Raw genomic sequence first — 53,509 nt, forward strand, 5'->3', positions numbered from 1 at the left:
GGCTTCGCCGCGCTGGGCAACGGCACCTTCGCCAACGCCGAGAACCTGCTGCTGTCGGGCAGCGTGCTGGGCATCATCGTGGTGCTCAACCGCATCCCGGTGGTGTGGATGCGCAGCTGCGCCATCGTCATCGCCCTGGCCGTGGGCTACGCCCTGGCCGGCTACCTGGGCCGCCTGGACTTCACCGGCATGCACCAGGCCGAGCTGTTCCAGGTGCCGATGCCGCTGCACTTCGGTATCGGCTTCTCCTGGAGCCTGTTCATCCCGATGCTGGTGATCTACCTGGTCACCTCGCTGGAAGCCATCGGCGACATCACCGCCACCAGCAAGATCTCGCGCCAGCCGGTAGAAGGCCCACAGTGGATGCAGCGGATCAAGGGCGGCGTGCTGGTCAACGGCACCAACTCGCTGCTGGCCGGGGTGTTCAACACCTTCCCCAGCTCGGTGTTCGCGCAGAACAACGGCGTCATCCAGCTCACCGGCGTGGCCAGCCGCCATGTCGGCCTGTGGATCGCCGCCATGCTGGTGCTGCTCGGCCTGTTCCCCAGCGTCGCCGGGGTGATCCAGGCTGTGCCGGAGCCGGTGCTCGGCGGTGCGGCCATGGTGATGTTCGGCGCGGTAGCCGCCTCGGGCATCAACATCCTCGCCGGCATCGACCTCGACCGCCGCGCCCTGCTGATCATCGCCGTGAGCCTGGCGCTGGGCCTGGGCGTGTCGCAGGTGCCGGAGTTCCTCGCGCACATGCCGGCGGCGCTGCGCAACGTGCTGGAGTCCGGCGTCGCCACTGGCGGCATCTGCGCCCTGCTGCTGAACTGGTTCCTGCCAGAGACGCCGAAGCAGCCGTAATGGCAGCCACAGGAGGCCGAACTTGCCCGAACAGACGCTGCGCATCGGCCTGATCAGCGACACCCACGGCCTGCTGCGCCCCGAGGCGCTGGCGGCCCTGGCGGGTTGCGATCAGATCCTGCACGCCGGCGATATCGGCAAGCCGGAGATCCTCGACGCGCTGCGCCGGATCGCTCCACTGAGCGTGGTGCGCGGCAACAACGACGAGGGTCTGGACTGGGCCGCCGAACTGCCGCTAGCGCTCGAGCTGCACCTGGGCGGCGTGGGCCTGTACCTGGTGCACGAGCTGGCCCATGTGCCGGCCGAGCTGGCGGCAAGCGTGCAGGTGGTGATCACCGGCCATTCGCACAAACCGCTGATCGAGCAGCGCGACGGGCGCCTGTGGGTCAATCCGGGTAGCGCCGGGCCACGGCGCTTCAAGCTGCCGATCAGCGTCGGCCTGCTGCATATCGACCACGGCGCCGTGCGCGCCGAGCTACTTGAGCTTCAGCTCACCCCGACGTAACGGTCGGCGCGGTGATTGAGCGCCAGCACCAGGTTGAGCATCACCGCGCCGAGCACCGACAGGGCCACCTTGTCCGGCGTCACCACGAAGATCGCCCCCAGCACGATGACCGCATCGATGCCCATCTGCACCGTACCCGCGCGCACGCCGAAGCGTTCCTGAATGAACAGCGCGAGGATGTTCACTCCGCCCAGGCTGGCCCGGTGGCGGAACAGCATGAGCAGCCCCAGGCCCATGGCCGCGCCGCCGAACAGCGCGGCGTACAGCACGTTGAGGTGGGCGAAGGCGACCCAGCCCGGGGTCAGCTCGGCCAGTAGCGACACAAGCAGCACCGCGCAGCCGGTGCGCAGGGTGAAGCCCCAGCCCAGGCGCCAGATGCCGAGCAGGTAGAACGGCAGGTTGACCAGGCAGAACACCAGGCCGAATGGCCAGCCGGCCAGGTACTTGGCGAGGAAGGCGACGCCCACGGTGCCGCCGGTGAGCAGCCCGGCCTGGCCGTAGAAGGCGATGCCCAGTGCCACCAGGGCGGTGCCGAACAGCAGCGCCAGGGCATCCTCCCACAGCGGGTGGCGGACGAAGATGGCGGCAACCGTTTCCGTCTGCGCGGGCTCGGCGGTGTTGTCAGTCATGCGGAAAACCTGTCGAAAGAAGACGCAAGCATAGGGCGCCGCCTTCCGTGGAAAGCGACGTCGATCAATGCCAGTGAAGAAAAGACCTAGCGGCGCTGCCAGGTCTCGAAGCGGTAGGCCGGCGAGCCTTCAGTGGCGAGGTGTTCCTCGCTATCGCTGCGCTGCCAGGCGGCCTCGTCGAAGGCCGGGAACCAGGCATCGCCTTCCGGCTGCAGGGCCACGCGGGTCAGGTACAGGCGCGCGGCCTGGGCCAGGCCCTGTTCGTAAAGCTGGGCGCCGCCGATCAGCATCAGCTCGTCCACACCCTGGGCGCGGGCCCACTCGTCGGCACGCACGATAGCCTGCTCCAGCGAGGCGAACACCTCGGCCCCTTCCAGCTGCAGCCCCGCCTGGCGGCTGACCACCAGATTGAGGCGACCCGGCAGCGGCCGGCCCAGCGAATCCCAGGTCTTGCGGCCCATGATGATCGGCTTGCCGAGCGTCTTGGCCTTGAAGTGCTTGAGGTCCGCCGGCAGGTGCCAGGGCAGTTGATTGTCGCGGCCGATCACGCGGTTTTCCGCGAGGGCGGCGATCAGGCAGAGGGGCAGGGTCTGGTTCATGGCCGCGAGGATACCAGAGGCCCCGGTGTGAAGCAGCGCGCAGCATGGCCGGCGGTCATCGTCCTGCCATGACATGTTCGGTAAACGGTCATCGCGGGCGGTCAGGGTGGAAGCGCTGTTACCCTCTCCCCACCCCGCAAGGAGCGTTGCCATGCAGATCCAATCCCTGCGGCATTGGCTGGTCGCCGCCAGCCTGACGTTGCCCCTGTTCGCCCACGCCGGCGATGCCGCGCCCACCGCCCGCGCCGAGCCCACGCCACTGGTGATCGGCCATCGCGGCGCCAGCGGCTATGTGCCGGAACACACCCTGGCCTCCTACGCCCTGGCCGTGCTGCAGGGCGCCGACTACATCGAGCCGGACCTGGTGATGACCCGCGACGGCCAGTTGGTGGCGCGCCACGACAACGAGCTGGGGCTGACCACCAACGTCGCCGCCCGCGCCGAATTCGCCGAGCGCAAGCGCACCCAGACGGTCGACGGCATCAGCCTCACCGGTTGGTTCAGCGAGGACTTCACCCTGGCCGAGCTGAAGAGCCTGCACGCCATCGAGCGCATTCCCGCCATCCGCCCCGGCAACGCGCGCCTGGACGGCGCCTTCGCCGTGCCGACCCTGCAGGAGATCATCGACCTGGTGAAGACCCTGGAGCGCAGCGAGAAACGGCGCATCGGCCTGTACATCGAAACCAAACATCCCACCCACTTCCAGCAGCTCGGCCTGGCCATGGAAGGCCCGCTGCTGCGCACCCTGGCGCGCAACGGCTACCAGGACAAACGCGACCCGGTGTACATCCAGTCGTTCGAGGTCGACAACCTGCGGCAGATGGCGCAGCGCAGCCGCCTGCGCCTGGTCCAGCTGTACGGCAGCGGCCAGCCCTACGACCAGCAGGCACAGGGCTCCAGCCTGACCTACGCGCAGATGGCCACGGCCGAGGGCCTGCGCCGCGTCGCCCGCTACGCCGCCGGCGTCGGCCCGGAGAAGAGCTACGTGATCCCGCGCGACGCCGCCGGCAACCTGGGCCAGCCGACCCGCTTCGTCGCCGACGCCCACGCCGCCGGGCTCAAGGTGCATCCCTACACCTTCCGCGCCGAGAACGCCTTCCTGCCAACCAGCCTGCGCAGCAGCGAACGCCCTGAGCAACGCGGCGACAGCGCGGCGGAGATGCGCGCCTACCTGGAGGCCGGCATCGACGGGCTGTTCACCGACCAGCCGGACATCGCCGTGCGCCTGCGCGGGCAACGCTGAGGCGGCAATGGGCGCCGCCGTGTCGCGGCGCCGGTTGTTGTGCGGTTATGCTGCGGCCTCATTCCGGTGAAAGAGACGCCGCGTGAGCGAAGCCCGATCGAACCACCTGCAATGCCTCTGGCTGTGCGAAGCCATCCGCCTGCGCGAGGAGCACGCCGGCCCGCTGGAGGACGCCGAAGCCAACCGCCTGGCACGCCAGGCCGGTAGCGACCTGGCTACGCGCATCCAGGCCCGCGCCCTGTTCCTCGCCGGCCGCGACGGCCAGAGCCGTGCCCTGCGCCACTGGCTGCAGGGCGCACGCCTGGCCCTCCTGGCGCTGAGCCTGCTGGCCCTGCTCAGCGGCGCCGGCCTGGCCTTCGCCGCGCTGGGCGACGGTTCGCGCCCGGTCAACGTGTTCTGGGCCCTGGGCAGCCTGCTCGGCCTGCATCTGCTGACCCTGTTCGGCTGGCTGCTCGGCCTGCTCCTGGCCGGCGAGCACCAGGCCGCGCTCGGCCGCCTGTGGCTCTGGCTCAGCGAGAAGCTGGCACGCGACGCCGCGGCCGCCCAGCTCGGCCCGGCGCTGGTCCTGCTGCTGCAACGCCGCCGACTCAACCGCTGGCTGCTCGGCGCCCTGGTCCACGGCCTGTGGCTGCTGGCGCTGGGCTGCGCGGCAGTGATGCTACTGCTCCTGCTCAGCACCCGGCGCTATGGCTTCGTCTGGGAGACCACGCTGCTCTCCAGCGATGCCTTCGTCGCCCTCACCCACCTGCTCGGCGGCCTGCCCGCCCTGCTCGGCTTCCCCCTGCCGGACGTCGACACCATCCGCGCCAGCGGCAACACCGCGCTGACAGACGAAGCCGCCCGCCACGCCTGGGCCGGCTGGCTGCTCGGCGTGCTGCTGGTGTTCGGCCTGCTGCCGCGCGCCCTGTGCCTGCTGCTGTGCCTGTGGCGCTGGCAGCACGGCCACGGGCGCCTGAGCCTCGACCTCAGCCTGCCGGCCTATCGCCTGCTGGCCGAACACCTGCAGCCGCCGGCCGAGCGCCTGGGCGTGATCGACCCGGCTCCGGCCGCGCTGCCCGAGACCCAGGCCGGTGCCGCCGTGCAGGCCAGCGCCGGCGCCCTGCTGGTGGCGGTGGAACTGGACGACAGCCGCCCCTGGCCGCCACCGCTGGGCAAGGGCGTGGCCGATGCCGGCGTGCTCGACAGCCGTGAACAGCGCCGCCATCTGCTCGACCAGCTGACCCGTTTCCCGCCGGCGCGCCTGGTGGTGGCCGTCGACCCGCGCCGCTCGCCGGACCGCGGCACCCTGGCGCTGCTCGGCGAGCTGTCGCGCACGGCCGCCGCCACACGCGTCTGGCTGCTGACGCCACCGCCGGGCGAGGCCCTCGACAGCCAGCGCCTGGGCGACTGGCACGAGGCCCTGCAACGCCTCGGCCTGGCCTTCGCCGATACCTCGCCCCTGGGCTGGCTGGAGAGCGGCCATGACTAAGCCATTGCGCCTGGCCGTGGTCGGCCACACCAACGTCGGCAAGACCTCGCTGCTGCGCACCCTGCTGCGCGACGCCGGCTTCGGCGAGGTTTCGCACCGGCCCAGCACCACCCGTCACGTCGAGGGCGCGCGCCTGTCGGTGAACGGCGAGGCGCTGCTGGAGCTGTACGACACCCCCGGCCTGGAAGACGCCATCGCCCTGCTCGACTACCTGGAGCGCCTCGACCGACCGGGCGAGCGCCTGGACGGCCCGGCACGCACGCTGCGCTTCCTCGACGGCGCCGAGGCGCGTCAGCGCTTCGAGCAGGAGGCCAAGGTGCTGCGCCAGCTGATGGCCAGCGACGCCGGCCTGTACGTGATCGACGCCCGCGAGCCGGTGCTGGCCAAGTACAAGGACGAGCTGGCGGTGCTGGCCGGTTGCGGCAAGCCGCTGCTGCCGATCCTCAATTTCAGCGCCAGCGAACGCCAGCGCGAGAATGAATGGCGCGAGGCCCTGGCCCGTCTCGGCCTGCATGCGCTGGTGCGCTTCGACACTGTGGCGCCGCCGCTGGACGGCGAACGGCGCCTGTACGAGAGCCTGGCCCTGCTGATCGAGGCCGCCCGGCCGCAGCTGGACCGGCTGATCGCCGACCACGAGGCCCAGGCCGAGACACGGCGGCAGGCGGGCGCCAGGCTGATCGCCGAGCTGCTGGTGGACTGCGCCGCCTGCCGCCGCAGCGTGGCCGCCCAGCCACAGATCGAACAGGGCGAGATCGCCGCGCTGCACCAGGCCGTGCGCCAGCGCGAGCAGCAGTGCGTCGAGGCCCTGCTGCGCCTGTATGCCTTCCGCACCGGCGATGCCCAGGCCGGCGAGCTGCCACTGACCGACGGGCGCTGGGGCGACGACCTGTTCAACCCCGAGACCCTGCGCCAACTCGGCGTCAAGGTCGGTGGCGGCATGGCTGCCGGGGCTGCCGCCGGCGCCGGCGTCGACCTGCTGGTCGGCGGTCTCACCCTCGGCGCCGCCGCGCTGCTCGGCGCACTGGCCGGCGGCGGCCTGCAGACCGCGCGCAACTATGGCGGGCGCCTGCTCGGCAAGCTCAAGGGCCAGCGCGAACTGAGCGTGGACGACAACGTGCTGCGCCTGCTCGCCCTGCGCCAGCGCCAACTGCTGGCCGCCCTGCTCGCCCGCGGCCATGCGGCGACCGGCACCATCCAGCTCGACACCCCGCGTGACGACAGCTGGCGCGAGCGCAAGCTGCCCGAGGCGCTACACCGCGCCCGCGCCCATCCGGAATGGTCGTCGCTCAACCCCGGCGCGCGCCTGGACCAGGCCGAACGCCGCGAGCAGGTGGAACGCCTGGGCGAGGAGCTGGGCGGCAACTGAGGCGTCGCCAGCGGCAGCCGCTTGCCGCCGGCTTCCCCCTGCAGCCCCTGGCGCCGCTCGCCTGGCCAGCCGCAAGCCGCTGATCCACAAGCCATTGCAGAAAAGACAGGCGACCTGGCATCGGCCTTGCTCCTGGCACAGTCCGCGCTCATGCGGATCCAGGAGGAGCCATGAACAGCATCAGCGGCATCGGTGGGCAGTACTCGCTGTCCGCCACCGGCCTGCGCAGCAAAGAGGACTTTCGCGAAGAGGAACAGTTGGCGCTCACCCCGCCCGTCGCACCGACCCCCAGCTTCAAGGCCGACGCCGGCTACGACCACCAGTCGGAGCAGGCCTACGAGGAATCCTTCGCCAAGCTGCGCATCAACCTGCAGAACCGCGCCGAGGCCGATGGCATCGAGAGCAGCGTCAGCCAGGGCAAGCTCAGCGAGAGCCTCGGCGACGAGGACCCGGCCGTCAAAGCCTTCCGCGAGTACATGGCTATGACCCCGGCCGAGAAGATGCGCGACGCCATCCTCAAGGAGATGGGCCTGACCGAGGAGGAGATCGACGCAATGCCGCCGGAGAAGCAGGAGGCGATCGAGAAGCAGATCGCCGAGCGCATGCAGCAGCGCGCCGAACTACAGGCAGCCAAGGAGCAGGAGGAGAAGTCCAATGGCATCTCTGCCACTGAGGCCACCGCAGAAGAGCAGACGACGCTGTTCTCCTGAGGCCGCCAGCGCCTGATCAGCGCCGGCTGAGACTGGTCCACAGGGTGGCGGCGACGATCAGCAGCCCGCCGATCCACGCCTGCAGGCTCAGCTCCTCGCTCAGCCAGAGTACGGCGAACAGCGCGCCGAACAGCGGCTCGCTGCCCATCAGCAGGCTCACTCGGGTCGGGCTGCTGCGGCTCAGCGCCCAGTTCTGCACGTAGAAGGCGAACAGGGTGGCGAACAGCACCAGGTACAGGCTGCCGACCCAGAATGCCGGTGCGGTCGGCAGTGGCGGCAGACCTTCGGGCAGCAGCAGCGCGCCGAGCAGCAGGCAGCCGAAGCCGATCACCCCGGACTGCACGGCGGTCAGCGCCAGCGGCGGCACCTCGCGGTCGGCGGTGAGGCGGCGGGTCAGGCACACCTGGAAGGCGCGCAGCAGCGCGGCGGCCAGCATCAGGCCGTCGCCCAGGCCGAAGTCGAGATCGACGCCACCGCTGAGCAGCCAGGTGCCGAGCAGCGACAGCGCCACCGCCGGCAGCAGGCGCGCGTCCGGGCGCTGGCCAAGCATCAGCCACTCGACGAAGGGCGTCAGCACCACACACAGGCTGATCAGGAAGGCGGCGTTGCTCGCCGTGGTCAGCTGCACGCCGTAGGTCTCGCAGAGGAAGATCGCCAGCAGGACCAGGCCCAGCGGCAGGCCGGGCGCCCAGGCACGCCGGCCTTCGCCGCGCAGTTGCGGCGCCAGCAGCACGAAGGTGATGCAGAAGCGCACGGCGAGGAAACCCAGCACCGGATAGAACACCAGCGCCTGCTTGGCCACGCCGTAGCTGGTGCCCCACACCAGCGCCACCAGCAGCAGGAGCAGGTCGCTGCCATGCAGCAGGCGGGAACGGTAGGTGGCGGTCAGGCTGGTCATGGCGGCGGCTCACGATGGGAAGGTGGCGATTGTCCATTGCCAACCTCATCGCGATAATCAGGTCATTCCGCACGAGACTCGTTCCCCATGAGCATGAATAACCTGCTGCCGCTGATGGCCAGCTTCGTCCGCGTGGTGGAGTGCGGCAGCTTCTCCGCCGCCGCGCGCCAGCTGCACACCAGCGGCTCGGCGCTGAGCCGCCAGCTGGCTCAACTGGAGGCGGCCCTGGGCCTGCGCCTGCTGGAACGCACCACCAGACGCCTGCGCCTGACCGAGGCCGGCAGCGAGGTGTTCGAGCGCTGCCGGGAGATGCTCGGCGCCGCCGAGGCGGCCGTGGCGGTGGGCGAGCGGCTGATGAGCGATGCCCGTGGCCAGGTGCGCCTGTCGGTGCCCAAGGCCTTCGGCAAGTACCTGGTCGCGCCGTTGATGGCGGATTTCCTGGCCAGGCACCCGGACGTCGACGTCAGCCTCAACCTCAGCGACCGCAGCCCCGACCCGATCGCCGAGGGCTTCGACCTGATCATCCGCATCACCGAGCAACCACCGGAGCAGATGGCCGGACGACCGCTGTGCCAGGTCGAGCACCTGCTGTGCGCCACGCCGCAGTACCTGGCCGACCAGGGCACGCCGCAACACCCGCAGGACCTGGTGCGCCATCGCTGCCTGTACCTGGACGAGCGCGCCGACGACCACCGCTGGCACTTCGCCAAGGACGGCGAGCAGTGCACGGTGGCCGTGCGCGGTCGCTTCGCCAGCAACCACAGCGAAGTACGCCTCAACGGCGCGCTCAATCACCTGGGCATCGCCTGCCTGCCGAGCTTCACCGCGGCCGAGGTGCTGGCCGATGGCAGGCTGGTGCAGGTACTCGGCGACTGGCGCTACACCGGCTACTACCACGGCACGGCCTGGGCGCTGTACCCGTCCAACCGCCACCTGCCGCCCAAGCTGCGCGCGCTGATCGACCACCTGGCGGCCTGGCTGGCCGGCTAGGCGCTCTGCAGCAGGCGCAGGGCCAGCTCTTCCAGCCAGGACAGTTCGGCCGGCGGCCGGCCGGGCACCTTGGCCGCTTCGTCCCAACGGCGCAGGCGCAGGCTGTCGGCAAACAGCGGATCACTTTCGAAGGCATCGGCCTGGTCCTCGCTCATCGGCCCGCCCTGCCAGCTCAGCGTCTGCAGGCTGGCCGGGCTGAGCGCCACCAGATAACCCGGCTCACGCCGACACAGATAGCGCTTGGCCTCGACATGCAGGGCCACCAGGCCACTGAGCCGCGCGGAGAATCCCAGGCCGCGCAGCCAGCGCGCGCCGACCCGCTCGTGGCCCTGGCGACCGAGGCCGGCCATGCTGTTGTGCGCCGCCGGCGGCACGCAGAAGTGGCCGACGTCGTGGCAGAAGGCAGCGAGGATCAGCTCCTCGTCGGCGCCCTCGTCACGTGCCAGCTCGGCGGCCTGGACCATGTGCTCGAGCTGGCTGACCGTCTCGCCGATGTAGTCGGCCTGGGCCTGCTGGCGGCACAGGGCGAACAGCTCGGCCACCGCCAGCGCGGCACTCACGCCGGCAGCGCCACGGGCCAGTCGCCCTCGCCGAGCAGCGCGGCGATGGTGCGCTCGCCCAGGCCGAGGCCGACGCTCATGCCCAGGCCGGTGTGCATCAGCACCGCGGTCACGCCCTCGGCGGCGCGCAGCACGCTGAACGGGCCGGGGCCGCGCGAGCCGTACACGCCCTGCCAGCGCTCCAGCACCTGCAGGCGACCGCCCAGGGTGTGCTCGGCCAGCTCGATCAGCAGCTGGTCGACGTCCTCGGCGTTGAACGGCGCGGCGTCGCTGCCGTAGTCGTGGGAGTCGCCGATGATCAGCTCGCCATAGGGCGTCGGGCTGACCAGCAGGTGGATGCCGTACTGCTCCAGCGCCGGGTAGTCGCGGCGGATCTCGGCCTGGATCGCTGCGGCCTCGGGCAGGTCGGCGAAGGCGCCGTAGTGCACGCAGCTGAGGCCGGTGAGCACGGCGTGCTGCAGGTCCAGCGGGCGCTCCAGGCGCGCGCGCAGCATCTGCAGGCGGCACACGGACGGCTTGAGCGCGGCCATGGGTTCGGCCAGCAGGGTCTGGTAGTCGTGGCCGGAGCAGACCAGGATGTGCCGCGCGGTGAAGCGCCCGGCGGTGGTCAGCGCGCTGCCGGACTCGACATCACGCACCAGGGTGGAGAAATGGAACTCGACGCCGAGGTCGCGCAGGTGGTCGACGATCTGCGGCAGTGCCTCGCGCGAGTACAGCTGCTGGTCGTCCAGCCCGTGCAGGGCGGCGCGGTGGTGGGCGAAGCGGCCGGCGTACAGGTCGTCCAGCGCGGCGCCGCGCAGCAGTTCGACGCGGTAGCCGAGCTCACGCGCGCGGCCGGCGCAGAAGGCTTCGAGCATGGCCTCCTCGGCCTCGGTGCGGGCGAACACCAGCGAGCCCTGCTGCTTCAGCGCCAGGCCCGCGGCCTTGCCCAACTCGGCCCACAGGCCGTGGGCCTGGCGCGCCAGGTCGAGCATCGGCCCCGGCGCCTGGCCGGTGACCAGGGCCTGGCCGAAGTTGCGGATGGAGGCGCCGAGCGGCGTGGCGGTGCGCTCGAAGACCTTGACCTTGAGGCCGCGCTTGGCGCCGGCCCAGGCATGGGCGAGGCCGAGCATGCCGGCACCGACGACCAGCAGGTCGCAGTCGTGCTGACTCATGGGAAACTCCTGAAACGAGAAGGTCGGCCGCCAGTGCGGCCGAACGAAAAACTGTCCCGGTCATGGCCGGGGAAAGCTCAGGCGCCCTCCGCCCATGTGGGCGAAGGGGCCTGCACAGACTTACTGAGCCACCGGTTCGGACTTGCCGTCGTAGCGCTTGCGCCACTCGGCGAGGATCTTGTCGCGGTTCTCCGAGGCCCAGGCGAAGTCGTTCTTGATCAGGCGCTGCTCGTAGTCGGCTGGCAGTTCCTGGAACGGTTCGGCGATGCCCGGCTGGGCCAGTACGGCGAAGTTGGCCTTGTACAGGTCCATGGCCTCGCGGCTTGCGGCGAAGTCGGCGAGCTTCTTGGCTGCTTCCAGCTGGTCGGTGCCTTTGACGATGCCGGTGGCCTCGATCTCCCAGCCCAGGCCTTCCTTGGGCAGCACGATGTCCAGCGGCGCGCCCTTGCGCTTGAGCTGCACGGCCGGGTACTCGAAGGAGATGCCGATCGGGAACTCGCCGGCGGCGGCCAGCTTGCACGGCTTGGAGCCGGAATGGGTGTACTGGCCGATGTTGGCGTGCAGTTTGTCCATGTAGGCCCAGCCGCCGGTTTCGCCGAAGGTCTGCAGCCAGGCGCTGACGTCCAGGTAGCCGGTGCCGGAGGACGCCGGGTTGGGCATGACGATCTTGTCCTTGTACACCGGGTTGGTCAGGTCTTCCCACTTGGTCGGCTTGGGCAGGCCCTGCTTCTCGGCCTCGATGGTGTTGAAGCAGATGGTCGCGGCCCACACGTCCATGCCGACCCAGGCCGGCGGGTTGGCGGCGTCGCGGTAGTTGGCGCCGATCTTGTCCAGGTTGGCCGGGGCGTAGGGCACCAGCATGTCCTGCTGCTTGAGGATGGCCAGGCTGGAGCCGGCCAGGCCCCAGACCACGTCGGCCTGCGGGCGATCCTTCTCGGCCAGCAGCTTGGCGGTGACGATGCCGGTGGAGTCGCGCACCCACTTGATGCTGATGTCCGGGTTCTGCTTCTCGAACGCTTCCTGGTAGGGCTTGAGCTGCTCGACTTCCAGCGCGGTGTAGACGGTCAGCTCGGTGTTGGCCTGGGCCTGCAGGGCGCAGGCGGCGAGCAGGCCGGCGGCCAAAGCGGTGCGTTTGAACATGGTGGAGCTCCTAGTGGTGAGGCTGTTGGCGTTGGTTGTCGGGTTCAGCAGGCTTGCGGGCTCTCGCCACGGGCCAGGCGTGCGTTGATGTGGTCGATGACGGCGGGCAGATCGGCGATGGTGTCGATCAGGTAGTGCGGGCGGCTGCCGGCGAACAGGCCGTCGATGCGCGCACGCTCGGCGGCGCGGCGCTCGGCCGGCAGCGCCTGGTACTCGTCCCAGCTCAGGCCGAGGAAGTTGCCGGAGAAGCGCAGGGCCACGGTCCACATGCCCGCGGCGCGGCCCTCGAGGATGCCCGGCTCGGTGTCGTCGACCTTGACGCAGGCGGCGACGTCGTCGAGGCCCAGGGCGATGACGTTGGCCAGCGCCTGCGCCGGACTCGGCCGGCCCTTGGGCACCTCGTCGGTGGCGACCACGTGATCCGGGCTGTAGCCCTTGGCGGCAGCCAGCTCGACCACCTTGCCCATCACTGCCAGCGGGTAGCCGGAGCAGCTGCCGATGCGCAGGCCGCGCTCGCGCAGGGCGGCGATGGCCTCCAGCGCGCCGGGGATCAGCGCCGAGTGCTCGCCGACCTTGGCGATCTGCAGCGGCATGAAGCGCTCGTAGATGGCGGTGACATCGGCGTCGCTCGGCAGGCGGCCGAAGCGGCGCTGGTAGCGCTCAGCCACAGCCGGCTGATCGCACAGGGTGCGGATGTGGTCCCACTTGCCCATGCCCATCGGCCCGCGTGCCTCCTCCAGGCTCAGCTCGATGTCGAACTGGGCGAAGGCCTCGACGAAAATGCGTGTCGGCGCGAAGGAGCCGAAGTCGACCACGGTGCCGGCCCAGTCGAGGATGGCGGCGCTGAGGCGGGTGGGGGCTTGGTAGTGCATGGCAGTCTCCAGAGGGGATCAGTGGCCGGGCGCCGCGCGCCAGGCCTGGGACCGGCGCAGCAAGCCGCGCGAGGCCCCGGCCAGCAGCAGCGAGACGCCGGCGGAAGTGAGCAGGATCAGGGTGGACATGGCGGCGGCGCCGCCGACGTTGCCGGCGTCGTCCATGTTCAGCACGGCGATGGCGGCCAGCAGGCTGTCCGGGCTGTAGAGGAAGATCACCGCCGACACCGTGGTCATCGCCGAGACGAACAGGTAGCGGACGATGTCGAGCAGCGCCGGCAGGCAGATCGGCAGGGTCACGCGGAAGAAGTGGCGCAGCAGCGGCACCTTGAGCGACAGCGCGGCGGCTTCGAACTCGCCATCGAGCTGGTGCAGGGCGGCGCTGGCGGTCATCTGCGCGGTGGTCAGGAAGTGCGCCACGGTGCAGATCACCAGCAGGGCCAGGCTGCCGTACAGGCCGTGCAGCGGGTTGGCCGGCAGGTTGAAGAAGAAGACGTAGCCGAGACCGAGCACCAGGCCGGGCACTGCCATGGGAATGAAGCAGAGCAGGCGCAGCAGCTGGGTCAGCGGGCTCTGCCGGGTCTTCTCCAGCAGGTAGCTGCCGAGGAAGATCAGCACGCCGCCGAACAGTGCGCAGCAGGTCGCCAGCAGCAGGCTGTTGCGGTAGGCCAGCCAGCCGCCGGGCAGCTCGGAGAAGGCGTAGTTGTGCAGCGACAGCGACAGGTCGTAGGGCCAGAACTTGACCAGCGACGAGTACACCGCCATGCCGAACACGCCGAGCAGGCAGGCGCTGACCAGCAGCACCAGCAGCAGGAAGGCGCCATCGCGGCCACGGCTGGGTTGCGGGTGGTAGACCTGGGCGCGGCCGCCCATGGCGTCGCGCTGGCGGCGACGCAGCCAGAGGTCGACGGTGAAGCTGAACAGTGCCGGCAGCAGGAGGAACAGGCCGATCAGCGCGCCACGGCCGAACTGCTGCTGACCGACCACTGCCTTGTAGGCCTCCAGCGCCAGCACCTGGTAGTCGCCACCCACCACCACCGGCACGCCGAAGTCGGTGACGCACAGGGTGAACACCAGGCAGGCCGCGGCGAACACGCCCTGGCGGCTGCCCGGCCAGGTGATGCTGCGGAACGCGCGCCACCTGGATGCGCCCATGCTCGAGGCGGCGTCGAACAGCCGCGCATCGGCCAGGGCCAGGGCGCTGAGCAGCACCATCAGCGCATGCGGGAAGGTGTAGATGACCTGGCCGAGGACGATGCCCCAGAAGCCGTAGACGTTGTCCGTCAGCAGGTGGCGCAGCACGCCCTGGTTGCCGAACAGGTAGATCAGGGCAATGCCCGGCAGCATCGACGGCGCCAGCAGTGGCAGCAGCGAGATGCCGCGCCACAGGCCCTTGCCCGGCACGCAGGTGCGCTGCAGCGCATAGGCGAAGGCGTAGGCCAGCGGCACCACGATCAGTACCACGGCCAGGGCGCTCTTCAGGCTGTTGCCGAGCAACCAGCGGAAGTTGGCGCTGGCCACCAGCTCACGCGCAGCAAGCAGCCCGCCGCCCTGCCCCGGATCGCCGGCCAGGCCGCGCCAGAGCATGGCCGCCAGCGGCAGCAGCACGGCGAGCAGCAGCAGAACCAGCAGCAGCCACTGGCCGCCACGCACGAACAGGCGGTCGGCCAGATCGGCCGGCCAGCGCCTGGCCGTGGGCAGCGCTTTGAGGATGGCGACCTGCTGCATCAGGCGAACACCTGCAGGCTGCGCGGCGGCAGTGCCACCCAGATCTCGGCGCCGCTCAGGCGCGGCATGGACTCGGGCGCCAGCTCGGCGAGCAGGGCGTGGCCCGGCAGCGCGTCCAGCTCGAAGCTCAGGCGGCAGCGGTTACCGAGGAAGGTGATCTCGCGCATCTGCGCCGGGAACAGGTTGTCCTCGTGCACCGGCGGGTTGATCACCACCGCCTCGGGACGGCAGAACAGGCGGCCACGCTCGACAGGCTGGGCGTTCTGCAGGCGCAGGCTGAGGTCGCCGACGCGGGCGTGCTCGCCGTCGCGCTCGAACGGCAGCCAGTTGCCCTGGCCGACGAACTCGGCGACGAAGGGCGTGGCCGGTGCGCGATAGATGTCCTGGGGCGAGGCGTATTGCTCGACGCGGCCGTGGTTCATCACGGCGATGCGGTCGGCCATCAGCATGGCCTCGTCCTGGTTGTGGGTGACCATCAGGGTGGTGATGCCGAGCTGGCGCTGCAGCGCGCGCAGCTCGCCGCACAGATGCTCGCGCACACGGGCGTCGAGGGCCGACATCGGTTCGTCGAGCAGCAGCAGCGACGGGCTCGGCGCCAGGGCGCGGGCCAGCGCCACGCGCTGCTGCTGGCCACCGGAGAGCTGCGCCGGGTACTTCTGCTCGCTGCCGGCCAGGCCGACCAGCTCGAGCATCTCGTTGACCCGTGCGCGGATCGCCTCGCGGCCCTGGCCGGCCAGGCCGTAGGCGACGTTCTGCGCCACCGTGAGGTTGGGGAACAGCGCGTAGGACTGGAACAGGATGCCGTAGTCGCGCGCCTGCGGCGGCAGCTCGGAGACGTCGCGCCCGGCGAAGCGGATGGCGCCGCCGTCCTGGCGTTCCAGCCCGGCGATGCAGCGCAGCAGGGTGGTCTTGCCGCAGCCGGACGGGCCGAGCAGGCAGACCAGCTCGCCGGCGGCGATGTCCAGCGATACGCCGTCCAGCGCCTTGAAGGCGCCGAAGCCCTTGTGGATGTCGCGCAGCTGCAGGTCGACGGTGGCCATGACAGAACCTCGTGATGAATCGAACGAGGCTCATGCTGCGCGAGCAGTGCTAAAGCTTTATGGCAGTTGGGCAAAAGCCGCCGATAGTGTCATCGGCGGATTTGTGTAGCGGCTTACTCGGCCTGCTCGCGGGCCAGGGCCAGGAAGGCCGCCGGCAGGCGCGCGCTGCGGCGCTCCTTGAGGCAGTAGAGGTATTCCGGGATCAGCGGCGCATCGTCCAGCTCGATCACCCGCAGCTCGGGGTTGTCCGGTACCTCGTGGCGGGCGATCACGCTGACGCCGATGTTGCGCAGCACCGCCTCGCGGATCGACTCGCGGCTGCCGATCTCCAGCAGCGGACCGGGGGCGACACCGGCATCACGCAGCATCTGTTCGGTAAGCAGGCGCGTGGTCGAGCCGGCCTCGCGCATCAGCAGGCAGTGGCCGGCCAGCGCCGAGGCGTGCAGGCGCTTGTGCGCGGCCAGCGGGTGGCTGCTATGCACGGCCAGCACCAGCGGGTCCTGGCCCAGCACCAGGCGGGTAAAGCGCGCGTCCTGCTCCAGCTGGGAGGAGGCGGCGAGGTCGACGCGGTATTCCTCCAGCGCCTCGATCACCTGCTGCGAGTTGCCGATCTCCAGGGTCACCTGGATCTGCGGCAGGCGTTCGCGGAAGCGTTTGACCAGGTCGAGCACGTAGTAGGGCGCGGTGGCGGCGATGCGCAGGCTGCCCTGCAACTGGCCGCAGTTGCGCAGGAAGAACTCGATGTCGGCCTCCTGCTGCAACAGCTGCTGCACCATCGGCAGCAGGCGCGCGCCCTCCTCGCTCAGGGTCAGGCGGCGGCCACCCCGGTAGAACAGCTCGACGCCGTACTGCGCCTCGAGGCTGCGGATCTGCGTGGTGACCGTGGGCTGGCTGAGGCCGAGCTTCTTCGCCGCCTGGGTGATGCTGCCCAGGCGGGCGACCATGTGAAAGGCCTTGAGCTCGGCCGCCAGCATGGCTTACACCGCGACCGGTGCGGCGATGTGCGGGTGGGCCTGGTAGTTCTGCAGCTCGAAGTCCTCGAACTTGAAGGCGAACAGGTCCTTCACCTCGGGGTTGAGCTTCATGGTCGGCAGCGGCAGCGGCTCGCGGGTCAGCTGCAGGTCGGTCTGCTCGATGTGGTTGGCGTACAGGTGGCAGTCGCCGCCGGTCCAGACGAAGTCGCCGGGCTGCAGGTCGCAGACCTGGGCAATCATCAGGGTCAGCAGCGCATAGCTGGCGATGTTGAAGGGCACGCCGAGGAAGATGTCGGCCGAGCGCTGGTACAGCTGGCAGCTCAGGCGGCCGTCGGCGACGTAGAACTGGAACATGGTGTGGCACGGCGGCAGGGCCATCTCGTCGACCAGCGCCGGGTTCCAGGCGGAGACGATCAGGCGGCGCGAGTCCGGGTTCTTCTTGATCATCGCGATCAGCTTGCTGATCTGGTCGATCGACTCGCCGTTCGGCGCCGGCCAGGAGCGCCACTGGTAGCCGTACACCGGGCCGAGGTCGCCGTTCTCGTCGGCCCACTCGTCCCAGATGCGTACGCCGTTGTCCTTCAGGTACTTGATGTTGGTATCGCCCTGGAGGAACCACAGCAGCTCGTGAATGATCGACTTCAGGTGGCACTTCTTGGTGGTCACCAGCGGGAAGCCGTCGGCCAGGTTGAAGCGCATCTGGTGGCCGAACACCGAGTAGGTGCCGGTGCCGGTGCGGTCGCTCTTGAAGGTGCCGGTCTCGCGCACCAGGCGCATCAGGTCGAGGTACTGTTTCATTGCGCGGCTCCTTGAACGGCCTGGCGGCGGTAGGCGTAGATCATAAGGCCGAGGCCACCGAGAATCATCGGCACGCAGAGCACCTGGCCCATGGTCAGCCAGCCGCCGGCGAGGTAGCCGAGCTGGGCGTCTGGCACGCGGACGAATTCGACGATGAAGCGGAAGATGCCGTAGCAGATGGCGAACAGGCCGGACACCGCCATGGTCGGGCGCGGCTTGCGCGAGTAGGCCCAGAGGATGACGAACAGGGCCACGCCCTCGAGGGCGAACTGGTACAGCTGCGACGGGTGACGCGGGTCCGGCCCACCATTGGGGAAGACCATGGCCCAGGGCACGTCGGTGACCTTGCCCCAAAGCTCGGAGTTGATGAAGTTGCCGATGCGCCCGGCGCCCAGGCCGATCGGCACCAGCGGCGCGATGAAGTCCATCAGCTCGAAGAAGCTCTTGCCATTGCGCCGGCCGAACAGCCAGGTGGCCAGCATCACGCCGATCAGGCCGCCGTGGAAGGACATGCCGCCTTCCCAGACGCGGACGATCTTCAGCGGGTCGGCCATGTAGGCGGACAGGTCGTAGAACAGCGCGTAGCCCAGACGGCCGCCGAGGATCACGCCCATGGCCACCCAGAACACCAGGTCGGAGAGCTTCTCCTTGCTCCAGCTGGCGTCGAAGTCCTTCAGCCGGCGGCTGGCGAGGAACCAGGCGCCGCCGATGCCGACCAGGTACATCAGGCCGTACCAGTGGATCTTCAGCGGGCCCAGGGCCAGGGCCACCGGGTCAATCTGCGGGTAAGTCAGCATTGCGACTCCTTAGATCAGGAAGCTGGTGCCCACACAGAGCAGCAGCAGAGCGAACAGTCGTTTCAGTACGGTGGCCGGCAGGCGGTGCGCCAGGCGCGCGCCGATGCGGGCGAAGAACATGCTGGTGATGGCGATGCCGGCCAGCGCCGGCAGGTAGACGAAGCCCAGGCTCCACTGCGGCAGGTGCGCCTCGTTCCAGCCCAGGACCATGAAGCTCAGGGTACTGGCCACGGCAATCGGCAGGCCGCACGCCGAGGAGGTCGCCACCGCCTGCTGCATGGGCACGCTGCGCCAGGTGAGGAACGGCACGGTCAGCGAGCCGCCACCGATGCCGAAGATCGCCGAGGCCCAGCCGATCACCACGCCCGCGCCGGTCAGCCCGGGCTTGCCTGGGACAGCGCGACTGGCCTTGGGTTTCAGACCCAGGCCCATCTGGATGGCGATGATGATGGCGAACACGCCGATGATCTTCTGCAGCAGCGGGCCCTGGATGGCCGCCGCGGTGAGTGAGCCGAGCGCGGCACCGAGCAGGATGCCCAGCGCCATCCAGGCGAATACCGGCCACAGCACAGCACCCTTGCGCTGGTGCTCCAGCACCGAGTTGATCGAGGTGAAGATGATGGTGGCCAGCGAGGTGCCCACGGCCAGGTGGGTCAGCACCGAGGCATCGAAGCCCTGGGCGGTGAAGCTGAACACCAGCACCGGCACGATGATGATGCCGCCACCGACGCCGAACAGCCCGGCCAGCACCCCGGCCGCCGCACCCAACAGCAGATAGAGCAGGAATTCCATGGAGTCCCCCGAAAACGAAGCGGCATGGTAACGGATGGGCACCCTGCCCTCCAGCCGAGGCGATGGACGCCCGCTGCTTTGTTAGACTCGGTCCACCTGACCACAGGCCCTGGGAGATCGTATGTGCCTGATCGTCTTCGCCTGGCGCCCCGGGCACCCGCAACCGCTGGTGCTGGCGGCCAACCGCGACGAGTTCTACGCCCGTAGCAGCCTGCCGCTGGGCGAGTGGGAGGAATCACCCGGCGTCTATGCCGGCCGCGACCTGCAGGCCGGCGGCACCTGGCTGGGGGTGACGACCGACGGCCGCTTCGCCGCCGTGACCAATATCCGCGACCCGCGCCAGGCCAAGGGCGCGCGCTCGCGCGGCGAGCTGCCGCTGGAGTTCCTGCGTGGCGAACTGGATGGCGCGACCTACCTCGAGCGCCTGGCGCCGCGCGCCAGCGACTACAGCGGCTTCAACCTGCTGCTCGGCGACCGCCATGCGCTGTACTTCCTCAACTCCGAGGCCGGCCAGGTGCGGCGGCTGGAAGCCGGGCTCTATGGCCTGTCCAATGCCGACCTCGACACGCCCTGGCCCAAGGTGCTGCGCGCCACCGCCGGCCTCGCCGGCTGCCTCGACGATCCGCAGCCCGAGCGCCTGCTACAGGTGCTGCAGGACGCCAGCCATCCGCCACGGGTGCTGCTGCCGGACACCGGTATCGGCCTGGACTGGGAGCTGCTGCTGTCCAGCGTGTTCATCGCCGGCCCCGGCTACGGCACCTGCGCCAGCAGCGCGCTGATCCTGCAGGACGACGGCGGCCTGCAACTGGTGGAGCGGCGCTTCGACGCGCAGGGCCAGGGCAATGGCGACGTGACTATCGCCCTGGCCGCGCGCCGACCAGAAAGCGCGCACTGAGGCCACCCAGGCGCCGCGCCAGCTCGCGCAGGCGCAGGCTGTCGGCGTCCAGCGCCTCGGCGTCTTCGGCGCTCTGCTCGGCGACCTGCTGCACCCCCGTCAGGTGTTCGCTGACCTCGGCGCTGGCGGCGGCCTGCTGGTTGGTCGCCGCGGCGATCAGCTCGCTCATCTGGCTGATCGCCTCGATCTCGCCGGCGATGGCCAGCAGCAGTTCGCCGGTGTGCCGGCTGTCCTCGACGCAACGCACCACGCCGCTGTGGCTCTGCTGCATGGCCCCCGCGGCCTGGCGGCTGCTGTGCTGCAGGCGGGCGATGATGTCCTGGATCTCGGCGGTGGAGGCGGCGGTCTTCTGCGCCAGGTTGCGCACCTCGTCGGCGACCACCGCGAAACCACGACCCTGCTCGCCGGCCCGCGCGGCCTCGATGGCAGCGTTGAGCGCCAGCAGGTTGGTCTGCTCGGCAATAGCGCGGATCACCTCCAGCACCCGACCGATCTGCTGCGACTGCTCGGCCAGCGACTGCACCTCGCGGTCGGTGGCCTCGATGCGTTCGGCCAGGCGGCCGATCTCGGCGCCGCTCTGCGCTACCGCCTCGCGTCCCTCGGCGGCCTTACCGGTGGCCGCCTGGGTGGCCAGCGCGGCCTGCTGGGCGTGGGTCGCCACCTCATCAATGGCGGTGCTCATCTCCTGCATGGCGCCGGACATCTGCGAGATCTCGCCGAGCTGGAGGCTGGCGCCCTCGCGCATCGTGCGCGTGGCACGGGCCAGGTTGTCGCCGGTGGTTGCCAGCCCCTCGGTGTCGGCCACCACCTCGCTGACCAGCTCGTCGAGCTGATCGAGGAAGTGGTTGAAGCGCCGCGCCACCGGACCGCTGGCCACGCTGCGGGTGCTCAGGTCGATGCTCTCCTCGCTCGCCGTCAGCGCCGCCGCCACCTGCATCAGCGCCTCGCCTTCCTGGGCCTCGGCGTAGGCCTGGCGCGCCAGATAGATGAGGATGGCGCTCTCCAACACCACGTAGAAGGCGTGCAGGAAGATCACCGGCCAGCTGCCGTTGGGCACCACGAACACCCCGGTGTTCTGCTGTTGCAGGGCGAAGAAGACCAGGTGGTGTACGGCGATAATCCCGGCGCCGACCACGATCGGCAGCCAGTCGCGGTAGTACACCAGGAAGGCCAGCAGGACGAAGATGCCGAAGTGGATCTCCAGCAGGCCATGGGCGAGGTCGATGTGCAGCGCCGCCATCACCATGAAGGCCGCCGCCATGCAGCAGCGCATCAGGCGGCTGCCGCTGGCCACGCCGTTGAGCAGGCTCATGGCCAGGGCGCTGCCACCGCCGATCACCAGCGCCGGCACCCAGCCACCGTGCCAGGCGGCCAGACCGAGGGCGTAGAGGAACATCAGCCAGAGCACGCCGAGCATGATGCGATCGGCCCGGCGGTAATGCTGTTCGAGGGAAAACGAGGCTTGCGTCATGGTGGCCATCTCGCCAGAAACGAAACGACCGGCCGTGTTCAACAGCCGATCAGCAACCCCCAATGTCCTCAGTAAAGTTGTTGCGCCCAGCGCCGGCAAGCTGGCCGCAAGGCCGCGTATCGGGCGGTTCTAGCGCTGCCAGTCGCAGAAGCAGCCGACCGCCAGATTGCTGTCCGCGCGCACCGGGCGGCCGGCTACCAGGGCCTCGAGAATCGGCTCGATGAAGCTGTTCGACGAGGTGCACAGGGCGCCCTCGCTGTAGGGGCCGAAGTAGGCCAGCTTGCCTTCCTGATCCCAGATGGCCACCGCTGGGCTGGCCGGCAGGCCCTCGCTGCCAGGCAGCGCTTCCAGCGGCTGCAGCGCCTGCAGGTTGTCCGGCAGGCGGCCCGTGCTGCCGGCCTTCTGCACCGCATAGAACTGCACGCCACGCGCGGCGAACTGCTGCACCAGCTCGCCGAGGTGCTGCTGGTTGCCGACGTTGCACGGGCAGGCCGGGTCCCAGAAATGCACCAGGCGGATCGGCCCGGGGCCGGCCAGCTCCGCCGGCAAGCGCAGCTGGCTGCCGCTGAACAGCTCGGTGCGCTCCTCGAACGGGCGGATATAGCGCGCCTGGAACCACCAGAAGGCGGCCAGCATGGCGCCCAGCCAGAGAATGGCGATGAGGCTGGCGAGAATGGCTTTGCGACGGGACGACATGATCGAAGACACGCGGAGAAAGGCGCCTAGCTTGCCACGCCGAGCCCGACAGCTGAATATCGGCAATCCCTGCCACGCGCCGAAGACACCATGACCGCCATGCCCCAGCCCCTGCCAGAGCCCTTCCAGCCCGAGCGTCTGCGCGCCGGCCTGCGACCCTTGGCCGCGGCCACCACGCCACTGACGGACGAGGCCCAGGCCTACCAGCGCTACTACGGCCTGGACCTGCCGCAACATGGCGCGGTGCGCAGCCGCCTGGGGCGTTTCCAGTGCGACGGCCTCGACCTGGTGGCGCAGCTGTGGCTGCCGCCGGAACCCAAGGCGACGCTGATCCTGCTGCACGGCTATTACGACCACATGGGCCTGTACCGCCACGTGATCGACTGGGCGCTGGGCGAGAACCTCGCCGTGCTGGCCTGCGACCTGCCCGGCCACGGCCTGTCCGCCGGCGCACGCGCCAGCATCGACGACTTCTCCGCCTACCAGCGCACCCTGCAGTGCCTGTTCGCCGAGGCCGCCAGCCTCGACCTGCCGCAGCCCTGGCACCTCTGTGGGCAGAGCACCGGCGGCGCCATCCTGCTGGACTTCCTGCTGCTCGGCGAGAAACGCCCGGAGCCCGGCACCACCATTCTCCTGGCGCCGCTGGTACGACCGCGGGCCTGGGGCCTGTCCAAGCTCAGCTATCACCTGATCGGCCCGTTCCGCAGCGAGATTCCGCGACGCTTCTCGGCCAACTCCAGCGATGCCGAGTTCCTCGACTTCCTGCAGAACCGCGACCCGCTACAGCCACGCAACCTGCCGACCGCCTGGGTCGGCGCCCTGGCCAAGTGGATTCCGCGCATCGAGAAGGCCCCGCGCAGCGCGCAGCGACCACTGGTGGTGCAGGGTGAAGCAGACATGACGGTGGACTGGCGACACAACCTGCAGGTGCTGCAGGCCAAGTTCGACCAGCCGGAGATCCTGCGCATCCCCGGTGCGCGACATCACCTGGTCAATGAAAGCGAAGGCATTCGCCGCGAGTACTTCGCCTTCCTCGGCGAACGTTTGCGCTAGGGCTCAGATGCCCTGCTGGGCCGGTTGTACGTCGCCGCCGCTCTCCCCCGCCGCCAGCGCCGCGCGCAGGGCCGCCAGCGCCGCCTGGTAATAGGCCTTGCCGCCGGGCGACTCGGCGAAGGTGGCGAACTCCTCCAGCTCCGGATCGGACAGCTCGCGATAGACGTGCAGCAGGGTGTTGTCGATATCGCCCTCGATCTGCTTTTGCAGGCGCTCGCGCTGGCTCTGCACCAGCATCTGCGCCTGCTCACCGCCAAACAGGCCGGGCACCATCGAACTGAGGCTGTCGGCGGCCACACCGGCCAGGGCCAGGCTGACCTCAGCGCCGGCCTCGGTGGCCGGCAGGCCCTGGGCCAGGTGTCGGATCAGCAGGCGCCGGGTGGCCTCGGCCTGCACCGGCGGCAGGCCGTTGGCGTGCTTGGCCAGCTGCTCGTGCGACGAGGCGCCGACTTCGGCGGCAACGACCTTGCGCCCCAGCGGCGAGTCGAAGAACTGCAGCGCCGGCTGCGGGTCGGCCAGCTGCATGCGCAGTGCGGCCTGGGCCCGCTGGTCCATGGCGGCAGATTCGAAGCGGCGGTTGCTGTTGTCCACCAGGGCCTGGAACACCGCCGGCGGCAGGCTGCCCTTGTAACGCTGCTGGGCGGCCTTGAGGGCGTCGGCGAAATGCGCGCGCTGCTGCGGCCAGCCGGCGCTCTGGTAGAGCCGGGCGTGGTCGTCGGCGGAAACGGCGAAGCTGCACAGCAGCATGAAGACGGCAAACACGACGCGCATGGGGTACTCCTGTAGGTCGTGGCTATTGTAGGGGCGTGCAGGCGGCGCTGGTAGAATCGACGCATGAACGAACTCCCCCTGCAGCGGCTACTGCCGCAGATCATCGACGACCTGGCCACGCATGGCTGGTCGCGGCAGACGCATGTCCTGCCGCAGTCTCTGACCGGAGAACTGGCCAGCGAGTGCCGCCAGCGCGCACAAAATGGCGCGCTGAGCCCGGCCGGCGTGGGCCGCGGCCAGGGTCTGGCGGTGCGCGAGGGAGTGCGGGGCGACAGTATCCAGTGGCTGGAGCCGGGGCAGAACACGGCCTGCGACCAGTACCTGGCGGCCATGAACGAACTGCGCCGGGCACTCAACCAGGCCTTCTACCTGGGCCTGGAGGACTACGAGAGCCACTTCGCCCTGTATCCGCCGGGCGCCTTCTACCAGAAGCACCTGGATCGCTTCCGCGACGACGACCGCCGCACCGTCTCCGCGGTGTTCTATCTCAACGACACCTGGCAGGCCGACCAGGGCGGCGCCCTACGCCTCTACCCGAACGACGGAAGCGAGCTGGACGTGCTGCCCGAGGCCGGCACCCTGGTGCTGTTCATGTCCGCCGAGCTGCCCCACGAGGTGCTGCCGGCCAGCCGCGAGCGCCTGTCGCTCACCGGCTGGTTCAGGCGGCGCTGATCGTGCAGTACTGCACGGGCAGCATCGCGCCCAACGGGAGGAGAGCCTGATGGAAAAGCTGCTGGTCAGCCGCTGCCTGCTCGGCCACAAGGTGCGCTACGACGGCGGCGCCCATGGCCCCTACGACCTGCTGCAACGCTGGCAGGACGAGGGCCGCATCGTGCCGTTGTGCCCCGAGGTGGCCGGCGGCCTGCCGACGCCGCGCCCGCCGGCGGAGATTCCCGGCGGCCAGGGCGGCGCCGTACTCGACGGCCGCCTGCCGGTAATGACCGATGGCGGCGAGGATGTCACCGCCGCCTTCGTCGCCGGCGCCGAGATCGCCCTGCGCCTGGTCCAGCAGCACGGCCTGCGCGTGGCCCTGCTCAAGGCGCGCAGCCCCTCGTGCGGCAACACCCACAATTATGACGGCAGCTTCAGCGGCACCCTGGTCGCGGGCGAGGGCGTCACCGCCGCCCTGCTGCGCCGGCACGGGGTCAAGGTGTTCAACGAGCAGCAACTGGCCGAGGCCGCTGCCGAGCTGGCGCGCCTGGAGCGAGGCGACGGCTGACCGCCGGCGCGAGCCGCCATCGCCTAAGGTCAGAGCAGGACCGCCATCAGAGGAGCCTGCCATGCGTCCCCTTCTGCGCAACCTGGGCCTAGTCGCCCTGCTCTGCGCCCTGCCACCACTGACCTGGGCCGACAAGTCGGCACCGCAACTGCCGGCACCTGAAGGCGCCGAGGTGTACTTCATCGAGCCGGTCGATGGCGCCACCGTCGGCCAGACCTTCACCGTCAGGTTCGGCCTCAAGGGCATGGGCGTCGCCCCGGCCGGTATCGACGTACCCGACACCGGCCATCACCACCTGCTGGTGGACGTCAGCGACATGCCGCTGCTCGACGAGCCGATACCCTCCAGCGAGCACATCCTGCACTTCGGCAAGGGCCAGACCGAGACCGAGCTGACCCTGCCGCCCGGCCCGCACACCCTGCAGCTACTGATCGGCGACAAGCACCACGTGCCGATGGAGCCGCCAGTGATCTCGAAGAAGATCAACATCACCGTGCAATGAAAAAGGCCCCGTCTGAACGGGGCCTTTTCTACAACCGGCGAACTCAGCGCAGCTGCGGCGCGGTCAGCTTGTCCAGCAGCGCCGCCTGGGCGTTGCGCGGGTTGGCGTTGCCGCTGGGGCTGACGCGCTGGTAGCGGCCGTCCGCCTGCAGCACCCAGGCCTGGGTGTTGTCGGTGAGGTAGCTCTCCATCTCCTTCTTGACCCGGGTGATGAGCTTTTTGCCCTCCACCGGGAAGCAGGTCTCCACGCGCTTGTCGAGGTTGCGCTCCATCCAGTCGGCACTGGAGAGGAACAGCTGCTCGTCGCCGTCGTTGCCGAAGTAGTAGATGCGGCTGTGCTCGAGGAAGCGGCCGACGATGGAGCGCACGTGGATGTTGTGCGACACCCCCGGCACGCCCGGACGCAGGCAGCACATGCCACGCACCACCAGGTCGATGCGCACGCCCATCTGGCTGGCCTTGTACAACGCGCGGATGATCTTCGGATCAGTCAGCGAGTTGACCTTGGCCATGATGTGCGCCGGCTTGCCCTCGCTGGCGTACTGCGCCTCGCGGGCAATCATGTCGAGCAGGGTCTTCTTCAGTGTGAAGGGCGCGTGCAGCAGCTTCTTCATGCGCAGGGTCTTGCCCATGCCGATCAGCTGGTTGAACAGCTTGTGCAGGTCCTCGCACAGCGCGTCGTCGGCGGTCAGCAGGCTGTAGTCGGTGTACAGGCGCGCGTTGCCGGCGTGGTAGTTACCGGTGCCGAGGTGCGCGTAGCGGCGCAGCTCGCCGTTCTCGCGACGCAGGATCAGCATCATCTTGGCGTGGGTCTTGAAGCCGACCACGCCGTAGATCACCACCGCACCGGCGGCCTGCAGGCGGCTGGCCAGCTGCAGGTTGGATTCCTCGTCGAAGCGCGCACGCAGCTCGATCACCGCGGTGACTTCCTTGCCGCTACGCGCCGCTTCCACCAGTGCGTCGACGATCTCCGAGTTGGCCCCGGAGCGGTACAGGGTCTGCTTGATCGCCAGGACGTTGGGGTCCTTGGCGGCCTGGCGCAGCAGGTCGATCACCGGGGTGAACGACTCGAAGGGGTGCAGCAGGAGGATGTCCTGCTTACCGACCACGTTGAACACGTTCTCGGTGTTCTGCAGCAGCTTGGGGATCACCGGGGTGAACGAGCCGTGCTGCAGCTCCGGGTGGCTCTCCAGCCCGGTGATGGCGAACAGGCGGGTCAGGTTGACCGGACCGTTGACGCGGTACAGCTCGCTCTCGGTGAGGCTGAACTGCTTGAGCAGGTAGTCGGTGAGGTGCTGCGGGCAGGTCTCCACCACTTCCAGGCGCACCGCATCGCCGTAGCGACGGCTGAACAGCTCGCCACGCAGGGCACGGGCCAGATCGTCGACGTCCTCGGCATCCACCGACAGGTCGGCGTTACGGGTCAGGCGGAACTGGTAGCAGCCCTTGACCTTCATGCCCTGGAACAGGTCGTCGGCCTGGGCATGGATCATCGAGGAGAGGAACACGAAGTTGTCGCCGGGGCCGCCGACTTCCTCGGGCACGCGGATCACCCGCGGCAGCAGGCGCGGCGCCGGGATGATGGCCAGGCCGGAGTCGCGGCCGAAGGCGTCCACGCCCTCCAGCTCGACGATGAAGTTGAGGCTCTTGTTCACCAGCAGCGGGAACGGGTGCGTCGGGTCGAGGCCGATCGGGGTGATGATCGGCGCGATCTCGTCGCGGAAGTAGCGGCGCACCCAGGTCTTGATCTTGGGCGTCCAGTAGCGGCGGCGGATGAAGTTGACCTGGTGCTTGGCCAGCTCCGGCAGCAGCAGGTCGTTGAGCACGGCGTACTGGCGCGCCACCTGTTCGTGGGCGATCTCGGAGATGCGCGTCAGCACCTGGCTCGGCAGCAGGCCGTCGGCGCCGGCCTGCTCGCGGGCGAAGGTGATCTGCTTCTTCAGGCCGGCGACGCGGATCTCGAAGAACTCGTCGAGGTTGCTGGAGAAGATCAGCAGGAACTTGAGGCGCTCGAGCAGCGGGTAGGACTCGTCCAGCGCCTGCTCCAGCACGCGGATGTTGAACTGCAGCTGCGACAGCTCGCGGTGGATGTACAGGCTGCTGTCGTCCAGGCCCGGGATCACCGGGGCCGGCGCGGGAGCCGGTTCCGGCTCCGGCTCGACGACCGGCACGGCCTCGACCACCGGTTCGGCCGGCACGGTTGGCTCGGCCTCCAGCTGGGCGTCGACGATCTGCTTGTTGCTGAGTCCCTCGGTGTTCATGCCTTGCTTCCCTGGGGCGCCTTCAGCGCCCCGCTTTCAAGAGTTCTGCCGCACGCACGGCGAAGTAGGTGAGGATGCCATCGGCACCCGCGCGTTTGAAGGCGGTCAGCGATTCGAGGATCACCGCCTCGCTCAACCAGCCGTTCTGGATGGCAGCCATGTGCATGGCGTACTCGCCGCTGACCTGGTAGGCGAAGGTCGGCACCTTGTAGGCGTCCTTCACGCGCCAGACGATGTCCAGGTAGGGCATGCCCGGCTTGACCATGACCATGTCGGCGCCTTCGGCCAGGTCGGCACCGACTTCATGCAGGGCCTCGTCGCCGTTGGCCGGGTCCATCTGATAGGTGTTCTTGCTCCCCTTGCCGAGGTTGGCGGCCGAGCCGACCGCATCGCGGAACGGGCCGTAGTAGGCGCTGGCGTACTTGGCCGAGTAGGCCATGATGCGCACGTTGACCTGATCGGCCAGCTCCAGCGCCTCGCGGATCGCCTGGATGCGTCCGTCCATCATGTCCGACGGCGCCACCACCTGGGCACCGGCCTCGGCATGCGACAGCGCCTGCTTGACCAGGGCGTCGATGGTCACGTCGTTCATCACGTAACCGTCTTCGTCGAGGATGCCGTCCTGGCCGTGGGTGGTGAAGGGGTCCAGGGCCACGTCGCTGATCACCCCCAGCTCGGGGAACTTGGCGCGCAGGGCGCGGATGGCGCGCTGGGCGATGCCGTCCGGGTTCCACGCCTCGGCGCCGTCGAGCGACTTCTTCTCCAGCGGGGTCACCGGGAACAGCGCCAGCGCCGGGATGCCCAGCGCCACCCAGTGCTCGGCCTCCTGCAGCAGCAGGTCGATGGTCAGGCGCTCGACGCCCGGCATGGACGGAATCGACTCGCGGCGGTTGTCGCCGTCGAGGACGAACACCGGCAGGATCAGGTCGTCGGTGGTCAGCACGTTCTCGCGAACCAGGCGACGGGAGAAATCGTCACGACGGTTGCGACGCAGGCGGGTGGCGGGGAACAGGCGATTGGCGGGGGTAAAGCTCACGACGGACTCCAGAACCCGCACGGCGGGCGAGTGTGACAGTTGTACCCGGCCATTATGACCAAATAATGACTGTCACACCCAGACTGCGACGGGCAGCCGCAGTTCCGTGCTGGAATCAGGCCGCCTGGACTTGCTCCTGGCGTGGCCAGTACAGCCACAGCAGGCTGGCCAGCCCCCAGGCCAGCACCAGCAGCCAGGGCAGCATACCGCCCGGTAGCAGGCCGACCTGCTGGGCCCAGGCCAGCGCCGGCAGGTTGAGCAGCAGGCGCAGCGCCTCCAGCGAGCGGGCGAACGGGCGGTTCTCCAGCCAGGCGCCGATGCAATACAGGCCGAAGGCGATCCACAACCAGGCGCCGGCCAGCACACCGAGATTCTGCTGCGTCGCCACCGCCAGCAGCCCGCTGGTGCCGACCACGTAGGTGGCGAACTGCAGGGCGGCATACAGCTTCTGCCCGCGCGCCAGCGGCACCTCGAACTTGCGGAAGGCAGCCAGGTCCGGCTTGTCCATCGGGAAACGCTCGGCCACGTCGGCCGGGCGCCAGCCGGTGGGCATGAACCAGATGCGCAGCTTGTCCCACCAGGAGCCGGCGCGGACGGCGTCGCGCCACAGCTGCACGTAGAACTGCAGGTTGGCCCACAGCGGGTTCCAGCTGCGCAGCGGAGTGGTCACGCCGAACACCACCGGATGCTCGTCCAGCTCCTCCTGGAAGGTGCCGAACAGGCGATCCCAAAGGATGAACACGCCACCGTAGTTACGGTCCATGTAGATAGCGTTCTGCGCGTGATGCACGCGGTGGTTGGAGGGGGTGATGAAGAACCACTCGAACCAGCCCAGCTTCGGCACATGACGGGTGTGCACCCAGAACTGATAGAGCAGGTTGAGCGCGCCAACCGTGACGAACACTATCGGCGGCACCCCGGCCAGGGCCATTGGCAGGTAGAAGATCCAGCTCAGCAGGAAGCCGGTGCTGGTCTGGCGCAGGGCGGTGGAGAGGTTGTAGTCCTCGCTCTGGTGGTGCACCACGTGCGAGGCCCAGAACACATTACGCTCGTGGCCGAAGCGGTGGCTCCAGTAGTAGCAGAAGTCGTAGGCGACGAAGGCCAGCACCCAGACCCAGAGCTGATCGGGCAGCTCGACCAGGTGCAGGTGCTCGTAGGCGAAGGCATAGCCGAGCACGGCGATGGCCTTGCTCAGCAGGCCACTGGCCTGTGACAGCACACCGGCGCTGAGACTGTTCAGCGCATCCGCCAGGCGATAGGTACTGACGCCGCGCACGCGGTCGGCGATCAGCTCGGCGGCGATCAGCAGGAAGAAGAAGGGTACGGCAAGAAGGATCAGGTTCATGGCTCGACAACGTCTGGTTGACCTAAGCTGATCCTATGCCTGCCCATGCGGCCACTCGCGACGGCAAATGCCAGGTGGAGTGGCATTTGGCGACACCCCGTCGCTCGACGCTCGCCCAGGCGATCGGCGAAACTGAGGCATCGTTATCTGGCTGGCCATGGAGAACAGCATGCAAAAACGAGTCGCGGTCATCCTTTCCGGTTGTGGCGTCTACGATGGCGCGGAAATCCACGAGAGCGTGATCACCCTGTTGCGCCTCGACCAGCGCGGCGCTCAGGTGCAGTGCTTCGCGCCCAACATCGCGCAGATGCACGTGATCAACCACCTCACCGGCGAGGAAATGCCGGAGAGCCGCAACGTGCTCACCGAGGCGGCGCGCATCGCCCGCGGCGACGTGATGGACGTGCGCGAGCTGAACGCCGAGCAGTACGACGCGCTGATCCTGCCCGGCGGCTTCGGCGTGGCCAAGAACCTCTCCAACTTCGCCGTGGAAGGCGCCAACTGCAGCGTGCAGCCCGACGTGCTGGCCGCCGCGCAGTCCTTCGCCCAGGCCGGCAAGCCGGTCGGCCTGATCTGCATCGCCCCGGCCCTGGCGGCGAAGATCTACGGCGAAGGCGTCAGCTGCACCCTCGGCGCGGAAGACGATCCGGCCGTCGGCGGCCTCACCGCCATGGGCGGGCAGCACGTCGAGTGCGTGGTGGAAGACATAGTCGAAGACACCGAGCGCAAGCTGGTGAGCACCCCCGCCTACATGCTGGCCGAGTCCATCTCCCAGGCTGCCGCCGGTATCAACAAGCTGGTCGACCGCGTGCTGGAGCTCGCCCAGCCGCAGTGACCGGGCGTTCCGGCCAATCCGCGCGGCATCCCCGCCGCGCCTATGGTCAGCCGGGCTCGCCTGCGGCAGCGTGAGCGCCACAGTCGAGCCAGGAGCGCACATGAACGACACGGTCTTCCAACTTTCCGAGGAACAGCGCCAGGGCGTCGAAGCCTTCTTCCAGCGCATTCCGTTCAACCAGATGCTCGGCATCCGCATCGACGAGCTGCGCGGCGACCGGGTGGTGATGAGCCTGCCGATGAAGCCCGAGCTGATCGGCAACTTCGTCCACGGCATTCTTCACGGCGGGGTGATCTCCTCGCTGCTCGACGTCACCGGCGGCGCCATGGCTCTGATCGGCGCCTTCGACAAGCACCAGCACCTGAGCCAGCAGGAGCGCATGCAGCGGCTGTCCAAGCTGGGCACCATCGACCTGCGCGTCGACTACCTGCGTCCCGGCCGCGGTGAGCTGTTCACCGCCACCGCCGTGCTGCTGCGCTCGGGCAACAAGGTCGCGGTGGTGCGCAGTGAACTGCACAGCGACGACGGCACCCTGGTGGCCGTGGGCACCGGCACCTATCTGTGCGGCTGAGGCTTACTTGTTCAGGCGGGTGAGGATGCGGTCGAGGGCGTTGGCGAAGGCCTGGCGGTCCTTGTCCGCGTAGGCGGCCTGGCCGCCGCCCATCTGGCCTTGGTCGCGCAGGTCGGCGAACAGATTGCGGGTGGCCAGCTTGTCGCCCATGTTGCGCTCGTCGAACTCGCGGCCACGCGGGTCGAGGGCGGCGACGCCCTTCTTGATCAGCCGGTCGGCCAACGGAATGTCGCTGCAGATCACCAGTTCGCCGGGCACCGCGTGCTCGACCAGGTGATCGTCCGCCGCATCCGGGCCACTCGGCACCACCACCAGCTTCACGCAGGCGAAGTTAGGTCGCGCCACGGCCTGACCGGCCACCAACACCACCTCGAAACCACGCTTGAGGGCGAACTTCACTACCTGGTCGCGGGCTAGGCGCGGACAGGCGTCCGCGTCGATCCAGACACGCATGCTCAGGCGGCGGCGCGGCGTACGGTGGCGAGCAGCGCGGCGGCGCCGACGAACAGGCCGGCGAAGGTGCGGTTCATCAGGCGCTGCTGGCGCGGCGTGCGCAGGGCGCGCAGTACGCGAGACGCCAGCCCGGTGTAGCCGGCCATGACGATCATGTCGACGATGATCATGGTGGTGCCCATGATCAGGTACTGCGCCAGCAGCGGCTGGTGCGGATCGATGAACTGCGGCAGCACGGCGAGCATGAAGACGATTGCCTTGGGGTTGCTGGCGTTGACCAGGAAGCCACGCAGCACCAGGGTCAGCGGACGACCGATGGGGCGCTCGGCCGAATCGCTGGCCATGTCGCTGGGTAGGGCTTGCCACTGCTTGACCGCGAGCCAGACCAGATAGGCCACACCGAACCACTTGATCGCGGCGAAGGCGGTGGCCGAGGCGGAAAGAATGGCGCCGACACCCGCGGCGACCACGGCGATCTGCAGGGCCAGGCCAACCTGCAGGCCCAGGGCGTTCCAGTAGCCACGGGCGAAGCCGTACTGCAGCCCGCTAGACATGGAAGCGATGGCACCGGCACCCGGCGACAGGCTGATCACCCAGCAGGCGACCAAGAAAGCGAGCCAGGTTTCCAGAGCCATGGCGAATACCTCAAACAAACAGAAGAAGAATAGAGGGCACAGCCTACCGCCCTGCCCCGCCAGCGACCAGTACCGTCAGCGCCAGCGGCGCACGGTCTTCTGGAAGAACAGACTGTTGGGCACCTGCAATAGGGCCCCCTCGCCGCCTTCGCTGAGGTCCTGCAGGGTGGTGTAGAACAGGTTGATCGACAGCACCCGGCCCTTCACGCCCGGCTTGTCGGCGCTCTCGATGACTTCCACCGTATCGCCCAGGCGGAACGGACCCATGCTGAAGATCAGCAGGGCGCAGAACATGTTGGAGAGCACGCTCCAGATGGCGAAGAAGGCCACGGCGGCGACAGCGGCGAAGCCGGTCAGGGCGGTCCACAGCACCTCGGCGGAAACCCCCAGGCGCTCCAGTACCAGCATCAGCGCACTGCCCATGATCAGCCAGCGCAGCAGGCCGCGCAGCGGCAGCAGTACTTCCTGCGGCAGCATCGTGTAGCGCGAGCCGAGGCGGCTGATGCCACGGGTGACCAGGCGCTGGGCGATCCAGGCCAGCAGCAGAATCAGCAACACCTGACCGGCAACGGTCAGCGGCTCGCGCCAGGTGGCGAGCAGTTGCAGCTCCTCCATCAGTCGGCCTCCTCCAGTTGTCTCTGCAACTCCTCCAGGGTCTCCAGCGCCAGCAGCCAGGATTCCTCCAGCTCGGCCTCGGACGCCTTCAGGCGCGCCTGTTCGGCCAGCAGCTCACGCAGTTCGTCTTTGCGTGCGGCCTCGTAGACGCCGCTGTCGCCGAGCTTTTCCTCGACGCCAGCGAGCTTGCCCTGGACCTTGCCCAGTTCCTGCTCCAGCTTGTCGGCCTGCTTCTTGTGCGGGGCCAGTTGCTGGCGCAGGGCCGCGGCGGCTTGGCGCTGGGCGCGCTTGTCGGTCTTGTCGGCAGCTGGCGCAGCACTGCTTTGCGGCAGTTGCCGGGCACGGAAGTCGACCAGCCAGCGCGCATAGTCTTCGAGGTCGCCGTCGAACGGCTGCACGCGGCCATCGGCGACCAGCAGGAATTCGTCGGTGGTGCTCTTCAGCAGATGGCGATCGTGAGAGACCACCAGTACCGCACCGGCGAACTCTTGTAGGGCCATGGTCAGCGCCAGGCGCATTTCCAGGTCGAGGTGGTTGGTCGGTTCGTCGAGCAGCAGCAGGTTGGGCTTGCCCCAGGCGATGAGTGCCAGGGCCAGGCGCGCCTTCTCGCCACCGGAGAAGTTCGCGACCGCCTCGTCGCAACGGGCGCCACGGAAGTCGAAGCCACCGAGGAAGTCGCGCAGGGTCTGCTCACGCTCGCCCGGAGCGATGCGCTGCAGATGCAGCAGCGGACTGGCCTTGGCATCCAGCGAGTCGAGCTGGTGCTGGGCGAAGTAGCCGATCGACAGGTTCTCGCCGCGCGCCAGGCGCCCGGACAGCGGTGACAGCTCGCTGGAGATAGTCTTGATCAGGGTCGACTTACCGGCGCCGTTGGGGCCGAGCAGGCCGATGCGCGCACCCGGCACGAGCTGCAGCTTGACCTGCTGCAGCACCACCTTGTCGCCATAGCCGAGTTGGGCCTCGGCCATATCAAACAGTGGGCTGGAGATTTTGTCGGCCTCGCGGAAGACGAAGTCGAACGGCGAGTCGACATGCGCCGGCGCCAGTTCCTCCAGGCGTTCCAGGGCCTTGATCCGGCTCTGCGCCTGACGGGCCTTGGTGGCCTGGGCCTTGAACCGGGCGATGTACTTTTCCATGTGCGCGCGCTGCGCCTGCTGCTTCTCGTAGGCCTGCTGCTGCTGCGCCAGACGTTCGGCACGGGTGCGCTCGAAGGCCGAGTAGCCGCCGCGGTAGAGGGTCAGCTTTTGCTGTTCGAGGTGCGCCACATGGTCGACCACCGCATCGAGGAAGTCGCGGTCGTGGGAGATCAGCAGCAGGGTGCCGGGGTAGCTCTTCAGCCACTCTTCCAGCCAGAGGATGGCATCGAGGTCGAGGTGGTTGGTCGGTTCGTCGAGCAGCAGCAGGTCGGACGGGCACATCAGCGCCTGGGCCAGGTTCAGGCGCATACGCCAGCCACCGGAGAAGTCGCCGACACGGCGGTCCATCTGCTCGTTGCTGAAGCCGAGGCCGGCCAGCAGTTTGCGCGCGCGCGCATCGGCGGTGTAGCCGTCGGCGGTATCCAGCTCGCTGTGCAGGCGGGCGATCGCCGCGCCGTCGTGGGCCGCTTCGGCGGCAGCCAGGTCGCGCTGCACCTGGCGCAGGTGGATGTCGCCATCCAGCACATAGTCCACAGCCAGGCGCTCGAGGTCGTCGACCTCCTGGCGCATGTGCGCGATGCGCCAGTCCGGCGGCATGTTGCAGTCGCCGGCGTCGGGGCCGAGCTCGCCACGCAGCAGGGCGAACAGGCTGGATTTACCGGCGCCATTGGCACCGATCAGGCCGGCTTTGTGGCCGGCGTGCAGGGTCAGTTCGGCGCCTTCGAGCAGGCGCTGCGGACCACGCTGTAGAGTGAGGTTCTGGAGTCGGATCATAATGGCCGCGGAGTCTACCAGCTTCCCCCCTTCCCCGCCCGGAGAGCCGCATGCCGACTGACCTGTGGAGTTTCGCCTTGTCCTGCTACGCCCAGCCCGGCGTGGAGCGGACCTGCCTGAGCCTGCAGGATGGCGGCGCCGATGTCTGCCTGCTGCTCTGCGCCCTATGGCTGGAGCGGCGACAGCTTTCCTGCAGCGCGGAGCGTCTCACCCAGCTACGGGCCGTTGCCGAGCCCTGGCAGCACCAGGTAGTGCGACCACTGCGCGAGCTGCGGCAGAACTGGAAGGCCGATAGCGCTCGCGACTCTGCCCAGGCGCGGCTGCGCGAGCAGATCAAGAGGCTGGAGCTGGAGGCCGAGCAGGAGCTGCTCAGGCGACTGGAAGGGGTGACCCAGAAATGGCAGGCCACGGACAGTGCCGTGGCCTGGTTGGAACAGCTGGTCAGCGACCGCGACGCGCGCGAACTGCTGCGCGCCGCGGCCCGTCAGGCTTAAACGCCTGGCGGGGTGCTGCCGTTACCGGTAGCCGGCGCGGCGGCTGGCGCCGGAGTCGGCACAGCCGCGCTGGCCGGTGCAGCCGGTTTCGCTGCGGCGGGCTTGGCCGCTGGTTTGGCTACCGGCTTCGCCGCGGGTTTGGCGGCAGCCGGCTTGGCAGCAACCGGCTTCTTCACGGCGGGTTTCGCAGCAGGTTTTGCGGCCGGTTTGGCTGCCGGTTTCGCCGCGGCTTTTACCGCAGGCTTGGCAGCAGGCTTCGCCGCCGCTGGCTTGGCCGCGGGTTTCGCAGCAGCCTTGGCAGCCGGTTTGGCCGCAGGCTTCGCGGCCGGCTTGGCGGCAGCGGCCTTAGCCGGGGCTTTGGCTGCAGCCGGTTTGGCCGGGGCCTTGGCGGCCGGCTTAGCAGCAGGTTTCGCCGCAGGCTTGGCTGCCGGTTTTGCCGCTGCTTTCGCGGCAGGCTTGGCCGCAGGTTTGGCGGCGCTCTTCACAGCGGGTTTAGCGGCCGGCTTGGCTGCTGGCTTCGCGGCGGGCTTGGCCGTGCTGGCGGCTTTCTTCGCAGCAGGCTTGGCAGCCGGTTTTGCTGCTGGCTTGGCCGCGGGTTTGGCGGCGGCCTTGCTGGCAGGTTTCGCTGCGGCTTTCACGGCAGGTTTGGCGGCCGGTTTTGCAGCAGCCTTGGCGGCTGGCTTGGCGGCGGCTTTTGCGGCGGGCTTGGCCGCTACTTTCTTCGCAGCCGGTTTGGCCGCTGGCTTCGCAGCGGGCTTGGCGGCGGCACGGCTGTCGAGAGCCTTCACGGCCGCTTCGCGAACCTTGCCTACACCCTGGGCGAGCTTCAGGCTCTCCTGGGCATCACGCTTGAGTTGCACGATGTAGCTGCGGGTCTCGGCCTGGCGGGTCTTGAGGCCAGCCAGCAGTTCTTCCAGCTCGGCAACGGCGGCCTTGGCCTTGTCTTGCGCCTTGGCTTTGCCGGCCTTCGCCGCTTCCTGCACTTTGCTGCGCGTGTCGTGCAGTTTTTCCTGAGCTTTGACGCGCTGCTTTTCCAGCTTGGTCAGAAGGTCTTCTGCGTCGACCAGAGCTTGCGAGCAGGCTTTTTCCAAATGTTCGAGCAGGCTATGGGAGAGTTGCTGGAGCAGATGCAAAGGGGTGCTTACGGACTTCTTATTGTTGGTCGGCATGGCGTGCCTCCTAACGGACGTTGGTGCTCCCCATACTAGACGCCTGACTCGCCAGTCGCTAGCACCCGCGCAGGCAACAGGCATAATCGCCGGCAAATTCTGCGGAGAACTCTTCCATGCTGCGCCTGATGTTGTTGTTGCTATGCCTGTTTCCCGCTCTTGCGCCGGCGGCGAGCGAGGACGAGGACCTGGCCTATAGCCTGGGTGCACGGCTCGGCGAAAGGCTACGTGGAGAGGTGCCGGGACTGCCGCTGGATGCCCTGCTGCAGGGCCTGCGCCAGGCCTACCAGGGTGATGCTCTGCGCCTGCCGCCGGAGCGCATCGAGGCACTGCTGGAAGTCCACGAGCAACGCGTAGCGCAGAGCCACGAGGAGCATGCGCGCATGGCCGAGGGGCGTTTCTTGGCTAAGGAAAAATCCCAGTACGGCGTGCGCGAACTCGAGGGTGGCGTGCTGGTGCGCGAACTGCGTGCGGGTAGCGGACGCAAGCCGTTGGCCAGCAGCCGGGTGAAGGTGAACTACCGTGGCGAACTGGCCGACGGCAGCCTGTTCGATCAGAGCGAGGGGCCGCAATGGTTCCGCCTACGTGCGCTGATTCCCGGCTGGCAAACGGCCCTGCTGAACATGCCCACCGGCGCACGCTGGCGTGTGGTGATTCCGGCCGAGCAGGCCTACGGCAAGGAAGGCGCCGGCGACCTGATCCCGCCCAATGCACCGCTGGTATTCGAAGTGGAATTGCTGGAAGTGGCCAACTGAGCGCCATGAAAAAAGCCGCCCATCGAGGCGGCTTTTTTCACAAGACGGGATAGCTAGAGCGGCGCGACGCTGACTTCATGTTGATGCGAGTTGTGCAGCACTTCGATCAGGCAGTCTTCCAGCTCGAAGCGCTCGTGCAGCAGCTGGCCAAGGCGCTTGAGCTCAGCGTTGAGTGAGGCGGCATCGCGGCAGTCGCCGTTGTCGCAGCGATCGTTGAAGGCCAGCGCCACCTCGGTGATGGCTTCGATGCGCGGGTAGATCTGCTTGGCCAGCTCCAGGCCGCGCTGGTCACCGAAGGCCTTGGCCTCAACGGTGAGCTGTTCGTAGACCTCGAAATGACCAGCCGAGACGTAGTCCAGCAGGATCTCGCAGAAGCGTTGCACGTCCTCACCGAAGGCCGGGCCCTGCGGCTGATCGCAGAGGGCACCAAAGGCACTCACCAGCTCATGACGCTCCTGCAGCCAGCGGTCGATCAGTTGGTGTACGCCACCCCAGCGTTCCTGGGCGTTCTGGCAGCTCTCGAGCATGATGTCGTCACTCCCCTTACTGGTGAATGCTGAATACGCCAGCCCCGAGACATTTTATTGTCAGCTCGCGGAGTCTCGGGAAACACCTCGTCGAAAACGGCGGATTAATGACGAGGCGTTGGGCCAGAGTATGCCCACTCGGCGCGAGCATCAAGTCATCTCGCTCGCGAATGCTCAGCCGCGACGCAGCAGCTGGTAGAGGGAAAACAGGATCATGCCGACGAAGGCCAGCAGGCTCCACTCCGGCAGGCTGAGGCCGAACAGGGTCCAGGTCACCTCGGCGCAATCGGCAGTGCCATGGAATACCAGGCGCACGATTTCCTGCAGCGGCAGGGCCTCCATCATGAACTCCAGGCTCGGCAGGCAGGCATCCAGCTGGTCGGCCGGCACGCTCTGCAGCCAGACCTGGCGCGCCGCCGTACCCGCACCGCCAACAGCGAACAGCAGGGCCAGAATCGCGTAGACACGGCGGCCGGTGCTGGCCGGCCCGTGAATGGCGGCGAGCAGGCAGGTCAGGCCGAACAGGATGACAAAGATGCGCTGGACGATGCACATCGGGCAGGGATTGAGGCCGACCACATGTTCCAGATACAGCGCGCCGCCCATCAGGGCCAGGCAGCCGAGGAAGGCAAGCAGGAACAGGGTACGCGGGGTGGCCAGCGCCATGGGAACTCCGATGCGGGGCTAGAAAGGCGCCTACGGTAGAGGAAAGCCGGCCGGCCTTTCAAGGCGGCGGCAGGCGCCCCGTCAGCGACAGGGCGCCGCACGTCAGGCCGGCGACGATCCGCTAGCGGCCAGGTTGCGGCAGCGCCGGCAGTTGCTGGCCCTGCACTTCCAGCAGTTGCAGCAGCAGGCGATTGCTCGCCTCCACCTCCCCCTGGCTGGCCAGCAGGCGCGCCAGTTCGGCGCAGGTTTCGGCGCTGCGAGCGAAGTCGAGACTGATCTCGAAGTACTCGCGGGCCTTGCCCCACAGGCCGTTCTGCAGGCACAGGCGACCCAGCGCCAGCAGCAGCTGCGGGTCCTGTGGGTGGTCCTTGAGCAGGCCTTCGGCGGTCTGCAACTGGCGCGCCGGATCACGCCCGCGCAGCTGGCCATAGAGACGCATCAGGCGCAGGTCGTAGCCCTGCTTGAGCGCCTTGCGCAGCACTTCCTCGGCCTCTTCCTGGGCGCCCAGGGCGCGCAGCTGCCCCGCGTAGGCGAGCAGTAGGTCGACATCCTGGCGATGTGCCGAAGACAGCTGCTGCCAGGCATTGGTCAGCGGCTGCAGGGCCAGCTCGCCCTGGTTCAGCCCCTGCTCGCCGGTGCTCTGCAGGCGGGCAATCCACACCCGACGCTCCAGCTCCGCCAGCGCCTCGCCCTCCAGCACACGGGCCTTGCGCAACTCCGGCAGCAACTCGAGCAGCGCCGTCCAGTCGCCCCGTGCGACCAGAGTGCGCTGCAGCTGGTCGAGCACCAGATGATGGCGGGGATGGCGCTCGTGCATGGCCTGCAGGGTCTCCTGCGCACCCGCCAGGTCACCGTGCTCGCGCTGCAACTCGGCATGCGCCAGGGCTACGGCCAGCTCGGCCTGGGGTTGGCGCTGCAGGGCTTTCTCCAGCAGCGCCTCGCCCTGCTCCACGCGCCCCAGCTTGTAGGCGGCACGGGCGGCGCCCAGGTAATACATCAGCGGTTGGCGCTCGCCTTCCGCGGCCAAGCTGAGATGCCGCTCGGCGCGCTCCCAGCGCCCCTCGATCAGGTCCAGCAGACCCTTCTCGGCAGCCAGCTGCTGGCGCCGACCACGCTGGCGCCGCGACCAGGGATTGAGCAGCCCACCGGAGACAAACAGCAGACGCAGCAGCCAGCGCAGGCCGATGAACAGCAGCCAGGCCGCCACGATGATCAGCAGGAACACCCACAGGCTGGATTCGTAGCGCAGGCCCTTCCAGGCGATCAGCACGTAGCCGCTGTGCTCGGCGACGGCCAGGCCCAGCACGGTGGCGCCGGCTGCCACCAGGATCAGGAGTAGGACGGCGCGCATCATTGGCCGTCCTCCTCGATCGCCTCGACCGCAGGCTCGACAGCGGATTCGGCCTCGGGCAGCAGCTCGGCAGCCTCGCGGCGCTTGAGGTAGGCCTGCAGGGTATTGAGTGCATCATCCAGCTTCGGCAGCTGGGTGGCCACGGACTGCCCGGCCAGCTCGCCAACACGTTTCTGCAGGGCCTGCACCGCCTGGTTGTCGCGATCGAAGTAGCTGTCGAGCACCTCGCTGGCAGAGGCCAGTGCCTGGCGATAGACCTCCTGCTGGCCATTCAGCGCGCCCCACTGGGCCTGCTCCAGCGCCAGCGCCAGGGTCAGGCGCACCTGCGCCAGGCTCTGCCCGGCCAGTTGCGGACGCACGTCCTGATCGGCATGCAGATCGATGCGCACATAGCGCGACAGCTCCTGCCACAGCGCCTCCCAGCGGCTGCTGTCGCTGGCGCTGACCGTGCTCGGCACTTCGGCCGGCAGGATGTATTCGGGCGCCAGCATCTGCAGCTGGGCGACCTGGCCGCGCAGTGCAGCCAATTGCAGGAACAGGCCACTGCGATCGATCTGCGGCATGCCGCGCAGTGCCTCCAGCACCTTGATCAGCTCACCGCGAGCGGCGAAAGCCTGTGGATCATTCTGCGCGCGCAGGATGTCGTCGGCGCCCTGCACCAGGGCAATGGCGCTGTACACGTCCTGCAGCGCGGTCAGGCGCAGCATGGCCAGGCGCAGCAGGTGCTCGGCCTCGGCCAGACGCCAGTCCTCGCGGCTCTTGCCGAGCAGGCCGGAGAGGCTCTGGGCCAGGCGCTGCTGCTCGCCCTGCAGGCTCACCAACAGATCGCGCTGGGTGGCCAGCTCGTCCGCCGTGGGCAGGCCGGCCAGGCGCTTGGCCACATGGTCCTCGCTGGCCTTGAGCCGCGCCTGGGCGGCTTCGCCGGCCTGCTGGAACTGCGCCAGCTGCTGCGCCGCCTGGCCCTGCTGTTGGTGCAACTGCCAGGCACTCCAGCCACCAGCGCCGAGGGCGGCCAGGCCTACCAGCAGGGCCAGCCAGGCCGGGCCACGACCCTTGGCCTTGGGCGCGACTGCCTGCGGCGGCTGGTCGGCGGCGAGTTGCGGAGTCTGTTCGCTGATCTGCGGGGTGGTTTCGCTCACGAGTCCTTCCTTATGCATCAGAGGCCGGCGCCGGATGGGCGCGCAAGGCCGCCAGAACAGCCGCAGCGCTGGCGCCGCGACAATCGATCACCTGCCGGGCGCCGGCCGCGCGAGCCAGTTCGGCCACCCGCGGGCTGGGCACCAGCAAGGGTAGTCGAGCCAGCTCTGCCCAGGCATCGGCGGCCAGCTGGCGGAGGTTGTCCAGGCCCTGGGCGCTGCTCACCAGCAGGGCGTTGATACGCTGCGCCTCGACCAACCGTTGCAGCGCACCGGCAGGGTATTGAGGGCGCACACGCCGATAGAGTTCCAGATAGTCCACCGTCGCGCCACGCTGGCGCAGGGTGTCGGCGATCAGTTCGCGACCGCCTTCGCCGCGCATGATCAGCACCCGCGGATTCGCCATCCGCAGCGCCTGGTCGAGCTCGGGCAGGGCCAGCAGGGCCTCGCTGTCATCACCCGTGCTCGGGCAGCTGGCCTGCAAGCCCTGCGGCTGCAGGTACTGGTCGAGAATCTGTGCGGTGGCGGCGCCGACGCTGAACCAACGCGGCCCGGCCGGCACCTGTGCGCAATGGCGGGCGAGCAGATCGAGGCCCAGGCGCGCCGCCGGCTTGCTCACCACTATCACCGCACAGTAGTGCTGCAGAGCGAGGATGATGGCGCGCTGCGCGGGCGTCTCGGCCAGCGCCTCGGTCTCCAGCAGGGGCAGGCTGCTGCTGAACACACCGGCCTCGGCCAGCGTGGCGGCCAGCGCCTCGCACTCGGCGGCCGGGCGGGTCAGTAGCAGGCGCCAGCCCGTCACTCGCCGTATACCGCCTTGAGGATGGCCTCGGCGCCCTGGGCCAGCAGCTGCTCGGCCACCTGCACGCCGAGTGCTTCGGCATCGCTGCCACGGCTCTCGGCACGCAGCAGCACGCCGCCATCGGGCTGGCCGACCAGGCCACGCAGCCACAGCTGTTCGCCTTCGAGCAGGGCATAGCAGGCAATCGGCACCTGGCAGCCGCCGTTGAGGCGCTTGTTCAGCGCACGCTCGGCGGTGACGCGCACGGCGGTTTCGCCATGGTGCAGCGGCGCCAGCAGAGCGTGGATCTCGGCATCGGCAGTGCGGCACTCGATGCCTACCGCACCCTGGCCGCCGGCCGGCAGGCTGTCCTCGACACTGATCGAGGAGCGGATGCGTTCTTCGAAGCCGAGGCGGATCAGGCCGGCGGCGGCGAGGATGATGGCGTCGTACTCGCCGGCATCCAGCTTGGCCAGGCGAGTGTTGACGTTGCCGCGCAGGAACTGGATTTTCAGGTCCGGGCGACGCGCCAGCAGCTGGGCCTGGCGGCGCAGGCTGGAGGTGCCGACGACGCTGCCGGCCGGCAGGGCATCGAGGCTCGCATAGGTGTTGGAGACGAAGGCGTCGCGCGGGTCTTCACGCTCGCAGATGCAGAACAGGCCAAGCCCCTCGGGGAAGTCCATCGGCACATCCTTCATCGAATGCACGGCGATGTCGGCCTCGTTCTCCAGCAGCGCTGTCTCCAGCTCCTTGACGAACAGGCCCTTGCCACCGATTTTCGCCAGGGGGGCGTCGAGCAGCTTGTCGCCACGGCTGACCATGGGCACCAGGCTGACTGTCAGCCCTGGATGGGCTTCTTCCAGGCGGGCTTTGACGTACTCGGCCTGCCACAGGGCCAGGGCGCTCTTACGGGTGGCGATGCGGATTTCGCGGGACATGGGCAATTCCAGGAAGCGGACTGCCGCGGATGATAACAGGATGGTCGGCGCAAGCCCGCAGGCACTATCGCCGCAGGCTGCACCGCGCCGGCATCACAGGCTGTGCATCAGCTTGCGCACACCGGCCACGTGACGGCGGCTGACGGTCAGCGCATCCGGCCCCAGGCCTTTGAGGTAGAGCTGGAAGTGCCCCAGCGGCGTGCGCTGCAGGCGCTCGATGCGCTCGCGGGCGACCAGGGCGTTGCGGTGGATACGCACGAAGCGCTCACCGAACTCATCCTCCAGCGCCTTCAACGGCTCGTCGAGCAGCACCTCGCCACCTTCGTGACGCAAAGTCACGTACTTGTGGTCGGCGATGAAGAAGATCACCTGCTCCAGCGGAATCAACTCGATGCCCTTGCGGGTACGCGCGCTGATGTGGCTACGCGGGCCGGCACCATTGCCCGGCATGGCGGGCCGAGTGAGGGCGGCGAGTTGCACGCGATTAGGCCGTTCGGCCTTCTTCAGCGCAGCAGCCAGAGCCTCGGGGCGCACCGGTTTGACCAGGTAGCCGACGGCGCTGACGTCGAAGGCCTCCAGGGCGAACTCGTCATGGGCGGTGCAGAAGATCACCGCCGGCGGCGCCTCGCGCTCGCACAGTCTGGCCGCTACCTGCAGGCCATCGAGGCCAGGCATGCGGATGTCCAGCAGGACAACGTCGGGGCGGAGGCTGTCGATCAGCGCCAGCGCCTCTTCGCCGTTGCTGGCCGAGGGCTCGAGGACACGATAACCCTCGAGTTCGCCGACCATACGGGCCAGGCGCTCGCGGGCAAGGGGTTCGTCATCGACGATCAGCACATTCATATTGCTCGGGCTTCCTGCATGAGTCTCGAACAAGGATAGCGTAGACAGGTGAAGTGGCGTCCGTCACGGCGGTCCACGCTGAGACTCGCGCCTGGGCCAAAAAGTGCCGCCAGACGCGCGTCGATATTCACCAGGGCCTGGTGGGTACCACGCGACGGTTGCTGTTCGGCGCTCTCCTGGTAGGGGTTGCTCACGCAGAGCTGGAACACCCCGTCCTGATAGTCCGCCTCGATCCGCACCAGGCCGCCCTCAATGCGCGGCTGGATGCCATAGATCAGGGCATTCTCCAGCAGCGGCTGCAGAGTCAGCTGAGGGATCGGTAAATCCGTCGGCACGTTTTCCACCTGCCAATCCAACTGTAGACGCTCGCCGAGCCGATAGTGCTCGATCGACAGATATCGCTTGGCCAACTCCAGCTCATCGGCCCAGGGCACCAGGGTGCCGGGCTTGGCCAGGCTGGCGCGGAACAGGTCGGAGAGGTCGAGCACCGCCTGCTCGGCCTTGTAGGGGTCGATGGCCACCAGGCTGGCGATGCTGTTCAGGCTGTTGAACAGGAAATGCGGGCGGATACGCGCCTGCAGCGACTCGATGCGCGCCTTGAGCTCGGCCTGCTGCTGCCGGCGCCACTGGCTCTGCAGGTAGAAATAACGCAGCAGCAGGGCCGACATGATCAGTGCGATCAGCGAGTGACGCAGGTACAGGTTGACCTCGCCGCTACGTGGAAGCGGCCCGCCCAGCTCGTAGTAATCGGCCACCGCCGTGCAGGCCAGGGTCAGGCCTATCACCAGGGCGCAGCACAGGGTGCCGGCCAGGGCGGAGCGCAGCCGCGCCAACAGCGGGCGCAGGCGGCACAGCAGCGCCGCCGAGAGCAGCACGATCCACTGCACGAACAGCGAGGTCAGCGCCAGGCGCACCCAGTTGAAGCCCGGCAGCATCGGCTCGGCCAATACCAGCACCAGCACCAGCAGCTCGGCCAGCAGCACCAGGCTGAGCAGGGCCTCGGGCTCGCACAGTTCCGGAATGAAGAAGTCGTCGCCCTGGGCCAGCACGCGGCCCTTGTTGAACCAGTGGATTTTCATCCGCGCAGTTTCCTTGTGTGCGCCCCCGGGCGGCAAGCCAGAGCGGTTCGGCCGGGCCAAAACGGGCACCCAAATGCCACCGGCTGGCGAAAACTGTGACGCACCCGGCAGATCGGCGCAGCCTCGGTTTTCCCGGCAAGGCTGTTATTATCGGCACACTTTGTCCGTTCCGCAGGTGCCCGCCGCACCTGCCCTGCCACGAGTCCAGCCATGAGCAGCGAAAAAACCAACCAGTCCTGGGGCGGCCGCTTCAGCGAGCCAGTCGACGCCTTCGTCGCCCGCTTCACCGCCTCCGTCGATTTCGACAAGCGCCTGTATCGCCACGACATCATGGGCTCCATCGCCCACGCGACCATGCTGGCCAAGGTCGGCGTGCTGACCGCGGACGAGCGCGATGCCATCGCCGCCGGGCTGAAGGAAATCCAGGCCGAGATCGAAGCCGGCAACTTCGACTGGCGCGTCGACCTGGAAGACGTGCACATGAACATCGAAGCACGCCTGACCGACCGCATCGGCGTCACCGGCAAGAAACTGCACACCGGCCGTAGCCGCAACGACCAGGTGGCCACCGATATCCGCCTGTGGCTGCGCGACGAGATCGATCTGATCCTCGCCGAAGTCACCCGCCTGCAGCAGGGCCTGCTCGGCCTGGCCGAGGCCGAAGCCGACACCATCATGCCCGGCTTCACCCACCTGCAGACCGCCCAGCCTGTGACCTTCGGCCATCACCTCTTGGCCTGGTTCGAGATGCTGTCGCGCGACTACGAGCGCCTGGTCGACTGCCGCAAGCGGGTCAACCGCATGCCGCTGGGTTCGGCCGCGCTGGCCGGCACCACCTACCCGATCGCCCGCGAGATCACCGCCGAGCTGCTGGGCTTCGACCAGGTCGGCGGCAACTCGCTGGACGGCGTGTCCGATCGCGACTTCGCCATCGAATTCTGCGCTGCCGCCTCGCTGGCGATGATGCACCTGTCGCGCTTCTCCGAAGAGCTGGTGCTGTGGACCTCGGCGCAGTTCCAGTTCATCGACCTGCCCGACCGCTTCTGCACCGGCTCCTCGATCATGCCGCAGAAGAAGAACCCGGACGTGCCGGAGCTGGTACGCGGCAAGACCGGCCGCGTGTTCGGCGCCCTGACCGGCCTGCTGACCCTGATGAAGGGCCAGCCGTTGGCCTACAACAAGGACAACCAGGAAGACAAGGAACCGCTGTTCGACGCCGCCGACACCCTGCGCGACAGCCTGCGCGCCTTCGCCGACATGGTTCCGGCGATCAAGCCCAAGCGCGAGATCATGCGCGAGGCGGCCCGCCGCGGCTTCTCCACCGCCACCGACCTGGCCGACTACCTGGTGCGCAAGGGCCTGCCGTTCCGCGACTGCCACGAGATCGTCGGCCACGCGGTGAAGTACGGCGTGGACAGCGGCAAGGACCTGGCCGAGATGAGCCTCGACGAGCTGCGCCAGTTCAGCGAGCAGATCACCGACGACGTGTTCGCCGTGCTGACCCTGGAAGGCTCGGTCGGCGCCCGTGACCATATCGGCGGCACCGCGCCGAACCAGGTCCGCGCCGCCGTGGCCCGCGGCAAGGAACTGCTGGCGACGCGCTGATCGTCCAACCAGGGAAAAGGATTTCCCATGCTCGAACCGTTGCTGCGCGGCCTGCTCTTCGTTGCCGAGATGCTCCTAGAGATAGTCGTCAGCTATTTCTTCTACGGTGCCGGCTGGCTGGTGCTGCGCTTGCTGACCCTGGGCCGCTACCCGCGCCTGCCGCTACGCGTGGCCGATCCGAGCGGCCCGCGCAGCAGCTGGGTCAGCGCCTTCGGCTTTTTTTGCGTGGTCGGCCTGCCGCTGGCGATCCTGGTCTTCATCCACGGCTGACCCCCTCAACGAGTATTGCCATGTCCCTGCATATCCGCCCCGCCACCGCCGGCGACGCCGAACTGATCCTGCGCTTCATCATCGACCTGGCCATCTACGAGAAGGCCGAGCACGAGGTGAAAACCGACGCCGCCGGCCTGCGCGACAGCCTGTTCGGCGCCGATAGCAGCAGCCACGCGCTGATCTGCGAGCAGAACGGCGTGCCGATCGGCTACGCCGTGTACTTCTTCAACTACTCCACCTGGCTGGGCAAGCACGGCCTGTACCTGGAAGACCTCTACGTCAGCCCCGAGGCCCGTGGCTGTGGCGCCGGCAAGGCGCTGCTGCAACACCTGGCGCGTATCGCCGTGCAACGCGGCTGCGGCCGCTTCGAATGGTCGGTGCTGGACTGGAACACGCCCGCCATCGACTTCTACCAATCCTTCGGCGCCCGCCCGCAGGATGAATGGACCACCTACCGCCTGACCGGCCAGGCGCTTATCGACTTCGCCGCCGGTTGAGCCCCGCGGAATGACCGTCCGACACCCGGTGCTTGGGGCAACACCGGGGCTCGCGTATGTTGGCGGCGCCTCCATGCCGTAGTCAGGTCGCCACCATGCGCTCGCTGTTCGTTCTCCTCGCCCTGCTCTGCCCCCTCTTCGCCTCGGCCACCCCGCTGGCCATTCCCGCCAACGCCAGCTGGCACCTGCAACTCAACGGCACGCTGCAGAAGCCCAATCGCCAGGTCTACGACATCGACCTGTACGACACGCCGAAGCAGACAATCACCAATCTCAAGGCTCAGGGCCGCATCGTCATCTGCTACTTCAGCGCTGGCACCTGGGAAGACTGGCGCAGCGACGCCAAGAGCTACTCCAAGGCCGCCATCGGCAAGCCCCTGCCGGAGTGGCCGGGCGAACGCTGGCTGGACTACCGCCGCAGCGACGTGCGCGCCTTGCTGGCCAAGCGTCTGGACCTGGCCCGCAGCAAGGGCTGCAACGGCGTCGACCCGGATAACGTGGACGGCTACGCCAACGACAATGGCCTGAAGCTGACCAAGGCCCAGCAGATCAGCTTCAACCGCTGGCTGGCCGCCGAGGCACACAAGCGCAACCTCAGCGTCGGCCTGAAGAACGCCGTCGACCTGCTGCCGCAACTGGCCGAGCACTTCGACTTCGCCGTCAACGAGAGCTGCTACCAGTACAAGGAGTGCGCTGGTTACGCGGCCATGCGCCGGCAGGGCAAGCCGATCTTCATCGCCGAGTACCGGGCCTACAACGCCAAGCTGTGCACTAGCGCCAAGGCCTCGGGCTTCCGCCTGCAGTTCTTCAACCTGGACCTCAAGGGTACCGGCAAGCCCTGCCCCTGAGCCTCAGGCCTTGCTCTTGAGGAAGGCCATGAAGCCAGCCATGCCGGCCTCCTTCTGCGCCGCGATCATCTTCACGTGCGGGTTCTGCTGCAGGCGCTGCAGCAACTCGCGGGCGGCGGGGAAGTCCTGCAGCAGGTCGAAGTCGAACACCTGCTGCGCCACCGCCGCGGCCAGGTCGATGCTGTAGAGGAAATACAGGTCGGCGATGCTGAACTGCTCGCCCGCCACATACGGGGCAAAACTCCCGTGGCGCTTGAGGGTGGCGATACCGGCCTGCAGCTCGGCACGCGCCTTGTCCCTGATCGCCTGATCCACCGGATTGCGGAAAAACGCCTGCGGATAGCAACTGCGCGCCGGTAGTTCGATATACAGCTCGATCTCCTTCACCAGCGAGCGCACCTGGGCCCGGGCGAATGGTTCGGCCGGCAGCAGCGGGCGGCCCTCGCCGAGATCTTCCAGGTAGTCGAGGATCGCGCTGGTCTCGCTGATGTAGCCGTGCTCGGTCTGCAGCACCGGCACCTTGCCGCGCGGGCTGATGGCGAGGAAGTCCTCATCCTGGCAGCCGTAGACGGTGACGGTCTCGAACGCCAGCCCCTTCTCCAGCAGGGCCAGGTGAACCATGTTGTAGTAGTTGCTGACGGCGAATCCGTGAAGTCTGAGCATGGCTGGGTACCGGACAGGGAAAAGCCAGTTATAGCCGCTCGGGCGGTCATGGGAAGCTCCATCGGGCAGCTGAATGATGCCTGTGGCACACTGCCGACCTGTTACCGAGGAGCCCGTATGAGCGAGCACGACGACAACGACGAAGCCTTCGCCGAGGAAACCCTGATCCAGGCGATCGAGAACCAGCTGGAGGCGGACAACCCGCCGGCGGCCAAGGCGGTCTACAACAAGCTGACCCTGGTGGGTTACGAGCGCGAGGAAATCCTCGAGCTGATGGCCCTGGTCCTGGCCTATGAGATCGACGCCATGCTGCGTGACGACCGGCCGTTCGACGGCATCTGGTACGAGCAGGCCCTGCGCGCCCTGCCGCAACTGCCCGGGGAAGAATGAGCCGACCTTGACCAAGGTCTATTTTCTGCCCCCACCGGCTGTTGCTATGGTGGCGCCAGCCTAGTTGCGAAAGGGTCACCCGCATGACCTCGCGCGTGTTGCGGCGCTGCCTCATCACTCTGCTTGCCCTATTCATCGTCCCCGCGGCGCGGACGGACGAGGTATTTCGCATCGGCGCCGAAGACGACTGGTATCCCTTCACCGCCCTGCGTGACGGTGAGGTGCGCGGCATGTCCGCCGACCTGGTGCGCGCGGCCTTCGCCGCCAGCGACACGCGCATCGAGCTGGTGCCCTACCCCTACTCACGCTGCATGGAGCTGACCCGCACCGGCCAGCTCGCGGCCTGTTTCAACACCTCGCCGGACGCCAGCATCGCCGCCGAATTCCGCCTGCCCAAGGAACCGCTGTTCAGCGACGACATCCTGCTCTGGGCCCGCAACGACAATGCCCGCCCGCTTGCGAACCTGAGCGAGCTGGCCGGGCGCAGGGTGGCGGTGACCATCGGCTATGAGTACGGCACGACCTTCGACAACCTGGCGGACATCGCCCGCGTGCCGGTGCGCCGCGACCTCAATGGCTTCCGCATGCTGGCCCACGGCCGCGTGGAGTACACCGCCGCCTACCGTGGCATCGCCAGTGCGCTGTTCGTCGAGCATCCCGAGCTGGCGGGCGCCTTCACGCCGGTCGCCACGCTGCACCGGCCGCAGCTGTTCATCAGTTTCTCGCGCTATCACCCGCAGGCCTTGCAGCTGCTGCAGCGCTACGACAGCGGCATGCGCAGCCTGCGTCGCGACGGCCGTTACGAGCAGATCATCCAGCGCTGGAATGGCCTCCTACACTGACAGTCGACAACAACAAGGAAACCACCATGGCCTACACCCCCGAAATGATCGCCGAACTGGAAATCCTCGCCCTGTACAACCTGGACAACCACCAGGAAGGCCTGAAGGTGCACAACAACGCCTCCAGCCGCGCCCAGTACGCCATCACCCGCCTGCACCAGAAGGGCCTGGTGACCCAGGCGGACGGCGGCTACCTGACTAGCCTGGGGCTGGATGCCGCAGAACACGCCCAGGCGCTGCTGACCATCCTCGCCGGGCAGAAGGCCTGAGCCGCCGAAGCCAGGGGCGGCAGCCGCCGCCCTTCTCCTGCAGCAACGGTGCGCGCCGCCGATACACTGGGCAGAGATGGCTGCCAGGCGCCCCTCGGCGCTGGTAGTCTTGCTGCCACCATCGCCCAGAGCAGTACATGACGCGCCTCCAGGAAATTCGCCCGGACATCAATGACGGCATCGACCGCAAGGTCCTGGCGCAACTGCGCGCGCGCTTCCTCAAGGTCAATAGCGGGCGCCTGGGGCGGGCCATGCAGGGGCTGTCGACGCGCCAGCAACTGGTCCTCAAGCTGCTGCCGCTGCTGTTCCATGTGAACCACCCGCTGCTGCCGGGCTACGTTTCGGCAGGCACGCCGGCCGGGCTGTCCGGCTATGAGCCGGACGACGACACCCTGGCCGAGGCCCAGCGCCTGACCCGCTCCTTCGCCTACAAGGCACGCCGTGGCACAGGCCTGGGCAGCAAGCCGCCGACGCCGATCCACGGCCTGTTCCTGATGGGCAGCCTGGGCACCGTGGCGCAGGCCGAGCAGAGCGACATGGACCTGTGGGTGTGCCACGACCCGCACCTGGACGCCCGCGCGCTGGCCGAGCTGCGCAAGAAATGCGACCTGCTCGAGGCCTGGGCAGCGACGCAAGGCGCCGAGGCGCACTGCTTCCTGATCGATCCGGCGCGCTACACCCTGGGCGACCGCGAGGCGCAGCTGACCTCGGACGACTGCGGCACCACCCAGCACTACCTGCTGCTCGACGAGTTCTACCGCACCGCCATCTGGCTCGGCGGCCGCACGCCGCTGTGGTGGCTGGTGCCGGTATACGAAGAAACCGGCTACCGCGCCTATACCCATGCGTTGCTGAGCAAGCGCTTCGTCCGCGAGGAGGAGGTGCTCGACCTCGGCCACCTGGCCCGCATCCCGCCGAGCGAATTCATCGGCGCCGGCATGTGGCAGCTGTTCAAGGGTATCGACTCGCCCTACAAGTCGGTGCTCAAGCTGCTGCTCACCGAGGTCTACGCCAGCGAGCACCCGCGGGTGGAATGCCTGAGCCTGCGCTTCAAGCAGGCGATGTACGAGGGCCGTCTGGACCTGGACGAGCTGGACCCCTACATCGTGGTGTACCGCCGCCTGGAGGAGTACCTCACCGAGCGCGGCGAGCTGGAGCGCCTGGAGCTGATCCGTCGCTGCCTGTACCTCAAGGTCGGCAAGAAGCTCAGCGTGCCGCCGCGCCAGCGCGCCAAGAGCTGGCAGCGCCTGCTGTTCGAGCGCCTGACCGGCGAATGGAAATGGAGCCCGCGCGAGCTGGCCATGCTCGACAGCCGCAGCCAGTGGAAGGTGCGCCAGGTCGGCGCCGAGCGCCGCGCGCTGGTCAACGAGCTGACCTACAGCTACCGCTTCCTGTCGCAGTTCGCCCGCAACGAGCAGACCGCCATCCCGCTCAACAGCCGTGACCTCGGCGTGCTCGGCCGGCGCCTGTACGCCGCCTTCGAGCGCAAGGCCGGCAAGATCGAGTTCATCAACCCGGGCATCGCCCCGGACCTGGCCGAAGACACCCTGACCCTGGTGCAGAGTGCCAGCCAGGAGGCCGAGGGCGAGACCCAGTGGGCGCTCTACCAGGGCAGCCTGAACGGCCGCGAGTGGCCGGACTTCGCGCCGCTCAAGCGCGCGCGCCAGCTGATCGAGCTGCTCGCCTGGTGCCACCGCAACGGCGTGATCGACCCCAGCACGCGCCTGTCGCTGCACCCGGGCAGCAGCGACCTCACTGAATTCGAGCTATCCAGCCTGCTCAGCAGCCTGCAGCAGACGGTACCGCTGCCATTGCCGCCGGTCTCCGAAGACGCCCTGCTGCACGCTGCCGAGCCGGCGGAGGTGCTGCTGGTGGTCAATGTCGGCATCGACCCGCTCAAGGCCCACAGCCAGCTCAACGTGCACCTGACCACCGGGCGCACCGACTCGCTGGGCTACTCCGGCGTGCGCGAAAACCTGGTGCTGACCCTCGACCAGATCAGCCTGAACAGCTGGAACGAGCTGATGGTCAGCCGCTACGACGGTCCCAATGCCCTGCTCGACTGCCTGCGCGACTACCTCAACGCCCTGCCCGGCAGCGGCCGCCTGCCCAACCTGCGGGTGCGCTGCTTCTGCCGCAACCGCGCCCAGGCCATCGCCCAGCGCGTCGAGGAACTGTTCCAGGAAGCGCTGAAGAGCCTCGCCGGCGGACACAACAGCCGCTACCTGCTGCAGGTGCAGCAGCACTATCACGTACTGGAGCTGCAGCCAGGCCAGGTCAGCCACGCCACCCTGCTCGACCTGCCGAGTCTGGTCGAGCACCTGGGCGAGGAACAGCCGTCCTATAGCCCGCTGCACCTGGACCGCTTCGCCCTGGAGGGCGAGGACCTGGCGCTGATCCTGCCGCAGGGCCGGCCACAGTGCATCCAGGTGTTCTATCGCATCGACGGCGCCCTGGCCGAGCTGACGGTGCTCGACGAGTACAACGCGCTGTGGCGCCAGCGCCTGCCGTTCCGCGACGAGCAGAGCCTACTGACACCCCTGCAGCGCTTCCTGCAGTCGCTGCTGTACCGGCGCAACGCCCTGCTGCCGCTGGACAGCCCGCAGCCGCCGGCGGCGCTCGACGTGCTGTACTACGAGGTACTGCCCCCGCCGCCGCAGCGCGCCAAGCAGCTGGAGCGCCGCGCACCGCCGCAGGCACCGGTGGCCCATTCCTTCTATGACGTGCAAGCCATCGTCGAGCCGGCCGAAGGAGAGCGGGTGCATGTCACCCTGTACTGCAACCACCGCGAGTTTTCCGAGCTGGAGTACGGCGCCGAGCTGTTCGGTGCGGTGGCCCGGCACATCCTCGCCCAGCGCCGCGGTGCCGAGCGCTACCCCTGCTACATCACCGACCTGGACCTGTCGCGCATCCTCGGCGATGGCCAGGCGCAGACCATCCACTACCTGCGCTACAAGGCCGAGCTGGAAGGTGCGCTGAACAGCGCGCTGCAGAACGCCTGAGGCAA

Annotated in this window: 57 protein-coding genes; 24 read left to right on the forward strand and 33 right to left on the reverse strand. The window is 68.4% G+C overall.

Translation table 11 applies throughout. The features are described 5' to 3' along the window. Together PTT45_RS05795 and PTT45_RS05800 are read left to right on the forward strand one after the other, a co-directional pair. The coding region (locus PTT45_RS05795; protein ID WP_273812042.1) for a solute carrier family 23 protein at nt 1–846 on the forward strand (846 nt) is incomplete at its 5' end. Nucleotides 847–883: 37 nt separating this feature from the next. Then, nucleotides 884–1,351, forward strand: coding sequence for a metallophosphoesterase family protein (locus tag PTT45_RS05800; protein ID WP_273812268.1), 468 nt, complete (start codon nt 884–886; stop codon nt 1,349–1,351). Here the strand turns inward: PTT45_RS05800 and PTT45_RS05805 are convergent. Next, nucleotides 1,333–1,980 (reverse strand): YitT family protein, encoded by a 648-nt coding sequence (locus PTT45_RS05805; protein ID WP_273812043.1) that lies wholly within the window; start codon nt 1,978–1,980, stop codon nt 1,333–1,335. The two genes, PTT45_RS05800 and PTT45_RS05805, sit on opposite strands and share 19 nt — an antisense overlap. 86 nt (nt 1,981–2,066) lie before the next feature. Next, nucleotides 2,067–2,591 (reverse strand): dihydrofolate reductase, encoded by a 525-nt coding sequence (locus tag PTT45_RS05810; RefSeq protein ID WP_273812269.1) that lies wholly within the window; start codon nt 2,589–2,591, stop codon nt 2,067–2,069. A 139-nt stretch (nt 2,592–2,730) separates the two neighbouring features. Here PTT45_RS05810 and PTT45_RS05815 point away from each other — a divergent pair, with 139 nt between their 5' ends. The 4 genes from PTT45_RS05815 (at nt 2,731) to PTT45_RS05830 (ending at nt 7,366) form a co-directional block, all read left to right on the forward strand. Further along, the gene (locus PTT45_RS05815; protein ID WP_273812044.1) at nt 2,731–3,822 is read left to right on the forward strand and encodes a glycerophosphodiester phosphodiesterase; all 1,092 of its coding nucleotides are present in this window, start codon (nt 2,731–2,733) and stop codon (nt 3,820–3,822) included. Between the two features lie 82 nt (nt 3,823–3,904). Further along, nucleotides 3,905–5,290 carry a DUF2868 domain-containing protein gene (locus PTT45_RS05820; protein WP_273812046.1) on the forward strand — a complete coding sequence of 462 codons (1,386 nt, stop codon included), beginning with the start codon at nt 3,905–3,907 and terminating at the stop codon, nt 5,288–5,290. After that, on the forward strand, nt 5,283–6,656 hold the full coding sequence (locus PTT45_RS05825; protein WP_273812047.1) for a DUF3482 domain-containing protein: 1,374 nt from the start codon (nt 5,283–5,285) through the stop codon (nt 6,654–6,656). Before PTT45_RS05820 ends, PTT45_RS05825 begins: the two co-directional genes overlap by 8 nt. A gap of 170 nt (nt 6,657–6,826) precedes the next feature. After that, nucleotides 6,827–7,366 carry a hypothetical protein gene (locus PTT45_RS05830; protein WP_273812048.1) on the forward strand — a complete coding sequence of 180 codons (540 nt, stop codon included), beginning with the start codon at nt 6,827–6,829 and terminating at the stop codon, nt 7,364–7,366. A gap of 16 nt (nt 7,367–7,382) precedes the next feature. On the opposite strand, the gene PTT45_RS05835 is transcribed toward PTT45_RS05830, so the two are convergent. Next, nucleotides 7,383–8,264 (reverse strand): DMT family transporter, encoded by an 882-nt coding sequence (locus PTT45_RS05835; protein WP_273812049.1) that lies wholly within the window; start codon nt 8,262–8,264, stop codon nt 7,383–7,385. Nucleotides 8,265–8,351: 87 nt separating this feature from the next. On the opposite strand from PTT45_RS05835, the gene PTT45_RS05840 reads away from it, so the two are divergent. Next, nucleotides 8,352–9,254, forward strand: a complete 903-nt coding sequence (locus PTT45_RS05840; RefSeq protein ID WP_273812050.1) for a LysR family transcriptional regulator — start codon at nt 8,352–8,354, stop codon at nt 9,252–9,254. Here PTT45_RS05840 and PTT45_RS05845 read toward each other — a convergent pair. The 10 genes from PTT45_RS05845 to PTT45_RS05890 all read right to left on the reverse strand — a co-directional run bounded on the left by PTT45_RS05845 (nt 9,251) and on the right by PTT45_RS05890 (nt 19,109). Continuing rightward, entirely contained in the window at nt 9,251–9,814 is a 564-nt protein-coding gene (locus PTT45_RS05845) for an HD domain-containing protein (protein WP_273812052.1), read from the reverse strand. The two genes, PTT45_RS05840 and PTT45_RS05845, sit on opposite strands and share 4 nt — an antisense overlap. After that, nucleotides 9,811–10,968 (reverse strand): TIGR03364 family FAD-dependent oxidoreductase, encoded by a 1,158-nt coding sequence (locus PTT45_RS05850; RefSeq protein ID WP_273812053.1) that lies wholly within the window; start codon nt 10,966–10,968, stop codon nt 9,811–9,813. Before PTT45_RS05850 ends, PTT45_RS05845 begins: the two co-directional genes overlap by 4 nt. 120 nt (nt 10,969–11,088) lie before the next feature. Next, complete coding sequence (locus PTT45_RS05855) at nt 11,089–12,108, reverse strand: putative 2-aminoethylphosphonate ABC transporter substrate-binding protein (protein ID WP_273812055.1); 1,020 nt, start codon at nt 12,106–12,108, stop codon at nt 11,089–11,091. 44 nt (nt 12,109–12,152) lie between these two features. Then, the gene (phnX, locus tag PTT45_RS05860; protein WP_273812056.1) at nt 12,153–12,980 is read right to left on the reverse strand and encodes a phosphonoacetaldehyde hydrolase; all 828 of its coding nucleotides are present in this window, start codon (nt 12,978–12,980) and stop codon (nt 12,153–12,155) included. Between the two features lie 18 nt (nt 12,981–12,998). Continuing rightward, nucleotides 12,999–14,708: a putative 2-aminoethylphosphonate ABC transporter permease subunit gene (locus tag PTT45_RS05865; RefSeq protein ID WP_273812057.1), complete on the reverse strand. Its 1,710-nt coding sequence runs from the start codon at nt 14,706–14,708 to the stop codon at nt 12,999–13,001. Next, nucleotides 14,708–15,748 carry a putative 2-aminoethylphosphonate ABC transporter ATP-binding protein gene (locus PTT45_RS05870; RefSeq protein WP_273812058.1) on the reverse strand — a complete coding sequence of 347 codons (1,041 nt, stop codon included), beginning with the start codon at nt 15,746–15,748 and terminating at the stop codon, nt 14,708–14,710. Before PTT45_RS05870 ends, PTT45_RS05865 begins: the two co-directional genes overlap by 1 nt. A gap of 113 nt (nt 15,749–15,861) precedes the next feature. Then, on the reverse strand, nt 15,862–16,722 hold the full coding sequence (locus PTT45_RS05875) for a LysR family transcriptional regulator (protein WP_273812059.1): 861 nt from the start codon (nt 16,720–16,722) through the stop codon (nt 15,862–15,864). Between the two features lie 3 nt (nt 16,723–16,725). Further along, on the reverse strand, nt 16,726–17,520 hold the full coding sequence (locus PTT45_RS05880) for a thymidylate synthase (protein WP_273812060.1): 795 nt from the start codon (nt 17,518–17,520) through the stop codon (nt 16,726–16,728). Continuing rightward, entirely contained in the window at nt 17,517–18,317 is an 801-nt protein-coding gene (gene lgt / locus PTT45_RS05885) for a prolipoprotein diacylglyceryl transferase (protein ID WP_273812061.1), read from the reverse strand. Before lgt ends, PTT45_RS05880 begins: the two co-directional genes overlap by 4 nt. 9 nt (nt 18,318–18,326) lie before the next feature. Further along, a complete protein-coding gene (locus tag PTT45_RS05890) occupies nt 18,327–19,109 on the reverse strand; it encodes a sulfite exporter TauE/SafE family protein (RefSeq protein ID WP_273812063.1) in 783 nt (260 codons plus the stop codon). A 121-nt stretch (nt 19,110–19,230) separates the two neighbouring features. Between PTT45_RS05890 and PTT45_RS05895 the strand changes: the two genes are divergently transcribed. Further along, on the forward strand, nt 19,231–20,004 hold the full coding sequence (locus PTT45_RS05895; protein WP_273812064.1) for an NRDE family protein: 774 nt from the start codon (nt 19,231–19,233) through the stop codon (nt 20,002–20,004). Here PTT45_RS05895 and PTT45_RS05900 read toward each other — a convergent pair. Both PTT45_RS05900 and PTT45_RS05905 read right to left on the reverse strand, forming a co-directional pair. Next, complete coding sequence (locus PTT45_RS05900; RefSeq protein ID WP_273812065.1) at nt 19,964–21,475, reverse strand: methyl-accepting chemotaxis protein; 1,512 nt, start codon at nt 21,473–21,475, stop codon at nt 19,964–19,966. The genes PTT45_RS05895 and PTT45_RS05900 overlap by 41 nt on opposite strands. A gap of 129 nt (nt 21,476–21,604) precedes the next feature. Beyond that, nucleotides 21,605–22,171 carry a DUF6436 domain-containing protein gene (locus tag PTT45_RS05905; protein WP_273812066.1) on the reverse strand — a complete coding sequence of 189 codons (567 nt, stop codon included), beginning with the start codon at nt 22,169–22,171 and terminating at the stop codon, nt 21,605–21,607. Nucleotides 22,172–22,282: 111 nt separating this feature from the next. Here PTT45_RS05905 and PTT45_RS05910 point away from each other — a divergent pair, with 111 nt between their 5' ends. Continuing rightward, nucleotides 22,283–23,224, forward strand: a complete 942-nt coding sequence (locus tag PTT45_RS05910) for an alpha/beta hydrolase (protein WP_273812270.1) — start codon at nt 22,283–22,285, stop codon at nt 23,222–23,224. A gap of 3 nt (nt 23,225–23,227) precedes the next feature. Here PTT45_RS05910 and PTT45_RS05915 read toward each other — a convergent pair whose 3' ends face one another. Then, entirely contained in the window at nt 23,228–23,995 is a 768-nt protein-coding gene (locus PTT45_RS05915; RefSeq protein WP_273812067.1) for a hypothetical protein, read from the reverse strand. Between the two features lie 63 nt (nt 23,996–24,058). On the opposite strand from PTT45_RS05915, the gene PTT45_RS05920 reads away from it, so the two are divergent. From PTT45_RS05920 to PTT45_RS05930, 3 genes are all read left to right on the forward strand, one after another. Then, nucleotides 24,059–24,667, forward strand: coding sequence for a 2OG-Fe(II) oxygenase (locus tag PTT45_RS05920; RefSeq protein ID WP_273812068.1), 609 nt, complete (start codon nt 24,059–24,061; stop codon nt 24,665–24,667). 49 nt (nt 24,668–24,716) lie between these two features. After that, nucleotides 24,717–25,214 (forward strand): DUF523 domain-containing protein, encoded by a 498-nt coding sequence (locus PTT45_RS05925; RefSeq protein ID WP_273812069.1) that lies wholly within the window; start codon nt 24,717–24,719, stop codon nt 25,212–25,214. A gap of 61 nt (nt 25,215–25,275) precedes the next feature. Further along, nucleotides 25,276–25,716 (forward strand): DUF4399 domain-containing protein, encoded by a 441-nt coding sequence (locus PTT45_RS05930; protein ID WP_273812070.1) that lies wholly within the window; start codon nt 25,276–25,278, stop codon nt 25,714–25,716. Between the two features lie 43 nt (nt 25,717–25,759). Here PTT45_RS05930 and ppk1 read toward each other — a convergent pair whose 3' ends face one another. The 3 genes from ppk1 to PTT45_RS05945 all read right to left on the reverse strand — a co-directional run bounded on the left by ppk1 (nt 25,760) and on the right by PTT45_RS05945 (nt 30,357). Next, nucleotides 25,760–27,976 carry a polyphosphate kinase 1 gene (gene ppk1 / locus PTT45_RS05935; protein WP_273812072.1) on the reverse strand — a complete coding sequence of 739 codons (2,217 nt, stop codon included), beginning with the start codon at nt 27,974–27,976 and terminating at the stop codon, nt 25,760–25,762. A 22-nt stretch (nt 27,977–27,998) separates the two neighbouring features. Continuing rightward, nucleotides 27,999–29,012 carry a porphobilinogen synthase gene (hemB, locus tag PTT45_RS05940; RefSeq protein ID WP_273812074.1) on the reverse strand — a complete coding sequence of 338 codons (1,014 nt, stop codon included), beginning with the start codon at nt 29,010–29,012 and terminating at the stop codon, nt 27,999–28,001. A 115-nt stretch (nt 29,013–29,127) separates the two neighbouring features. Then, nucleotides 29,128–30,357 carry a sterol desaturase family protein gene (locus PTT45_RS05945; protein WP_273812075.1) on the reverse strand — a complete coding sequence of 410 codons (1,230 nt, stop codon included), beginning with the start codon at nt 30,355–30,357 and terminating at the stop codon, nt 29,128–29,130. A gap of 169 nt (nt 30,358–30,526) precedes the next feature. Here PTT45_RS05945 and elbB point away from each other — a divergent pair, with 169 nt between their 5' ends. Next, entirely contained in the window at nt 30,527–31,192 is a 666-nt protein-coding gene (elbB, locus tag PTT45_RS05950) for an isoprenoid biosynthesis glyoxalase ElbB (RefSeq protein ID WP_273812076.1), read from the forward strand. A gap of 100 nt (nt 31,193–31,292) precedes the next feature. Continuing rightward, entirely contained in the window at nt 31,293–31,763 is a 471-nt protein-coding gene (locus PTT45_RS05955) for a thioesterase family protein (protein ID WP_273812077.1), read from the forward strand. Between the two features lie 3 nt (nt 31,764–31,766). On the opposite strand, the gene PTT45_RS05960 is transcribed toward PTT45_RS05955, so the two are convergent. The 4 genes from PTT45_RS05960 to PTT45_RS05975 form a co-directional block, all read right to left on the reverse strand. Beyond that, entirely contained in the window at nt 31,767–32,216 is a 450-nt protein-coding gene (locus PTT45_RS05960) for a YaiI/YqxD family protein (RefSeq protein WP_273812078.1), read from the reverse strand. A gap of 2 nt (nt 32,217–32,218) precedes the next feature. Next, nucleotides 32,219–32,851, reverse strand: coding sequence for a homoserine/homoserine lactone efflux protein (rhtB, locus tag PTT45_RS05965; protein WP_043307971.1), 633 nt, complete (start codon nt 32,849–32,851; stop codon nt 32,219–32,221). Nucleotides 32,852–32,926: 75 nt separating this feature from the next. Further along, on the reverse strand, nt 32,927–33,466 hold the full coding sequence (locus tag PTT45_RS05970; RefSeq protein ID WP_273812080.1) for a mechanosensitive ion channel domain-containing protein: 540 nt from the start codon (nt 33,464–33,466) through the stop codon (nt 32,927–32,929). Further along, complete coding sequence (locus tag PTT45_RS05975) at nt 33,466–35,376, reverse strand: ATP-binding cassette domain-containing protein (RefSeq protein ID WP_273812082.1); 1,911 nt, start codon at nt 35,374–35,376, stop codon at nt 33,466–33,468. Before PTT45_RS05975 ends, PTT45_RS05970 begins: the two co-directional genes overlap by 1 nt. A 50-nt stretch (nt 35,377–35,426) precedes the next feature. Here PTT45_RS05975 and PTT45_RS05980 point away from each other — a divergent pair, with 50 nt between their 5' ends. Next, nucleotides 35,427–35,870 carry a TIGR02444 family protein gene (locus PTT45_RS05980; protein ID WP_273812083.1) on the forward strand — a complete coding sequence of 148 codons (444 nt, stop codon included), beginning with the start codon at nt 35,427–35,429 and terminating at the stop codon, nt 35,868–35,870. On the opposite strand, the gene PTT45_RS05985 is transcribed toward PTT45_RS05980, so the two are convergent. Continuing rightward, complete coding sequence (locus PTT45_RS05985) at nt 35,867–37,039, reverse strand: AlgP family protein (RefSeq protein WP_273812084.1); 1,173 nt, start codon at nt 37,037–37,039, stop codon at nt 35,867–35,869. The genes PTT45_RS05980 and PTT45_RS05985 overlap by 4 nt on opposite strands. Nucleotides 37,040–37,155: 116 nt before the next feature. Here PTT45_RS05985 and PTT45_RS05990 point away from each other — a divergent pair, with 116 nt between their 5' ends. Then, on the forward strand, nt 37,156–37,794 hold the full coding sequence (locus tag PTT45_RS05990; protein ID WP_273812085.1) for an FKBP-type peptidyl-prolyl cis-trans isomerase: 639 nt from the start codon (nt 37,156–37,158) through the stop codon (nt 37,792–37,794). Nucleotides 37,795–37,847: 53 nt separating this feature from the next. Here the strand turns inward: PTT45_RS05990 and rsd are convergent, their stop codons facing one another. From rsd to PTT45_RS06030, 8 genes are all read right to left on the reverse strand, one after another. Beyond that, on the reverse strand, nt 37,848–38,321 hold the full coding sequence (gene rsd / locus PTT45_RS05995) for a sigma D regulator (protein ID WP_273812086.1): 474 nt from the start codon (nt 38,319–38,321) through the stop codon (nt 37,848–37,850). A 174-nt stretch (nt 38,322–38,495) separates the two neighbouring features. Further along, nucleotides 38,496–38,987 (reverse strand): disulfide bond formation protein B, encoded by a 492-nt coding sequence (locus PTT45_RS06000; RefSeq protein WP_273812087.1) that lies wholly within the window; start codon nt 38,985–38,987, stop codon nt 38,496–38,498. Between the two features lie 121 nt (nt 38,988–39,108). Next, on the reverse strand, nt 39,109–40,341 hold the full coding sequence (locus PTT45_RS06005; protein WP_273812088.1) for a heme biosynthesis HemY N-terminal domain-containing protein: 1,233 nt from the start codon (nt 40,339–40,341) through the stop codon (nt 39,109–39,111). After that, nucleotides 40,338–41,477 (reverse strand): uroporphyrinogen-III C-methyltransferase, encoded by a 1,140-nt coding sequence (locus PTT45_RS06010; protein WP_273812089.1) that lies wholly within the window; start codon nt 41,475–41,477, stop codon nt 40,338–40,340. Before PTT45_RS06010 ends, PTT45_RS06005 begins: the two co-directional genes overlap by 4 nt. A gap of 10 nt (nt 41,478–41,487) precedes the next feature. Next, nucleotides 41,488–42,276, reverse strand: a complete 789-nt coding sequence (locus PTT45_RS06015) for a uroporphyrinogen-III synthase (protein WP_273812090.1) — start codon at nt 42,274–42,276, stop codon at nt 41,488–41,490. Continuing rightward, the gene (gene hemC / locus PTT45_RS06020) at nt 42,273–43,193 is read right to left on the reverse strand and encodes a hydroxymethylbilane synthase (protein ID WP_273812091.1); all 921 of its coding nucleotides are present in this window, start codon (nt 43,191–43,193) and stop codon (nt 42,273–42,275) included. Before hemC ends, PTT45_RS06015 begins: the two co-directional genes overlap by 4 nt. A 93-nt stretch (nt 43,194–43,286) precedes the next feature. After that, nucleotides 43,287–44,036 (reverse strand): LytR/AlgR family response regulator transcription factor, encoded by a 750-nt coding sequence (locus tag PTT45_RS06025; RefSeq protein WP_273812092.1) that lies wholly within the window; start codon nt 44,034–44,036, stop codon nt 43,287–43,289. Next, nucleotides 44,033–45,115, reverse strand: a complete 1,083-nt coding sequence (locus PTT45_RS06030; RefSeq protein WP_273812093.1) for a sensor histidine kinase — start codon at nt 45,113–45,115, stop codon at nt 44,033–44,035. The genes PTT45_RS06025 and PTT45_RS06030 overlap by 4 nt, the downstream gene beginning before the upstream one ends. Before the next feature lie 210 nt (nt 45,116–45,325). On the opposite strand from PTT45_RS06030, the gene argH reads away from it, so the two are divergent. The 4 genes from argH (at nt 45,326) to PTT45_RS06050 (ending at nt 48,338) form a co-directional block, all read left to right on the forward strand. Continuing rightward, nucleotides 45,326–46,720, forward strand: coding sequence for an argininosuccinate lyase (gene argH, locus PTT45_RS06035; protein WP_273812095.1), 1,395 nt, complete (start codon nt 45,326–45,328; stop codon nt 46,718–46,720). Nucleotides 46,721–46,747: 27 nt separating this feature from the next. Continuing rightward, nucleotides 46,748–46,990 (forward strand): hypothetical protein, encoded by a 243-nt coding sequence (locus tag PTT45_RS06040; RefSeq protein WP_273812097.1) that lies wholly within the window; start codon nt 46,748–46,750, stop codon nt 46,988–46,990. 20 nt (nt 46,991–47,010) lie between these two features. Continuing rightward, nucleotides 47,011–47,490 (forward strand): GNAT family N-acetyltransferase, encoded by a 480-nt coding sequence (locus PTT45_RS06045; RefSeq protein ID WP_273812098.1) that lies wholly within the window; start codon nt 47,011–47,013, stop codon nt 47,488–47,490. Nucleotides 47,491–47,585: 95 nt separating this feature from the next. After that, nucleotides 47,586–48,338, forward strand: coding sequence for an endo alpha-1,4 polygalactosaminidase (locus PTT45_RS06050; RefSeq protein ID WP_273812099.1), 753 nt, complete (start codon nt 47,586–47,588; stop codon nt 48,336–48,338). Nucleotides 48,339–48,341: 3 nt separating this feature from the next. Here the strand turns inward: PTT45_RS06050 and PTT45_RS06055 are convergent, their stop codons facing one another. Further along, nucleotides 48,342–49,001 carry a glutathione S-transferase family protein gene (locus PTT45_RS06055; protein WP_273812100.1) on the reverse strand — a complete coding sequence of 220 codons (660 nt, stop codon included), beginning with the start codon at nt 48,999–49,001 and terminating at the stop codon, nt 48,342–48,344. Between the two features lie 117 nt (nt 49,002–49,118). Here PTT45_RS06055 and PTT45_RS06060 point away from each other — a divergent pair, with 117 nt between their 5' ends. The 4 genes from PTT45_RS06060 to PTT45_RS06075 all read left to right on the forward strand — a co-directional run bounded on the left by PTT45_RS06060 (nt 49,119) and on the right by PTT45_RS06075 (nt 53,504). After that, a complete protein-coding gene (locus tag PTT45_RS06060; RefSeq protein ID WP_273812101.1) occupies nt 49,119–49,391 on the forward strand; it encodes a hypothetical protein in 273 nt (90 codons plus the stop codon). An 83-nt stretch (nt 49,392–49,474) separates the two neighbouring features. Then, entirely contained in the window at nt 49,475–50,233 is a 759-nt protein-coding gene (locus tag PTT45_RS06065) for a substrate-binding periplasmic protein (RefSeq protein WP_273812103.1), read from the forward strand. A 26-nt stretch (nt 50,234–50,259) separates the two neighbouring features. Beyond that, nucleotides 50,260–50,502 (forward strand): TIGR02647 family protein, encoded by a 243-nt coding sequence (locus tag PTT45_RS06070; RefSeq protein ID WP_273812105.1) that lies wholly within the window; start codon nt 50,260–50,262, stop codon nt 50,500–50,502. A gap of 137 nt (nt 50,503–50,639) precedes the next feature. Then, nucleotides 50,640–53,504: a class I adenylate cyclase gene (locus PTT45_RS06075; protein ID WP_273812106.1), complete on the forward strand. Its 2,865-nt coding sequence runs from the start codon at nt 50,640–50,642 to the stop codon at nt 53,502–53,504. Nucleotides 53,505–53,509: the final 5 nt, after the last annotated feature.

Source organism: Pseudomonas sp. Gutcm_11s (assembly GCF_028649395.1).
GTDB lineage: Bacteria > Pseudomonadota > Gammaproteobacteria > Pseudomonadales > Pseudomonadaceae > Aquipseudomonas.

What these genes read in the sequence shown, in the direction of transcription:
- PTT45_RS05970 (WP_273812080.1), bottom strand. Translation starts at nt 33,466, where the DNA reads ATGGAGGAGCTGCAACTGCTCGCCACCTGGCGCGAGCCGCTGACCGTT.
- PTT45_RS05915 (WP_273812067.1), bottom strand. Translation starts at nt 23,995, where the DNA reads ATGCGCGTCGTGTTTGCCGTCTTCATGCTGCTGTGCAGCTTCGCCGTT.
- lgt (WP_273812061.1), bottom strand. Translation starts at nt 18,317, where the DNA reads ATGCTGACTTACCCGCAGATTGACCCGGTGGCCCTGGCCCTGGGCCCG.
- PTT45_RS06025 (WP_273812092.1), bottom strand. Translation starts at nt 44,036, where the DNA reads ATGAATGTGCTGATCGTCGATGACGAACCCCTTGCCCGCGAGCGCCTG.
- PTT45_RS06000 (WP_273812087.1), bottom strand. Translation starts at nt 38,987, where the DNA reads ATGGCGCTGGCCACCCCGCGTACCCTGTTCCTGCTTGCCTTCCTCGGC.
- PTT45_RS05875 (WP_273812059.1), bottom strand. Translation starts at nt 16,722, where the DNA reads ATGCTGGCGGCCGAGCTCAAGGCCTTTCACATGGTCGCCCGCCTGGGC.
- PTT45_RS05880 (WP_273812060.1), bottom strand. Translation starts at nt 17,520, where the DNA reads ATGAAACAGTACCTCGACCTGATGCGCCTGGTGCGCGAGACCGGCACC.
- PTT45_RS05900 (WP_273812065.1), bottom strand. Translation starts at nt 21,475, where the DNA reads ATGACGCAAGCCTCGTTTTCCCTCGAACAGCATTACCGCCGGGCCGAT.
- PTT45_RS05855 (WP_273812055.1), bottom strand. Translation starts at nt 12,108, where the DNA reads ATGTTCAAACGCACCGCTTTGGCCGCCGGCCTGCTCGCCGCCTGCGCC.
- PTT45_RS06045 (WP_273812098.1), top strand. Translation starts at nt 47,011, where the DNA reads ATGTCCCTGCATATCCGCCCCGCCACCGCCGGCGACGCCGAACTGATC.
- PTT45_RS06030 (WP_273812093.1), bottom strand. Translation starts at nt 45,115, where the DNA reads ATGAAAATCCACTGGTTCAACAAGGGCCGCGTGCTGGCCCAGGGCGAC.
- PTT45_RS05930 (WP_273812070.1), top strand. Translation starts at nt 25,276, where the DNA reads ATGCGTCCCCTTCTGCGCAACCTGGGCCTAGTCGCCCTGCTCTGCGCC.
- PTT45_RS05815 (WP_273812044.1), top strand. Translation starts at nt 2,731, where the DNA reads ATGCAGATCCAATCCCTGCGGCATTGGCTGGTCGCCGCCAGCCTGACG.
- PTT45_RS06065 (WP_273812103.1), top strand. Translation starts at nt 49,475, where the DNA reads ATGACCTCGCGCGTGTTGCGGCGCTGCCTCATCACTCTGCTTGCCCTA.
- PTT45_RS05805 (WP_273812043.1), bottom strand. Translation starts at nt 1,980, where the DNA reads ATGACTGACAACACCGCCGAGCCCGCGCAGACGGAAACGGTTGCCGCC.
- PTT45_RS05990 (WP_273812085.1), top strand. Translation starts at nt 37,156, where the DNA reads ATGCTGCGCCTGATGTTGTTGTTGCTATGCCTGTTTCCCGCTCTTGCG.
- PTT45_RS05905 (WP_273812066.1), bottom strand. Translation starts at nt 22,171, where the DNA reads ATGTCGTCCCGTCGCAAAGCCATTCTCGCCAGCCTCATCGCCATTCTC.
- PTT45_RS05835 (WP_273812049.1), bottom strand. Translation starts at nt 8,264, where the DNA reads ATGACCAGCCTGACCGCCACCTACCGTTCCCGCCTGCTGCATGGCAGC.
- PTT45_RS06075 (WP_273812106.1), top strand. Translation starts at nt 50,640, where the DNA reads ATGACGCGCCTCCAGGAAATTCGCCCGGACATCAATGACGGCATCGAC.
- PTT45_RS05825 (WP_273812047.1), top strand. Translation starts at nt 5,283, where the DNA reads ATGACTAAGCCATTGCGCCTGGCCGTGGTCGGCCACACCAACGTCGGC.
- rsd (WP_273812086.1), bottom strand. Translation starts at nt 38,321, where the DNA reads ATGCTCGAGAGCTGCCAGAACGCCCAGGAACGCTGGGGTGGCGTACAC.
- elbB (WP_273812076.1), top strand. Translation starts at nt 30,527, where the DNA reads ATGCAAAAACGAGTCGCGGTCATCCTTTCCGGTTGTGGCGTCTACGAT.
- PTT45_RS06070 (WP_273812105.1), top strand. Translation starts at nt 50,260, where the DNA reads ATGGCCTACACCCCCGAAATGATCGCCGAACTGGAAATCCTCGCCCTG.
- PTT45_RS05865 (WP_273812057.1), bottom strand. Translation starts at nt 14,708, where the DNA reads ATGCAGCAGGTCGCCATCCTCAAAGCGCTGCCCACGGCCAGGCGCTGG.
- phnX (WP_273812056.1), bottom strand. Translation starts at nt 12,980, where the DNA reads ATGCACTACCAAGCCCCCACCCGCCTCAGCGCCGCCATCCTCGACTGG.
- PTT45_RS05960 (WP_273812078.1), bottom strand. Translation starts at nt 32,216, where the DNA reads ATGCGTGTCTGGATCGACGCGGACGCCTGTCCGCGCCTAGCCCGCGAC.
- PTT45_RS05945 (WP_273812075.1), bottom strand. Translation starts at nt 30,357, where the DNA reads ATGAACCTGATCCTTCTTGCCGTACCCTTCTTCTTCCTGCTGATCGCC.
- hemC (WP_273812091.1), bottom strand. Translation starts at nt 43,193, where the DNA reads ATGTCCCGCGAAATCCGCATCGCCACCCGTAAGAGCGCCCTGGCCCTG.
- PTT45_RS05975 (WP_273812082.1), bottom strand. Translation starts at nt 35,376, where the DNA reads ATGATCCGACTCCAGAACCTCACTCTACAGCGTGGTCCGCAGCGCCTG.
- PTT45_RS05925 (WP_273812069.1), top strand. Translation starts at nt 24,717, where the DNA reads ATGGAAAAGCTGCTGGTCAGCCGCTGCCTGCTCGGCCACAAGGTGCGC.
- PTT45_RS05980 (WP_273812083.1), top strand. Translation starts at nt 35,427, where the DNA reads ATGCCGACTGACCTGTGGAGTTTCGCCTTGTCCTGCTACGCCCAGCCC.
- rhtB (WP_043307971.1), bottom strand. Translation starts at nt 32,851, where the DNA reads ATGGCTCTGGAAACCTGGCTCGCTTTCTTGGTCGCCTGCTGGGTGATC.
- PTT45_RS05890 (WP_273812063.1), bottom strand. Translation starts at nt 19,109, where the DNA reads ATGGAATTCCTGCTCTATCTGCTGTTGGGTGCGGCGGCCGGGGTGCTG.
- PTT45_RS06050 (WP_273812099.1), top strand. Translation starts at nt 47,586, where the DNA reads ATGCGCTCGCTGTTCGTTCTCCTCGCCCTGCTCTGCCCCCTCTTCGCC.
- PTT45_RS06005 (WP_273812088.1), bottom strand. Translation starts at nt 40,341, where the DNA reads ATGATGCGCGCCGTCCTACTCCTGATCCTGGTGGCAGCCGGCGCCACC.
- PTT45_RS05955 (WP_273812077.1), top strand. Translation starts at nt 31,293, where the DNA reads ATGAACGACACGGTCTTCCAACTTTCCGAGGAACAGCGCCAGGGCGTC.
- PTT45_RS05895 (WP_273812064.1), top strand. Translation starts at nt 19,231, where the DNA reads ATGTGCCTGATCGTCTTCGCCTGGCGCCCCGGGCACCCGCAACCGCTG.
- PTT45_RS05920 (WP_273812068.1), top strand. Translation starts at nt 24,059, where the DNA reads ATGAACGAACTCCCCCTGCAGCGGCTACTGCCGCAGATCATCGACGAC.
- PTT45_RS05850 (WP_273812053.1), bottom strand. Translation starts at nt 10,968, where the DNA reads ATGAGTCAGCACGACTGCGACCTGCTGGTCGTCGGTGCCGGCATGCTC.
- PTT45_RS06060 (WP_273812101.1), top strand. Translation starts at nt 49,119, where the DNA reads ATGAGCGAGCACGACGACAACGACGAAGCCTTCGCCGAGGAAACCCTG.
- argH (WP_273812095.1), top strand. Translation starts at nt 45,326, where the DNA reads ATGAGCAGCGAAAAAACCAACCAGTCCTGGGGCGGCCGCTTCAGCGAG.
- PTT45_RS06040 (WP_273812097.1), top strand. Translation starts at nt 46,748, where the DNA reads ATGCTCGAACCGTTGCTGCGCGGCCTGCTCTTCGTTGCCGAGATGCTC.
- PTT45_RS05985 (WP_273812084.1), bottom strand. Translation starts at nt 37,039, where the DNA reads ATGCCGACCAACAATAAGAAGTCCGTAAGCACCCCTTTGCATCTGCTC.
- PTT45_RS05830 (WP_273812048.1), top strand. Translation starts at nt 6,827, where the DNA reads ATGAACAGCATCAGCGGCATCGGTGGGCAGTACTCGCTGTCCGCCACC.
- ppk1 (WP_273812072.1), bottom strand. Translation starts at nt 27,976, where the DNA reads ATGAACACCGAGGGACTCAGCAACAAGCAGATCGTCGACGCCCAGCTG.
- PTT45_RS06055 (WP_273812100.1), bottom strand. Translation starts at nt 49,001, where the DNA reads ATGCTCAGACTTCACGGATTCGCCGTCAGCAACTACTACAACATGGTT.
- PTT45_RS05870 (WP_273812058.1), bottom strand. Translation starts at nt 15,748, where the DNA reads ATGGCCACCGTCGACCTGCAGCTGCGCGACATCCACAAGGGCTTCGGC.
- PTT45_RS05840 (WP_273812050.1), top strand. Translation starts at nt 8,352, where the DNA reads ATGAGCATGAATAACCTGCTGCCGCTGATGGCCAGCTTCGTCCGCGTG.